The sequence below is a fragment of the Herpetosiphon sp. genome, assembly GCF_003512625.1.
Lineage (GTDB): Bacteria > Chloroflexota > Chloroflexia > Chloroflexales > Herpetosiphonaceae > Herpetosiphon > Herpetosiphon aurantiacus.
Genome location: NZ_DOPT01000033.1, coordinates 1 through 57,671, shown reverse-complemented (window position 1 = coordinate 57,671; position 57,671 = coordinate 1). Strand labels below are relative to the sequence as shown.

Sequence of the window (57,671 nt, the reverse complement as noted above, 5' to 3'; positions counted from 1 at the left end):
CGGAAGGGTGGTGATGATGATGCTTATTAAAACCTACCCTTGAAAGGGCTGAAGGTCATTGCCAACCGCATAAACCATTCGGCTACTTGCCTGGAAATCGTGCTAGGCTTAATGCAATCGCTTGAAAAGGAAATTTTGATGAAAATAATAATTTTTGGTGCTACAGGTATGATTGGGCAAGGCATATTACGTGAGTGTTTGTTGAATCCAGCGATTGAGCAAGTGTTGTGTGTTGGGCGCACGCCCACCGGCCAACGCCACCCAAAACTCGCTGAAATTGTGCATAGTAATTTATATCAACTCGGCTCAATCGAGCATGAATTGGTGGGCTATGATGCCTGTTTTTTTTGCTTGGGCGTTTCGGCGGCAGGCATGACCGAAGCTGCTTATCGCTCGATTACCTATGATTTAACGCTGCATGTGGCCCAAACCTTGGCACGATTAAACCCACAATCAAGCTTTAGTTATATTTCAGGTTCGGGCACTGATGCTGATTCGCGGTCGATGTGGGCACGGGTCAAAGGCCAAACTGAACAAGCCTTATTGGCCTTGCCATTTCGCGCGGCCTATATGTTTCGCCCAGGCTTTATCCAACCTCAACATGGCGTAGTTTCCAAAACCCGCTGGTATCGGCTAATGTATAGGCTTACTAGCCCGCTGTATCCCCTGTTTAAACGCTTAATTCCCCACTATGTCACCACAACTGAGCAACTAGCCCAAGCCATGCTGCGGGTAGCCCAAAACGGCGCACCCCAGCCAATTATCGAAAATAGCATGATCAACCAGCTTTAAGTTCCTTCACCCCCTAGCCCCCTCCTTTCAAGGGTAGGTTTTTAACAATGATTGGGTGAACTTTGGAGTCGATTGCCATGCCCTCACCCCCTAGCCCCCGCTCCCGCAGAGCGAGCGAGGGGGAACCATCCGAGCATGACCATTGGTATGCTCCTCGCCCGCCGCAGTGGGAGAGGGGTCGGGGGTGAGGGATCTTAAAACCTACCCTTGGAAGCTCGCCCCCGCTCCCGCAGAGCGAGCGAGGGGGAACCGCCAAACGAAAAGCCCCTCGCCGCCGCAGTGGGAGCGCTACCGCTATCACCTTCAAGACCCGTCCCGGTATCCTGAAAAGCCCCTCGCCCACCGCAGTGGGCGAGGGGTTGGGGTGAGGGCATGCTTTTTTGCTTGCCCCAAAATCAATATTTGACGTTATAATGGGCTAGAATAGCGATGCTGCTCTTTTTAACCCATTTGTCAAATCAACCAGCCTTGAAGCGGAGAAGTTGCCTATGAAACGTGCGCGTTTATTAATGTTCGTGGTGCTAGCTGGCTTGTTAACGCCGCTGGGTGTATGGGCGCGGCCTGTAACGCCACCCCAAGCCCAGCCGCAAGCCCCGAATACAGTCAATTTTTTCGTAGATCCTAATTCCTTTGCAGATACCATGGTTCCTGGGCAATCGCGCCAATTTGCATTTCAAATTCAGAGCCTAAGTAGCTCTAATGAAAGTGCAAATTTTACATTTGCTCCAGAGGGATTACCACCCCAAATTACAGTTAATGCAATTGCTCCTGTGACAGGGGTAAATCCAAGTGATCAGGTTACAGTTTTGGCTACAATTAATATTGCAGCTACTGCTCCCTTGCAAACGTATACATTTAGGATTCGTGTTACTGCTACTGGCAATACTACAGGTGTTGCCAGTTCAAGAATTGTTGATTTTCTTATTAATGTCGTAGCGCCAACAGCAACTCCAACTCGTACTAATACACCTACCGCCACTGCTCCAACGGCTACCAATACTGGCACGCCTGGGCGGATTTGCGATGGTAATGGTGGCACGGTTAACGATAAATTTGAGCCAAATAATACCCGCAGCCAGGCTCGCCGAATTGAAGTTGATGTGCCGCAAGTGCACGCGATTTGTCCAGTTGGCGACGAAGATTGGCTCTTATTTGGCGGTTTAGAGGGCAAAGTCTATACGATCGATGTTTCGCAAATGGTCGATGGGCTGGATCTTTCGTTGACGCTTTACGATAGCAACGGCAATCAATTGGCCTTTAACGATGACTTTCCGCGCAACAATGATCCCAGCGATATCAAGCCACGAATTCAATCGTGGCGTGCGCCCGCCAACGGCCAATACTACATTAAGGTGCGCGATTCCGCCGGACGCGGCTTTATTGATGCGCTCTACACAGTGGTGTTGAATAGTGAAAGTTATGGCCCCACGCCAACGCTCATCCCTGAAATTTGTAAAGATCTCTACGAGCCGGATGGCTTGCCTGAAATTGCACCGTTGATTGTGGTTGGCGAAGTTCATCCCGACCATCGGTTGTGCCCACGCGGTGATGCCGATTGGGTCAAATTCTTTGGCAAAGCTGGCAAAGTCTATTCGATCTTTACCTCGGAACTCAGTGTTGGTGCTGATACAGTGATGGTCTTGGCTGATCGCGATGGCACAACGATTATCGATTTCAACGATGATTATGAATCAGGCTTGGATTCGCGAATCGATTTCGCGCCGTTCGTCGATGGCTTCTATTTTGTGCAGGTCAAGAATGTTGGCGATGTTGGCAATCAGTTTATCGATTACACCTTGACCTTCCAGATCAAAACTAATGCCAACCAAGGCGAACCAACCATGCAGCCAACCGCAACCTTCGAAGATGATATTACGCCAACTTTCGAGGATGATGTTACGCCAACTAGCGATCCTAATCGCACGGCAACCGCGACTGGCACGGCGACCCGCACGCCAACTTCGGCCTATCCAACCCCAACCACTTCATCGAGCAACAAATTGCCCAACTTCGATACGCGCAGCAATGGCAAATTTGCCGACCCAGCCTTTAACAAGGTTTGGGCTTATGCCGATGCTCCAGTGGCGAGTGGCCAAGCAGTGCGCTCTTGGTTGTGGGGGCCGAGCAGCGGCCAAGCCCGCGCCGAGGTTTACGATCAAGCGCCTGGTGGTTTGCGTCAAGTGCAATATTTCGATAAATCGCGCATGGAAATTAGCGATTTCGAGGCCGACCGCCAAAGCCAATGGTTTGTGACCAACGGCTTGCTGGCGAAGGAATTGATTCAGGGCCAGATTCAAATTGGCGATAGCAATTATGTGCAGCGTAGTCCGGCCCAAATTAATATTGCTGGCGATTTAGGCGCTGCTTCGGCTCCAACCTACGCCAGTTTTAGCAATTTGCTTGGCGCAACCAGCGATCGTACTGGTCAATTCGCCGATCAGCAATTAGCGCGTAGTGGCAAAGTGAGCGCTTATGCTGGCGCTGCAACTGATGCAGCTAAGTTGGTGCATTATGTGCCACAAACTGGCCACAACATCCCTAGCGCCTTCTGGGATTTTGTCAATCGTCAAGGCTTGGTTAGCCAAAATGGCCGTACCCAAAACGGCCAAGTGATGGATTGGGTTTTTGCTTTGGGCTACCCAATTAGCGAAGCCTACTGGGCCAAGGTCTATGTTGGTGGTGTTGAGCAAACTGTGTTGGTGCAAGCCTTCGAGCGCCGCGTGCTGACCTACACTCCCAGCAATCCCGCCGATTGGCAAGTCGAAATGGGTAATGTCGGCCAACACTACGAACAATGGCGCTACCGCTAGATTAAATTCTTCGCTTCAAGGCTAAAATAAAACGCCCCGTGTTCTGAACAAAACACGGGGCGTTTTTTATCATGAAATAACTACACTGAATAATATCCAAACTAATGTATGAGTTAAGTTACTACTATGGTTTGATAGGATCGTATCGTTATACAAGTATAATCTCGATTGTATGGATACATTATTTATACCTTGTTAATAATTTGCTGCTATTTGATGGTTACCAATTTTCTTCAATTAAAAGGAGTACATCATGGAACAGCACAAGAATTTGGAATTACTGAGAGAGGATCAACGACGGATTGCTACTCAAATAGCTATTCGGTCAAATGTTCTAGGGGAGTGTGAGTTTTGTGAGGAGATTATAGAGGGAAATGAAGATATAGAGAATGCATATAAGTTGGGAAATTTTATGATTTCGAAAAATGATCCATCAGTTTCAATTTTTGAAGGGAATAGAAGTATTCTGACCGATACGATAAAAGAAGTAGTTGAAGAAGCTGCTTATGACTGTGGTTGTGTTGATAGAATGATGGAAGATTAATATTAAAAAATCATAAAAGGAGGTTTTCAAACCTCCTTTTATGATTTTTAAGTGCTACAAGCCTAAAATCGCATCCAAGCGCGGCCAATCGCAGCGCTCGGCCATAAGTTTGGTGAAGCGTTCGAGTTTGGTACGTTCGTGCAAGCGAATATGCCCAAACATATTTTCAATCCGCTCAACCGCAGTCAAGGTATCATCAGCAATTGTGATAATCGGCACGTTGCGTTGCTCAGCACGATCGATCACCGATTGTTGCGGGCGGAAGTTGCCTGTCAATACCAAGGCATTGGTTGAGGTTTCCAAGGCAGCCAATTGCAAATCGGTGCGGTCGCCGCCAGTGATCACGGCTTTGTTGGCGCGACGGCGGAAGTGCGATAAGCCCGCTTCGGCTCCCATCGCCCCAATCATCAGCGATTCGATGATTTTGCCCTTGCCAAAATCGGCTCCAATCACATTGCCACCAAGCTCAGCCACCAAATCTTCAACGGGAATACCTGAGAGCGCACTATCTTGCGGCAACAAGCCCAAAACCGCGATGCCATGCTGCTCAAGGAAGGGCACAACATGCGATTGAACAAAATCGAGGCGGGTTTCTTCGATTTGGTTGAGAATCACGCCCTTGAGCCGTTTGCCGACGAAGCGTTGCACCGACAAAATTGCATCAACAGTGAGCGTGGTGCGATAGCGCGAAACCAAGACCATCGGTGCATCGATCAAATCGGCCACCCGATCGGCGCTCAGATCGACCAGTGAACCTTCGGCCCAACTATTCGTGCCTTCAACGATGGTCACTTGATGTTGGCTGCTGATTGCTTGGAACGCTTGTTGCACCGCCCCAGCCCAATCGTGCTGCTCGCCGCGCAAAATGCTTTCGATCGTGGTGCGGCGCAAAAGCACTGGCGCGATCTGCTCCAATGGCTCGCTTAGGCCAAAGCTCTCGCGAATAAAGGCAGCATCTTCATCGAACGCCCCTTCAGGCGTGTGGGTTACCGAAACACTGACTGGCTTCATATAGCCAGCGTCGATCTGGCGATTCTTGAGTTGGCGCAACAAGGCAGCACAAACTGCACTCTTGCCAACATATGATTCTGTTGATGCAACATACAGCGTTGCCATAGCGAAACTCCTTGTATCAAGGCAAAGGGCAAAAATCAAAAGTCAGAAGGCAAAAGTCAAAATAGATTTTGAGATACTTCTAAATTCCAATGGCACAATTAGAATCGTATTGTCCAGAATGTGATTAATTCTCAATTTCGATTTTGCTTCTGACTTAATTTAATAGAATTGATCTTTAATTCTGATTTCTGCCCTTTGCCTTTTGACTTTCAAATCTATCCTTGCAGAATAATGCGGGCATCGAGCACGATTACGCCTTCGCCACGGTTGTAGACGACCAGCGGATTAATATCCATTTCGACGATTTCGGGGAAGTCGCTGACCAATTGGCTGACCCGCAGCACAATATCTTCAACGGCTTCTAAATCGGCGGTCTGCTCGCCACGCACGCCCTGCAACAATGGAAACGAACGAATTGCCCGCAGTTGTTCGCGCACTTCTTCGCGGCTCAAGGGCGCAAGTCGAAATACAACATCTTTGAGCACTTCGACATAAATACCGCCCATGCCCACGCCGATTAGCGCCCCAAATTGCGGATCACGGCTGACCCCAACCAAGACTTCGCGGCCTTTACGCGCCATTTCCTGCACCAAAACCCCCCAAATCCGAGCATTTGGGCTGAATTTGCGGGCACGATAGGCGATTAGTTCGTAGCTATCGCTGGCAGCTTGCGGGTCGGCAATCCCCACACGTACCCCGCCAATATCGCTTTTGTGCAGAATATCGGGCGAGCTAATTTTCATCACCACCGGAAAACCAATTTCCTTGGCAATTTCGGCGGCTTCTTCGGGCGAACGCGAAAGCCGACTGTCGGGCAAACGCATGCCATAGGCTGCCATCACTTCACGGGCCTCGATTTCGCCAAGCTCAACCCGCCCTGCCTCGCGTACTTGAGCAAATAACTCGCGGACATGCGCTTTATCAACATCGAAGCGAGCGTAAGTCATGGCTGGTTGTTCACGCCAGCGGCGATGTTGCCACATAGCTTCCAAGGCTGATACCGCTCGTTCAGGGAATTCGTAGTTGGGGATTTTATACTGATTGAGCAGTTTGAGCGCAGGCTTAATGCTATATGCGCCCATAAAACTGGCAACAATTGGTTTGCTTTGGTTGGCTGAAAGTTCGGCCATGGCTTCAACCGTGGCTTCGGCTTCGCTGCCAGCTTGCGGGGTAAACAGCACTAACACCGCATCAACATTCGGGTCGGTCAAGGCCGCCTCAATCCCAATTCGATAGCGATCAGCTTTGGCATCGCCGATGACATCGATTGGATTATAGACATTGGCGGTGGCTGGCAACGTAGCTTGAAGTTGGCTGATGGTTGCGGGCGTAAATTCGGCCATTTGCAAGCCAGCCCGCTCAATCGCATCGGTGGCGATAATTCCAGGTCCGCCAGCATTGGTGACAATCGCAATTCGCGAGCCAGTCAGCAAGGGTTGGTAGGCAAACACCAAGGCAAAATCAAACAATTGCTCCATTGTGCGAGCACGAATGATCCCGCTTTGGCCAAATGCCGATTCGTAAGCGCTCTCGCTGCCAGCCAACGAGCCGGTGTGCGAGGAAATTGCTCTCGTGCCTGCTGCCGTCGTACCGCTTTTGATCGCGATAACGGGTGTACGTTTGGTCACTTCGCGGGCGGCCTGAATAAAGCCGGGGCCATCGGAAATGCCTTCCAAATAGGCCAAAATAACTTTATTCTGGGGATCGTTGCCCCAAGCCTGCAACAATGCTACTTCATCAACATCGGATTTATTGCCAAGGCTGACGAAGCGCGAAAAGCCAATATTGGCCTCTTTGCTCCAATCGAGGATGGCGGTACAGACCGCGCCCGATTGCGACATAAAGGCAATTTCACCATCAGCGGGCATTAATGCTGCAAACGAAGCATTCAAATCGCTGACTGTATCAATCACACCAAGACAATTGGGTCCGACCATGCGCATGCCGTAACGTTGCACAATCTCTACCAATTGGTGTTCAAGCTTAACCCCTTCACCGCCAACTTCCTTGAATCCTGCGGTGATCACAACTAAACCGCGCACGCCTTTTTGGCCGCATTCTTCGACCACATTTAAGACATGCTGCGGTGGAATAACCAAAACTGCCAATTCAACATCAGCGGGAACAGCAGCGACCGACGGGTAGGCCGTTTGGCCTAAAACTGCACTGGCAGTAGGATGAATCGGGTAGATTCGCCCTTTATAGCCATTGTCGATTACATTTTTGAGGACACGGTGACCAAGACGTGATGGATCGGGAGATGCTCCCACCACGGCCACCGATTGCGGAGCGAAAATCTCCTCCAGCATAGCGATTGCCTCCGGGTTACTTCGATCACCCCTAGAGCATATCACATCTGGCGGCGCTTGAATGGGCTAAATGTCACGGAAGTAGGCAAATCGAATGGCCTGCCACAAAATCAATAAGGCGATGCCGCTCCACACCAATGCCCATAAAATTGCTGGAACTCCAGTTGCTTGTTGCATAATGAGGGCATCGCTGGTTACGTGACGACGGTAGGATGAAAGTCGCAGCAAATCCCATAAACTATCGAGCGCATTTAAGATGGTTTGCACGCCCAACACCAACAGCAGCCATTCGTTCCAGTGCAGCGCCAATTTATAACTGGCGGCAATGAATGCACCCGCCAGCAAAATACCAACAATAATTCCAAAAATATTGCGAACAAACAAGCCACACAGCACAAACAATGCAATTCCAATAATTAATGTGACGCGATCGGCGCTAATGCCCCGTGCTGAAAGAATTAATAATGCGCCGCCAACCAAGGCGCTACTCAAATAGCCAGCACTGGCCACAATCCAGCGAATGCCGCCAGCAGTCCAGGCCACGCCCTCGCCATTTGAATACACTTCAAGCCGATCAAGTTTGCCGCCAGTCAGCAATGAAGCGAAGCCATGGCCAAGCTCATGCACAAAGGTATTGAACAGCTCAAACGGATAAACCAGCCAATGCAGTACTGGCAACCGCGCGATGATCGTTGAGGTTACCGCGATGGCAATCGCGATCCATAGTTCGTTGTTGCGTAGCATGGTGTTCTCCACGGGCCTAGTATAGCGGTAGATCCACGAAGGACACTTCGTGAATATCCAATTGCAGTCAATGCCACCCAATCGGCATGAGCCACGCTATGTTTTTTGGTCGTGGCCCGATCCGTCCAGCGGCATGAAGAATCCGCCAGATGGTGGCTTTATTGGCGGTCGGAAACTGTGGGTGGAGTTCATGGGCAATGTGCTGGGTTCCGTGATGCGGGTTCGCATCGCGATAGGCCAGTACTGCGGCCCAATAGACCTTGGTGATAACAATTCGGCCATGGCGTTTGGGAGCCGTGGAGTGGTCATCGGGTTGGTCACGCTGAATCCACCGGAACACCGTACTGCGATTTACTCGAAAATGCGTGGCTAAGCGGGCAATTGTCCAGCCGTCCTCACGGCGGCATTGCGTAATCCCATGGTGTCCTCCAAGGGTAGAGCTGCGATCCACGCAGGTGGTCGTTAAGCTATTGTACCATTACCTCTATGCTCTATGTGTCATGGTTTATTGCATTAACAATGGTCACCAATCCCTCTGCCCTAGCCCCTCGCCCAGCGCCATCTATGCCCTGTGCCTCTGCGTTAATCGTAGTTCCACCCAATCTCCATCAGCCAAAAGCCTATAGCCTATAGCCTTTACAACACTTGATACGTTCTATGGTAGTATTTAACCACTTTTTAATTAACGCAAAGGAGCAACATGATGCTTCGTTCGCGCATGCTTGGTTTGTTGTTGGCCATCACGACCGCACTTTTTCTGTTGGTAGTCGGAGTTCTGTTTTTTGGAGGTTCGGTACGCCCCGCCGCTGCCCAAAGCAATGGCTTGCGGGTTGAAAAAACCTTGCTCAAATCGAGCAATGTGGTGATGGTTGGTGAAACCCTGACCTTTGCCATCACCATCACCAACAATTGGCATACCACCGTGATCACCTTGCCAGTTGTCGATACCTATGATCGTTCGGTTTTGGGCTATATCAATGCTACTCCAGCCGAAGATAGCCACAACGCCAGCACTGGTGTAATCAATTGGGATAACATTCTGGAAACGACTGGGCCATTGGCTCCTGGTGAACAAGTGGTGATTTTGGTGCGCTTCACCGCTGAACATCCCTCGCCACGGGTCGTCAACCACGCCGCAACCCATGATGCCTACGATTCATTGGGTAATTTGGTGGGCGATGGCGAGGCTGAGCACGATAATGAAGCAGTTGGCGGCCAAACACCGCTCGAAAAAACACTCGATGCAGGCATTTTGCCCCAAGCTGGACAACGCATCACCTTCACAATTCGGGTGCAAAATGCTGGTTTAGTTGATGTGGTGCGTTTGCCGTTGGAAGATACCTTTGATCCAACCGCGCTGCAATTTATTTCATCTGAACCAATGCCCGATACAATTGAACCAGGTCGCCTGACGTGGGCGAATGTGCTGACCCCGCCGCGCCCAATGCGCCTGCCACCCAACGAATTTATCTCGATCACGACAGTCTTTACGGCGCTCAAGGGGATTGAAGAAACCACCAATAGCGCTCGGGTGGTTGGTGCTGGCGATAGCTTTGGGAACGATCTCGCACCGGCTGCCGATGATGTGCCAATTCGGATTATTGGTGCACCTGGCACACCAACCCCAACTCGCACGCCACGGCCAACGCCTAACGCCACGGCGATTAATCAAGTGACCGCGACGATTGCCGTCAGCGCCACCGAAGTGGTGATTACTACGCCAACCGTTGCGATCAGCAGCACCGCCACGATTGAAGCAATTGCCACGCTCACGCCGGAACAAGGCACTGGCAGTACCACCACGCCTACAGTTATTCCCGCAGTCTTGCCCGATACCAGTGCGGCCCCAGCACCACAAAGCAATTGGTTGGTTGGTGCGGCAATTCTTGCTATACTATTGCTTGGCATTGGCCTCACTCAACGCAGTCGTGGATAAACTATGTTGCACATGCAAGGCATTCGTAAGCAGTTTGAACAAACAATCGTCTTACGCGAGATTGAACTAACGATCAATCGTGGTGAAATTTTGGCCTTGCTTGGCCCCAGTGGTTGTGGTAAATCGACCCTCTTACGCATTATTGCTGGCCTTGAATCTGCTGATCAAGGCCAGTTGTTGTTGCATGGCCAACCGCTCAATCCGATTCCAATTCATCGGCGCAATTTTGGCCTGATGTTCCAAGATTGGGCGCTGTTTCCGCATCGTAATGTTGGCGAAAACATTGAATTTGGCCTGCGCATGGAAGGCATGGCCAAACTTCAACGCCAACAGCGGGTCGCTGAAATGCTCGAATTGGTTGGCTTAGTTGGCTATCAACAACGCTCGGTGCTCGAATTATCGGGTGGCGAGCGCCAGCGCGTGGCTTTGGCGCGTTCATTAGCGCCGCGCCCACAATTATTGATGCTCGATGAACCATTGGGATCGTTGGATCGGACGTTACGCGAACGCTTAACTGAGGAATTGCGCCGGATTATCAAAGCAGCTGAAGTGACAGCGATCTATGTTACCCATGATCAAAATGAAGCGTTTGTGGTTGCTGATCGCTTGGCTGTGATGAATGCAGGCCAAATTGTGCAACTGGACACGCCCCAAGCGATCTATCAACAGCCCAAAACTGCCTTTGTAGCACGATTTTTGAGCCTGACCAATTTATTACCAATTGTGAAGCAAACCAGCCTTAGCCCTGAGTTACAGCTGGTCGAAACCAATTTAGGCCAATTTGAAATTCAAAGCTCGCAAACCCAAGCAGCCTATTTGCTGATTCGGCCTGAGGCCGCCCAGCTAGCGCCAAGCGCAACAGCCAGCTATCGCGGCCAAGTGGTTGGCCAAAGTTTTCGTGGTAGCCATCAACGAATTGAATGGCGCTATGCGCATGGTGGATTGCAACTCGATCTACCGAGCAACTATCAGCTTGATCAAGGCCAAAACCTCGACCTAACATTTGATGCCCAGCAACTTAGTCTCGTGCAGAGCGACCACTGATGACGGTTGTTTTGGTTTGTTGCTGCGACGAAAGCGTGCCAACCGACGGAATCGGCGTGTCCTTATCGACCAATTGGCTTAACGTTGAACCACAAGCAACACACGTCCACAACAACATCTTCCGGCCACGATTATACTTTTCAGCGCCCCGTTGCTCGCCAATGTAGCGACAGGGTGCATTACAATGAGGACAGTGCACCCTGTGACCTCCTTTTAACGTTGTTTGTAATGTGTCAATTTTTATTGCGATATTCTGATTAGCTATAAAGCACAGACTATGCCATTACCACGCCGCATGATATAGTTCCAGAGTCCCACCAAAATCGCCAGTATGGGGATATTAACATAGTTTGCTCACGATTTGGGGGGATGACCGTTGGTCTGTCAGCATTGTACGCCAAAATTAGGCCAATGTTGCCGATCACTTCAAGAACCGCTAGAATACAGGCATGAAGCTAGTTTGGAGGCCTTATGGCATTGCAGCCAGATTCATCTGAGCAACCGACCCCAGCCGAAATCGCCCAACGTTTGGCCGATGTTCCCTTATTTGAACAAATGCGACCCGACGATTTAGCATTCTTGGCTGATCACGCCACGATTCAGCAACTCGAGCCAGCGGTAGTGCTTTCAGCCCAACAATCCAGCGAAAACGATCTGTATGTGGTGGTGCGCGGTCATTTGGAAGTGTGGCTCGACCCAAGCAGCCTCGGAGCCGAAGGCCCAGAGCGTAAACTTGCCACCTTGTTTGCCGACGAAATTGCTGGTGAATTGGCGTTGGTCGATGGCGGTGTGCGTTCGGCGCGACTCCAAGCAGGCGATGCAGGCGTGCGGGTGATTTGCATTTCGCAGGCTGCAATTCTCAATCGTTGTGAGCAAGATCCAATTTTTGGTTATCGTTTGATGCGCAATTTAGCAGCAATGTTGGCCTTACGCGCCCGCCTGACTGCCTTGAGCGCTCAAACCAATATTGCCTAGTGAGGGGGATTGACGTATGCACCGTTGGCGGCTCGCCTTTGGGCTAGGGTTGATACTTATCTGTGTGAGTTGGGCGAGTTGGCGCTGGCAACCGGTTGCCGCCCAAAACCCCGAAGATGATGATCAGCCGCCTGCCGTTGAACAACCATTGTGTTTTTCGAGCACTGGGTTGTGTATCAACGGGGCATTTCGGCGCTATTGGGAGACCAACGGCGGTCTAAGTCAATTCGGCTATCCAATTACTGCTGAAATTCGTGAAACAACCAGTAACGGCATTTTTACCGTGCAATATTTCGAGCGAGCACGCTTTGAATATCATCCTGAGCACTCGCGCCAGTTCGAGGTGCAGCTTGGGCGTTTGGGGGCAGAACTCTATCGCATCGCCCATGAACGCGAAACTGCCCGCGCTGGTTGCCGCTATTTCGAGCGCACTGGCTTTAATGTTTGTGAGCCGTTTCGTACCAAATGGGAAACTGTGGGCACAACGCCAGGTGCAACCAGCCTCGAAATTTATGGCTTGCCAATCAGTCCGTTGCTGGTTGGCCGTGATCCTGCTGGCAACCCAATTTCGTTTCAATGGTTCGAGCGGGGCCGCATGGAATTGCACCAAAGCAATTTGGTCGTGCTAGGGTTGGTTGGGGTTGAATATCGCCAACGCGAGCAAGAGCCACGCCCAACCCCAACCCCGACGATCCCAGTTGTGCCAACTCCAGCGCCAATCGAGCCAACCGCCATTCCAACTGCGGTTCTGCCGATTCCAATCAATGTGCCATTCCCCGATCGGCCTTGTCATATCAATGTGCCAGCGCCAATCGAGGGCCTTCAAGCATGGGCCACCTTGCCCGTGGTCAGCCCGCCCGAGGATGAAGTGATTTGTGTGCGCTTGATCGTCAATGGCGAGGCGGCGCATCCAGCATTTGTCAATATCTACCGCTATATTGGCAGCGAACGGATTCCAGGCACCGGCCATACAACTGGGCTTGATGGCACTGCCAGTTTTGTGTTCCATGTGCGCGATCTGCCGATTGGCACGATTCCGGTTGAAGTGGTTGCGACCTTTGAAGGCCGCGAATATCGCACTTGGACGAGTTTTATTCATCGCTAGCGTTATCACGATTGATCGATGGAACGACGCTGGGGTGAGCTTACCTCAGCGTCGTTGCGATCTTTAGAAGATAGTAATTATGGAAGCGAAAACCTTACCACCCATCCAACTCGAAGCCCGCTACGATAGCCGTGTTTGGGGCGGCAATCGCCTTGCTCAATGGCTGAACTTGCCAAATGCCCCTAGTCCGTTGGGCGAGATTTGGCTGGTCTATGCCGAAAATATCATCGCCGCTGGCCCATTGCAAGGCCAAACCTTAGCCGCCGCCGCCGAACGCTATGGGGCATTATTGCTTGGCAGCGTGCCATTTGAGCGCTCAGGCAGCCAATTTCCCTTGCTGGCTAAATTTATTGATGCCGCCGATCATTTGTCGGTGCAGGTGCACCCCAACGATGTGTATGCCCACACGGTCGAGGCCACTACTGGTTTCAATGGCAAAACCGAAGCATGGTATTTGCTGCAAACTGAAGCCAATGCCCAATTGATTCATGGCTTTAATCACCAAACCAGCCGCGAACAATGCAGCGAATTAATCGCCAATGATCGCTTGCCCGAACTGCTGCGTTATGTGCCCGCCCACGCTGGAACCACGATTTTCGTGCCTGCTGGTACGATCCACGCGATCAATGCTGGCGTGATGCTGTTTGAAATTCAGCAAACCTCCGATCTGACCTATCGAATTTATGATTATGGTCGGCCTCGTGAGATGCACATCGAACGAGCCTTGGATGTGCTGGATTATGCGGCCTCGGCTCCCGCTGAAACTCCACCAACCCGACTTGATTCACGTCGAACGTTGCTGGTTAAATGTCGCTATTTTGCCATGGAGCGTTGGCAATTGCATGGCCGTGTCGATTCGGCAACCTTGCCCACCAGCTTTGAAATTATCACGGTGATCGATGGCTCGGCCACCTTGCGCTCATTTCATGGGGTTTGGGAATTAACGCTAGGCACAACCTTGGTTTTGCCAGCAAGTTTGGGCGCATACACCTACGAAGTTGCCAACTCGGTGACCCTGCTACGCTGCTATGTACCTACTGAGGAACTCTAATGCGTGTTTTGATTACTGGCATTACTGGGCCAGTTGGTAGTTTTCTCGCCGATTATCTGTTAACCTTGCCTGATCTCGAAATTCATGCGCTCAAGCGTTGGCGCTCCGATCCACGGCCAATTGAGCATTTGCAAGGCAAAGTAACCTTCCACGAAGGCGATATTGAAGATGCCTTTGCGATGGCTACCTTGCTGCGGCGCGTGCAGCCAGAGCGCATTTTTCACCTTGCGGCCCAAAGCTACCCTAGCGCCTCATGGGATGCTCCAGTTACCACCTTACGTGCCAACACCGAAGGAACCTTAAATATTTTAGAGGCGGTACGGGTTACCGTACCCCAAGCCCGTTTGCATATTGCTTGCACCAGCGCCCAGTATGGCATCGTTAATCCGGCTGATGTGCCGATTAAGGAGAGCCACCCCTTGCGCCCAGGCAGCCCATATGGCGTGAGCAAGGCCGCCGCCGAAATGTTGGGTTTGCAATATCATCAATCATATGGCTTGCATGTGGTGGTTACACGCTCGTTTAATCATGTTGGGCCACGCCAAGGCGATCGCTGCTCGATTCAAACATTTTGCCAGCAGATGGCGGCAATTGAAGCAGGCCAGAGCGAGCCAGTGATCCATGTTGGCAATTTGGAGCCACAGCGCGATTTCAGCCATTTCAGCGATGTGGCCCGGGCTTTGTGGCTGCTGCTCGAAAAAGCGCCTCCTGGCGAGGTTTACAATCTGTGTTCAGGCGTGGCTACCCGCATTGGCGATATTGTGGAGTTGGTGCGACGATTCGGGCGTGTGCCTATCGAAGTTAGGCTCGACCCAAGCCGTTTACGCCCAGTCGATGAGCCAATTTTGCAAGGCGATAACAGCAAATTGCGCCAAGCCACTGGCTGGGAGCCACAAATTGGTATGGAGCAAATTGTGCAAGAAGTGCTGGATTTTTGGCGCGAACGCTACGGTATTTTGTAGCGTTCGTGCTGGTGCTCAGCCTGCCACACATTGATGCTATGTAGGTTGTTGATTGAGCACCATCTTGGCGTAAACTCCATTAGTGCCCACTAACTCGCTATGCGTGCCTTGTTCAGCAATTTGCCCACGATCCAGCACGATAATCAAATCGGCATTTTTGACCGTGCTCAGGCGATGGGCAATCACAATCCGCGTACAATTGAGTTGATTCAGTTGTTGCTCAACAATCTGTTCGGTCAGGGTATCAAGTTGGCTGGTAGCTTCATCCAAAATTAAAATTGCAGGTTGGCGCAATAAGGCGCGGGCCAGTGCGATCCGTTGGCGTTGGCCGCCCGAAATTCCGCCTGCCGCCTCGCCAACTCGTGTTTCATAGCCCATTGGCATGCTCACAATGTCGCTGTGTAAGCCAGCTCGTTGGCTGGCCGCAATCAGTTGGGCGGCTGGCAAACTGGCCCGTTGCAAATTGATATTTTGGCGAATCGAGCCGCTAAATAAAAAGGCATCTTGGAGCACGACCCCAAATTGCTGACGCAAGGCTTGACGATCATAGTCCTCGATCGGGCGTTCGTCGATCAAAATCTGGCCGCTGCTGGGCTGATACAAACCCAACAATAATTTGGCAAGCGTGCTTTTGCCCGAGCCAGTTCGCCCAACCAAGGCAACTTTTTGGCCTGGCGCAATCTGCAACGAAATATCACGCAGAATCGGCGCAGTATGTGGGTTGTAGCCAAAACTTACGTTTTCCAGCCGAATTGCGCCTTGCAAGTTTGCTTCAGGCGCGAAGCTGCCATCTGGCTCAGGCTGGGCCATCAACACATCATTTAATCGTTCGAGATAGCTGGTTAATAATTGCAAGCGCTGGCCTTGGCTAATTAATGTGACCAACGGCGCGAGGGCCAAGGTGCCAATCGCATTTAATGCCAGCATCGTACTTAAATCCATCTGGCCTTGATGCACTTCGCGTAAGCCAACCCACAGCAAAATTAATGGCGTGGCGGTTTGCAGCGTGCCCAACATACTATCGACAATCGCACTCAGACGCTGGCGGCGCAGGCTGGTGTTACGCTGGCGACGAGCCAAATTTTGCCAATAGCCAAACGCATAATGCTCCACGCCCATGGCTTTGATTGTGGTGATGCCGCTGAGTAATTCGACTAAGTAGCTTTGGGCTTCGCTTTGCTCCAACAAATCGGTCTCGACCAGCGGGCGTAAACGGCCTTGAGTCAGCCAAATAATTGCCACTTGGAGCAAGGCAATGATCGCGACAGTCAAGCCAAAACTGCCACTTTGCCAAAACAACAAGCCACCATACACCAACATTAACCCGCCATCGAGCACGACTGACAGCACTTGGTTGGTAATCAATTCGCGAATTGTGCTGTTGCTAGTTAGGCGTAGCAATAAATCGCCGCTACTGCGTTGTTCAAAAAAAGCCAAGGGCAAGCGCAATAAATGGCTTAAAAAATGCTCGCTTAAATCGGTATCAAAACGCAGTTGTAGCTGAATTAACAACAGGCTGCGCATATATTGAATCAAAAAGCGAATGCTGATGATTAAGCCCAAGCCAATTAATACTCGCCCAAGCAAGACCTCGAAACTTGGCAAGGTTACTTGCTGCACCAAACTTTTGGTCAGCAATGGCAGGGCCAGCCCGACCAATTGCAACAAGCCTGAGGCCACGATAATTTGCCCCAATAAACTAGGTTTGGCTAAAAGGGTTGAGCGAATCAAGCGCCATTGGTTGGTGTTGGAGCGCTGGCGTTGCTCAAAATTGGGGCCAGGCTGGCAACTGAGCACAATCCCAGTGAAGCGTTGGTCAAGCTCGCTTAACTCAACAAAACGCCGACCCAAGGCAGGATCAACGATGGTTGCGCCGCGTGGTGACCATTGTTCAAGCACCACAAAATGATTAAAATTCCAATGCAAAATTGCTGGGAGTTGGAGTGAGCCAAAATCGAGGTTTTGTAGGGCAAAGGCTCGCACAATCAGGCCATAATGTCGGCCAGCAGCCGCAATTGTTTGGGCACTCAAGCCATCACGCGATGGCCGACAGACCTCGCGAGCTTCGGCAACTGAGGTTGCTCGCCCCCAATAGGAAAGCACCATGGCCAAACATGCAGCACCACATTCAATTGCACTTAATTGGAGTAAAACTGGAACCCGTCGCCGTTTGAAGCTTGCCAACCAACGTTTCAACATTGCCAAACCTTGCTTGTAGCGCAAGGTTGTCCGGGGCTAGAGGTTTACGATCGGTGCACCAACCACAACTAAGCTGACAGAAAGCACCGCGACCAGCAACCACAAACTACGCAGCAACAGCGGCGAAATCCGCTCTTGGACAACCTGCTCTTGATGATGAGCAACATATGAGGTTAGCGCAGCTGAGCGAAACAGGCTGGTGTTTGGAATCAGAGTGGTTTGGCTGTGGTCATTCATTGGGGTGTCCTCCTGCGAAACTGGCCCCATTTAACCATAGTTGGGCTTTGCCAACTAGTCCAAAACCGATATAAAAACCGATATAGCGCTATCGCTCAAACTACGCTTGCCAATAACCATATTTTAACCGTATACTAGGGCATCTAACAACCTCCCGATTAAACCCACCCTAAAAATCAAAGGAGACCCAGCATGTCGCATGAAGAAACGATCAACGCGTGGAATAATGCTGATCAAAATCCTGAGGCTGAACCCACTAAACCCCAGCCAATGCCTGCGAATCCTGCCGGAATGACTGAGTTGAGCGATGAAGAATTGCGCCAAATTCAAGGTGGTACCTTAGTCGAATGCAGCATCATTCCAACCATGACTTCGGTTACTAGTGCGGTTCCCTGCGCCGTTAACACCGACGAACAGTAAGCTGGCAATTACCAAATGTCCTTACTTTCCTGACTTCCACAGCACACTGGACAGCGTATATGACTAAGCTTGATGCCTCTTTTGGAATGTGGCTTAAACAACGCCGAAAGACCCTCGATCTGACCCAAGACGAGTTGGCTCATTTGGTTGGCTGTGCCACGGTCACGATTCGTAAAATTGAAGCTAATACGCTTAAGCCTTCAACCCAGATTGCTCAGCGCTTAGCCCAATGTTGTAATGTTCCTGAAGCTGAACATACAGCATTTGTTCATTTTGCGCGTTCGGAAACAACCACTGGGCCAGTATGGTCTGACCAAACGCCAGGTGCTGCACGGGTCAATTTTGTGGTCGATCAACCACCCCACAATTTGGTTGATTTACCCAATCCATTGATTGGTCGTGATGCTGATGTTGCGACCATCAATGAGCGTTTGGCCAACGAGCATGTGCGTTTATTAACTTTGGTTGGCCCGCCCGGGGTTGGCAAAACTCGTTTAGCGTTGCAAGTAGCCCAACAACAACTTGAGCGCTTCCGCCATGGGGTGTTTGTCGTAGCCCTCGCTCCCGTAACCAATCCTCAAGATGTGTTGAGCGTGATCGCGCAAACCCTAGGAATCAAAGAAACTGGCATTCGTCGCAGCTTCGAAGATCTCAAAAATTTTTTGTACGACCGTGAATTATTATTGGTGCTGGATAATTTCGAGCAGGTGTTGCCCGCCGCTAGCTCAATCGATCAGCTGATTCAGGCTTGTTATGGGCTGAAGGTGTTGGTCACTAGCCGCGAGGCTTTGCGCTTACGCCGTGAACGCCGTTTTGCGGTTGCGCCGTTGGCTATCGCAACTCCCGTCAGCGATGAGCCAAGCGCCACGTTCTCGCCAGCTGTAGCACTGTTTATTGAGCGAGCACAGGCCGTCAATCCCGATTTTGAGATTAACGAAACCAGTCTGCACGATATTAGTGCCGTTTGTCGCCAGCTTGATGGCCTGCCGTTGAGTATTGAGTTGATTGCTGCCCGCAGTATGTTGCTGGCACCCAAAGCGATGTTGCGCCATCTTGAGCATCAATTAACCGTCTTAACTAGCCGATCGTCTGATCATCCGCCGCGCCAACGCACCCTGCGTGATGCAATTCGTTGGAGTGTCGATCTGCTTGAGCCAAGCGATCAGCAGATGTTTATGCATGTCGGGGTTTTTCCACAAAGCTGTACGCTTGAGTCACTTGCCGCCGTCGGGGCTGAGCAAGCTTGGGCACTCGATTTGCTCGATGGCTTAAATACCCTCGCCGATAAAAGTTTGCTCTACGCCAAGGCTGATCAACAGGGCGAAACGCGCTTTGAGATGTTGAATGTGTTGCGCGAATATGCCCGCGAGATGTTGCAACACGCTGGTTTGTTGATCCAAGCTGCCCAACGCCATGCCCAATATTATTTGCAGTTGGCGCAAATCCTCCAAGCCGATCTCAGTCAGCATAACCAACATGTGACCGCTGGCGATCGTTTTGAGCGCGATTTATTCAATTTTCGGGCGGCCTTAGAATTTTTCTTTACCCAACGCCAAATCGAACAAAATGTTCAGCTTGCTACCAGTTTGGCCGATTTGTGGTATTTGCGCGGCTATGCTGGTGAGGGTCGGCGTTGGCTGGCTCAAGCAATTGAGCAAGCCCAAACCACCCAAACTACGCTTGAGCCAACCCTCTGGATCGAGGCACTCAATGCTGCGGGCTACTTGGCCTATCATCAAGGCGATTATGGCGATGCCGCCCAAACCTTCTCGCAAAGCCGCCAGCTGATCGAAACTGCCAATGATCAGGTTGGCATGGCGCGGGTCTACAATAATTTGGGCTTAATTGCTCATTGGCAAGGCCAATATGCCCAATCTGAGGCTTTGCTCAACGATAGTTTGCAAATTTGGCGCAAACTTGATCTATCGATGGCGATTAGTAGTTTGGTCTGTAATCTTGGGGCGCTTCAGCTTGATCGTGGTGAATTGAGCCAAGCTGCCGAGTTGCTTGAACAAAGCAAAGTGCTCTGTCAGCAACAGCATTATGAAAATCGCATCTCAATGGTTCTGCAACATCAAGGTAAATTGGCGCTCTACCGTGGCGATTATGCCACCGCCCAGCGTTGTTTCAGCGAAAGTCAGGCCATCGCCGAGCAGATGAGCAATAAAACCGTGATTGGTTTTGCCCTGATGTACCAAGGCTATGCCACGCTGGCCGCAGGCGAATTGGAGCAAGCCGCCTGTTATTTGAGCAAAGCTGCCCAGATGAGCCAAGATCTTGGTAGCAAGCATATGGTGTGTATGGTGTTGGCGGTGCAGGCACAGTTGGCTGTCGAACAAGCCCAATACGTGGTAGCCCGCCAGTTATTTACCCAAGCCTTGGAGTTAGGCCGCAGCATGCAATTTGGCACAGGTATTGCCAATGCCTTGCGTGGTTTGGCGCTGGTCGATGCGATTCAAGGCCACTATAGCCCAGCGTTAGAGCAAATTAACCAAGCAATTCAAGGCTATCGTACCATCGGCAACCCCGAAGGCTTAATTCAATCGCTTGAAACCTTGGCATTTTGTTTGACAACCATGGGCTATGGCAAGACAATCGCGCCTGTTGTCGCTGCGCTCGAACAGTTGCGCCACGAATATGGCTTGCGGCGCTGGAACAATCAACAAGCTCGTTGGCAACAGATTCAACAGGCTCTAGCACAGCCTGATCAATCAAACTTGCCAGCCGAGCCAATTGTTGCCCAATTACTCGACCAGATGCCTAGCCTGAAACTGCGTGAGCTGCGCACATGAATTGGTTGGCAAGCCTGAATCTACGCGAGCGCCGATCGCTTGGTTTGAGCGAGCTTGGCGCTCGAACCAGCTCGCGTTACCAACGTTGGCGCAAGCAAGCCCCATTCGAGCAAACGCTCTGGTGGCAGGCACGGCTGGCGCTGGATGGATTGGATGATCTGCAATTCCAAGCTTTGCTTGATCCCGCCGTTGTGGTTGCTGCTCCGCCATGGGCCGAAACCCTCACAGCATGGCGCGAATGGCAAGCTCGTCCGCATCCACGCTGGCTCAACCAACCAAACTTGGGCTATCCACTCTGGCCAATCGTCGATTATTGCCTAGCGCACATTGAACAAGCCTTGCAACAAGCACAGGTTAAACATGCTTGGCCGAGCTTGCAGGCGGCGATTGGCAAGGCGCTCGTGCAACGTTTAGCCCAATTAACTGCCCAAACCATGGTGCTTGAGCTGAATGTAGCCCGTTTGCGCGGCCAACTCCACGGGGCGACCAGCCAAGATCGCTTTGAATATTTTATCAAACGTTATAGCCAGATCGGCGATTTGCTCGATCTATTGGCTGATTATCCAGTGTTGCTGCGGAGTTTGGTGCACGAATGCCAAACGACGATTAATTTTATCAGCCAAATTGCCCAACATCTCGCCCACGATTGGCAGCAACTTCAACAGCATTTTGGGCTTGAACTTGCCGAATGGACAGGCTTGGAAAGCTTGGGCGATCGCCATGCGGGCAAGAGTGTTTGCCGCTTGGATTTTGCCAGTGGCCAACATTTGGCCTACAAACCGCGTTCGCTGAGCACCGAAGTTGCCTTTAATCAGGTTTTAGCGTGGCACAACCAACAACCGCAAACCATCCAATTACGTGGTTTGAAGGTGCTCGATTGTGGCAATTATGGCTGGACAGAATGGTTGCAAGCCTTGCCATGTGCCGATGCGGCGGCGGTACGGCGTTTTTTTCAACGCCATGGAGCATTATTGGCCTTGCTTTTGGTGTTACAAGCTTGCGATGTGCATTATGAAAATGTGATTGCCGTCGGCGAATATCCGGTCTTGATTGACCTCGAAGGCTTGTGCCATCCCCTATTATTGAGCAACACCAACGAATTGATCGAGGCTGAACAAGTTGGCTTGTTACCACGCTTGCACTTTGCCACCGAGCAACATCCTGGGGTCGATATGAGTGGCATCGCGGGCAATGCCGAGCAAACCCTGCCCTTGCCTCAGCCAGTGTGGGATGAGACCAATACTGATCAAATGGCTTTGCGCTATGCCCCGACCGCTGTGCCAGCTGCCCACAATCTACCAACCTGTAGCAAGCTCCTGATTGATCCGCTAGACTATGCCGCTGAGGTTGAGCAAGGCTTCCGCACCACCTATTTATGCTTGTTGAGTGCCAAAGCCGAGTTGTTGAGCAAGATTCTCGCCGTTTGTGCCGATACCACGATTCGGGTGATTGCCCGTCCATCAAATAGTTATGCGATTTTACTGCGCCATGCCAGCCATCCCAATCGGCTGCGCGATGCAGTTGATCGCGATTGCTTGTTTGACCATTTGTGGCTAAGCATCCCTGAGCGACCGCATTTGAAGCCGTTTCTGCAAACAGAGCAAACTGCACTGTGGCAAGGCGATATTCCATGGTTTGGCACGACCCCACGTTCGCAAACCATTTGGGATGCCAACGGCCAAACATTGCCATTTGAACTCGCCCAAAGCAGTTGGCAACGGGTCGAACTAGCGGTCGAGCGCCTGAGCCTTGACGATTGCGCAAGCCAAATCGCCCAAATTCGCCATGCTTTTGGGACTAATGCTTCACCCAAATCGCCCCAGCAGCCATGATATACTGAGCCTAGTAGCCCTGCTACCAACTCCCTGAAACTTCAAACAACCCACCTTGGCTGGCATGTGCCAGTCATCGTTTTGGTGCACATACAAAGGATTAATCACGATGCTGCTGAATATTGCAACCTTGGTGCTGCTATCACTTTGGCTGGGGGCGATGATTGGCGGATTATTGCTTATGCGCCAAGCAGGCCGTTGGCGCTGGATTGGCCTCGCAATTGCCGTGCAAGGCTTGATCTTGCTGGTATTTCAAGGCTTGCTCAGCACTTATCCAATTGGGATTGGCGATCCATTAATTCGGGTGAAATTTTGGGATTTGCTGAGCCAAGCGGCGGCCGTGCTTGGTGCATTAGTGCTTGTCGCATTTGTGTTATGGTGGCTAGCCAAACAAGTGCGCTACAGCATCGATCAGCAATTGCACCGACGAGGCTTAGCCTTATTGTTGCTCTTTGGCATGCCATTAATCGCCACGCCCGCCTTTTACGCCATGTGGCAAACCAGCATTCCCGAGCGCGAGCGTGAACGCAACCCTGATTTGCGGGTGATCAACGTGCCCGAAGGCTTTGAATGGAGCGTCTACGCCCGTGGCACGATGGATAATCCTACGGCGATTGCCTTTGGAGCAGAAAACGAACTATACATCGCCGATATTGCTGGCGATTTGTGGATTGGCCGCGACCAAAATAATGATCAGCAGATTGATAGTTTGAGCAAATGGGCTGGCGATTTTGATTTGTTGGTCGGCTTGGTTTGGCGCGATGGCGAGTTGTATTGTGCTAGTTCAGGCAAAATCGAGGCCTTGCGCGATAGCGATGGCGATGGCGTAGCCGATAGTCGCCGCATCGTGGTTGATAATTTGCCCTCAATGATTTTGCAGCCACACTCCAACAACGGCTTGGCCTTTGGCCCCGATGGCCGCTTGTATTTTGGGGTTGGCAGCACCACCGACGGTAAATTTGAGGAAAATGAATTAGCCGCCAGCGTTTTATCGGTTAATCCCGATGGCACTGATTTGCGCCCCTATGCGCGGGGCTTGGGCAATGTGTTTGATGTCGCTTTCAATGCCGATGGGGCGCTGTTTGGGGGCGATAATGGCCCTAGCTCAGTTGAGGGCAATGATCCGCCAGATGAATTTAATTATTTGGTTGAAGGCGAACACTACGGCTACCCCTACTTTTTTGGCGACCCGCCCAGCGACGGTGGCACACGCGGCGCATTGATCAGCTTTCCCGCTCACTCGGTGCCAACGGGCGTTACGTTTTATAGTGGCAATCAATATCCGCAAATCTATAGCGATAGCGCCTTTTTGACGCTGTGGCAGACGGGCGAGGTCGTACACATTGAAGTTGGGCAAACCAGCAACGGCGATTATCTGGCCAAATCAACCACCTTTGCTGATGGTATGCTCTACCCGATTGATGTGATTACTGGCCCCGATGGCAACTTGTATATCGCCGATTTCGGTACGAGTGCAATCTACCGAATCACCTATAATGGAGTGCGTTAATGCGACGATTTGGCTATTTTGTGGTGGGCTTGCTGTTGCTGGGCTGTGGCGCGGCCAACGATAGTACCAGCGTGGGTAATGCTGAGCGCGGCAAACGCATTTTTCAGGGAGCCGAAGTATTGACGCTCGATCAACTTGAAGCATGTGTCGATTGTCATAGTGATGTTGCTGGCGAAGCCGGCCAAGGCATCGGCCAAAATCTCTCGAATATTGGTAATCGTGCTGCGCAACGCCCCGATGGCACGAGCGCGATCGATTATCTGCGGCTCTCGCTGACCGAGCCAGATAAAGAGTTGGTGGGCGGCTTTCAAGAGGGCATTATGCCGCGCGATTATGCCCAAAAATTATCAACCCAAGATATTAATGATTTGATTGGTTATATGCTAACGCTAAAAAGTGGCATTGATTAAGCGCGTTAGCCTTGAATACATGTAGGTGCTATGCAGCAATTGCGAATTGCGTTCTTGGATTCGTGGTTACAGGCGGTGGTTGATGGCAGCGGCACGGCGGCGGCAATCGGCGGTTTAGCGCGTACCTTGCAAGCCCGTGGCCATGTAGTTGATCGGATTGTGCCAACTGGCAATTGGCCGCGTAATTTAACCTTGCGCCGCCTTTATTACAATTGGCAATTGCCGCGTCGCCTTGCCAACCACCGCTATGATTTGGTGGTTGGTTTTGATATTGATGGATTCCGAGTTGCCCAGCGCTTAAATGTGCCCTATATCTGTAGCATCAAAGGCGTAATTGCCGAAGAACAGCGCCATGAACAAGGCTTTATTCGGGCGTTGCTCTGGTCGCTCTCGCGGATTGAATTGATCAATGCGCGGCGTGCCCCCAAGGTTATTTCAACCAGCGAATATTGCCGCCAGATGATTCATGCGCATTATGCTGTGACGATCAGCAAGATTGGGATTGTGCCCGAGGGCATCGATTTGAGTTTGTGGCAGGAGCAAGCCCACAGTAGCCAGCGCGATCCATGGACGGTGCTATGTGTGGCCCGCCAATATCCACGCAAACATGTGATTGACTTGATTCGGGCCTTTGCCAGCGTGATCGAACAAGTGCCCCAAGCCCAATTGGTGATCATCGGCGATGGCCCTGACCACGATATGTTGCGTGGCGTGGTACGAGCCTATAATCTCGAAAGCTCGGTGCGCATGCTCGGCGCGATTGCCGATGATGCTGAAGTGCGAGCGTGGTATGGGCGCAGCAGCATTTTCTGCTTGCCCAGCGTCCAAGAAGGCTTTGGGATCGTCTTTTTAGAGGCGATGGCTAGTGGCTTGCCAATTGTCAGCACCAATGCTGCGGCGATTCCCGAGGTTGTGCCGCATGGTCAGGCTGGCACGTTGGTGGAGCCAAGCGATGTAACGGCAATCGCCGAGGCGTTGATTGAGCTATTGCAAAACCCCGAGCTACAACAGCGCTACCGCGATTATGGTTTGCAGCATGTTCAACAATATGCTTGGGAGCATGTGACCGATCGCTTTTTAGCAGCAGTTTTGGCATAGTGTGTTAACATCCGTGCGGCGAGTGTTGAGCCATGGTTGAGAGTGCTATAATGACCATGAACAAAACAAGCCTCGCTGAAAGGAGCGAAGATGTTAACGTATGAAGCGGTGGTGACAGTATTAATTAGCGAGGCGGAGCGAGCAGGTTTGGCGATTCAATTTTCGCAGGAACAGCTAGATCCACATTCGTTATCGCGGACGTTGAGCATTAGTTGTCAGCCTGCCAAGCAGCGCGATCACCATATGGAACATGTGGTTGCGACGATTAGTTTTACCTGGGATGCTGCGCTTACGGCGATTTCGGTGATGGGCAGTGATGCCATTTGTGCGCTGTATCATGATAGTGACGAGCCATGTTTGCACGCAATTGAAGGCTGTGCCTACAACGTTGATCTCGATTTTGATCTGACCTATGCGATTCCATTAACTGAAGAACAACGCTTCAATGTCGTCAATATTCCCCAATTGACCGAAGCGATTCAGATTGCAACCAAAGACAAAACTTTTGATTTTCAGCCGCTCGATATTGATGTGCAATTGCATTTCACTGGCGAATATATGGCTTTTGTTGGCACGGTGACTGGCCGTCAATCGTGGCCGTTTGGCGAAGCGTTGCACGAAGAACACGAGCTACGCCAAGAAATTCGCGATTTGATGCAGAATGTCAGCAAAGTGCTCGATGCCCTGCAGCAATTTCAAGCACCCATGCCTGTTTTAGAGGATGATGCTGAAAACGAGGAGAGTGAGCTAGCCAGCTTACCCGATCGTACCTATCTGCGCCCGCCAACCGCCTAAGTCTGGCGTAGGTTGCACTCCTTTGGTCGTTGTACCAAGGGAGTTTTTTTATCCACCAGCAAATCATGCAACATTTTGGAGCAACGTCTTGTATGATCTGTGTAACGATAGCTTGAGTAGGAGAGAATATGCCTATCCTTACCAACCTCAAACCGCGTTGGCACACCGCGTTGAGCATCGGCATGTTGCTAGCCGTGCTTGCTAGCGCCGCTGGCTACTTCTATTGGGCAAGCCGACCATTTACGCTTGAGCAACTAGCGCCTGTGGATACACCAACCCTAGTGCATACAATCAAAGCTGACCCTAGAAAACCATTTGATCGGATTGTTCAATGGAACTCGCGTGGCGATCGATTAGCCGTATCAAGCGATAAAAATAATATTCTGATTTATTCAAGTGCTGGTGAACTCGTGGCTGATTTTAGATCCCACCTTTTTATGGGGCTTGGGATTAACGAGCTAGAATGGCATCCAACCAAGGATATTTTGGCTGTTGCCTACGACGAAAGATTGGTGTTATGGTCAGCCGATGGCACGATCATCAAACAAATTAATAGTGACATAACATTTGCGTTTTGGGATATAGATTGGAATCAACAAACCGAACAATTAGCAGTTAATCAATATTATGCATTTGATCGTAAATACTATCATCAAATTGCCCTATTTGATGATACAGGTGCATTGATTAAACAAATATCTCAATCAATTAATTTTACACGAGATATCAAATGGTTGGATGAAAATCAGATTGTAATCCATACTGCTAACGACGAAATTCTTGTATTAGATACCGAAAAAGAAATATTAAGTAGCTTAATTGCAGGTAAATATGCCGAAATGGATGTTGATCAACAGCATCATACTATTGCTGCCGTTCCAACATCGCTAAAAGCTATTACTCTATGGAAGAATAATCAACTAACTGAATTGCCAGTTGATCGGATAGCTGGTGATGTTCTTGCGATTAACCCTGCCAGTAACCATACGATTATCTATCAACCAACATCTGAATTGCGAATGTTGAATCATCAAAGCCATAACTTTGAATTATACCCTACGATTAAGTTTGATGAAACGATTTACTATGTTGCTTGGCATCCGTCTAAGCTAATTTTGGCAATTCTGCTCACTGATGAGATTCAGTTGTGGCAGTTTCCTGAGTAACCACGAGAGGAATTGATAATGCAAACCCGAATTCGTTGGCATACTGTGCTGAGCATTGGCATGTTGCTAGCCGTGCTTGCTAGTGCCGCTGGCTACTTCTATTGGGCGAGTCGTCCATTTACGCTTGAGCAACTAGCACCTGTGGATAAACCAACCTTGGTGCATACGATTAAACTACCAGAAGCTGGCAGCGAGTTTGCTTGGAATTCGCGTGGCGATCGATTGGCCGTTGCTCATCTTGACTTAAACAAAGAAGATCAATCGGTTGTTTCGATCTATACCGTGGATGGTAAGCGCCTACGGCAACTAGCGGTTAACATTGATGCATTTAATACAATTGATGATCTCGAATGGCATCCAACCAAGGATATTTTGGCGGTGTCGTATCGTCAAGCGCTGGTTTTGTGGTCTGCTGATGGCACGATCATCAAACGAATCAATAATGGTATTGAGTCTGCATTTCAGCAACTTAGTTGGAATCAACAGACTAATGAATTAGCCGTTATTGATTATTATGCCTATAATGGCGAATATTACAATCAAATTGTATTATTTGATGAATATGGCACAAAAATTAGGCGATTTCCAACAAAATTTGGCTATACTACACAAATGAAATGGATTAATCAAGTTAATATTATTGTTAACGTAACCAATAGAATTTACACATTTAATACAATAACTGAAGAATGGATACGATTATTTGAAGATGAACAATATGCGGTTGATATAGACTCAAACCATAATCGTATTGTTGGAGCTGGTGAAAATAATGATAAAGAACTTGAAATTTGGCAGAATGGCATTATAAAAACAATTGAATTGGCTGAATTCAGTGGAAGAATTCCTAAGAGTAGCCCTCGAGGCGATTATACGGTTTTATATACGATTGGGAGATTGAATTTTTTTAACCATCATACTCAAGAATTTGAGATTCATCCGTTAACTAATAAGGATTTGATCTATGTCACGGTTGAGTGGCATCCCTCAAAGCCTATTTTGGCAACTTTGCTCTTCTATGAGATTCAGGTGTGGCAGTTTCCAGAGTAAATTTAGTTTTGAGGAGGGGCGATGCAGCCAAATTATACGATTCGACGGCCAACTCAGGCCGAATTAAGCATGTTGCCAGCGATTGAAGTTGCCGCCGCCCAGCTTTTTTTGCCAACCCAGTATGCCTTTATCGCCGCATGGCCGCCAGCCACATTGGAAGATTTAGCGGCGTATTTCAGTTGGGATGGGGTTTGGGTTGCTGTCGATATACACACTACACCTGTTGGCTTTGCACTCGCCAAAATCGTCGATGGTGAGGTATATCTGAGTGAACTGGATGTCCACCCCGAGCATGGGCAGCGCGGCTTGGGGCGAGGGTTGATTAAGGCTGTGGCAGCGTGGGGCAAGCAGCAGGGTTATCGCCACATGAGCTTGCTGACTTTCAACGATATTGCCTGGAATGCTTTGTTTTACGCACGTTTGGGCTTTCGAGCATTAACGGCGGCTGAATGCGGACCTGAATTAACTGCGATTGCCCAAGGCCATATTGCCGCTGGTTTACCTGCAACCGCACGGGTGGCAATGCTGGCCGAGCTAGATCAACTGCTACTAGATTGACATTCCCTCACCCCCAACCCCTCGCCCACGGCGGCGGGCGAGGGGCTTTTGGTTTGGTGATTCCCCTCGCTCAGCGGGGTTAGGGCATGCTTACTGCGCCAAGCTGGGAATAATCATTTGAATAATTCGTTTCCAACTAGCAGCCAGTTCGTCCACCACCAACAGTTGGCGACCAAAGGCTTGATCGCGCTCGTGATGCAGATGTTGATTGACTTTATGCACCGTAATCGTGGGATGTGGACGCTCGATCAACTCCAATCCATCGCCAACTTGAACCTCGCCTGCTTGTAAAACCCGCAGATAAAAACCACTGCGCAAGGTAGCAATTGTGCGTTGTTGCAAACCATCGAGGCCAAGCTTGCGATCTTGTTTGGTGCAGGGGTAGCGTGGCGCACAAATTTGCACAATCGCGCTACCAACCTTGAACTGATCGCCAATACACACATCTTGCTCGGTTACGTTGCTGAGCGTCCAATTTTCGCCGATACCGCTGGCTTGCAACATCGGGTGATCATTGGCTAAGCCATATTCTGCTTGCCACAGTGGGTAATGGCTAGCGGGCTGGCAACACACTGCTTTATCGGGGCCACCATGGTTTTTGGTGTCGGCCACCGCATCACCAACATGGCCCAATTGCTCCAAGCGCACAGGTGTCGTGATCGCTTGGCGGCCAATCGCCGATGACCAAGCGCCTTTGGCATCGTGGTAGGTTTGGGGCTGGCCGATCGCTAAAGTTTCAATCGTAATCACAAAATCCTCTAACGTTTGTACAATTGCTCAAAACTCTTGGCGAAGCGTTCGTAGATTTGGCGGCGACGAATTTTGAGCGTTGGCGTGAGCAAATCGTTTTCAATGGTAAAATCTTCGGGCAAAATTTCATAGGCCTTAATTTGCTCGAATGAAGGCAAGGTTGGGTTGATTGTTTGCACTTCGTGTTCAATCGCAGCAACTAATTTAGGATGCTTATGCAGATTAGCATCAACTGGCACATGCTCACGATTAGCCCAAGCGGTGACGGCTTCCATATCGAGCGTGAACAATGCCACCAAATAGGGTCGGCGATCACCAAAGACGGCACACTGCGAGATGTACGGGCTATTTTTGAAGGCAGCTTCGACGGCTTGCGGCGCAATATTTTTGCCCGACGCGGTAATTAGCAAATCTTTTTTGCGATCAACAATGCTCAAGAAGCCATCAGCATCAATTTTGCCGATGTCGCCGGTGTGAAACCAGCCATCGATCAAGGCTTCGTTGGTTTTTTGCGGATTATTATAGTAGCCACTTAGAATTAGATTACCGCGCACCAGCACTTCGCCATCGTCAGCGATTTTGATTTCGTTGCCAGGAAACACCTTGCCAACCGTGCCTAGCCGATAATCATCAGGGCGATTGGCGGTTACCGCAGCAGATGTTTCGGTCAAGCCCCAACCTTCGAGTAACAGCACACCCGCACCATTGAAAAATTCCAAAATTTCGATATCGAGCGGAGCGCCGCCAGTAATTGCATAGCGAATATTGCCGCCAAGTAAGGCACGAACCTTCTTAAACACTAAGCGATCAGCCAAGGCATATTTCAGCTTGAATGCTGCCGGAACCGCTGCTTTTTGGCCTTTGTAGCGGCTCATTTGACGGGCGATCGCCAGCGCCCAGGCAAAAATCCGTTTGCGAATTGGGCTGGCTTCGGCGCGAGCCTGGGCTGTGCTGAAAATCTTTTCGTACATGCGCGGGACGCTGAAGAAAAAGGTTGGTTTGATTGCTTGCACATCTTCAAGCACTTGTTTGATCGATTCGATGATTGCGGTGTTAAGGCCATTATCGACCCCACACATATGTTGCAAGCGGCCAAAAATATGCGCGGCTGGCAAAAATAACACATCATCATCACCAGCTTGCATGGCCATAGTCGTGCGAATCGCGGTTAGTTCGCCAAGCAAGGCGCGATGCGCCAACATTGCGCCTTTGGGATTGCCAGTTGTGCCCGAGGTATAGACAATTGTCGCCAAATCTTCTGGCTCGATCTGTTGGGCGCAGTTGGTGGCAAAAACCTCTTGGGCGGTTGCATCGCTGGTGGCCATGCGCCGCAAACTGGTTAGCGATAAAATCCATGGGTCATCACTGGGCAAATCCCGGCCATCAAAAATAATTACCCGTTCGATATGCTCAAGCTGCGAGCGGACCTTTTGCAATTTATCGTATTGCTCGCGATTTTCGATCAACAAAAATTTGAGGTCGGCATCTTGGGCAATAAAGGCCACCGTATCGGCCATCAACGAGGGATAAATTGAAACTGGCACAGCGCCTGAACAGACCAAAGCCCAATCCGATTCGACCCAATCAACGCTGGTATTGGACATAATGCCCACGCGATCGCCTTTTTGCAACCCCAACTGTTGAAAACCTGCCATCAACTGATAGACATGGCGTTGATGTTCGGCGTTGGTGCAGGTAATCCATTCGCCATTGCGGCGAGTTCGCCAGCGATTGAGATGGGCAAAGGCTTGTGACCGCTCGCGAAACAACTCACCCAGATTACGAAATGACATTGGCTACCTCCAAGACCTTTGCAACAATTCAACGGCGAACGACAACGGCTGTGGTTAGCAAGCAAGCTAGTTGGAGAGTGAAGTGCGGGTATTGGACGTTCCCTCACCCCAACCCCTCTCCCACTGCGGTGGGAGAGGGGGTTTTAGCCTGGCAGTTCCCCCTCGCCTCGCTCTGCGGGAGAGGGGGTGAGGGAACGCTCATTGACTGCGAATCCCACCCAACCATTTTAAAAACCTACCCTTGTAAGGAGAAAGGCTGGGGTGAGGGAATTGATCAATTATTCGTTTTCTGGTGCTTGATCCAGATCATGGGCTAATTCAGCTAGTAATTCTTTGGCGGTGCGTTCATTGACTTTGGTTCGCCCAACCTCGGCCTCAGGCGTAATGCCTTCCATCTCCAAAAAATCAACGATATGGCGTTGATGTTGTTGAAGCAAGGCTGGTGTTAATAACTCATCGAGGTGGACAAAAACCTGCATGAAGGCTCCCGTTTATGCACTGTGGTGGAATCTACGGGTATGATACAGTTTTTTGGGTTGCGCGGCAAGTAGTTTAGGCTTATTAATCAAGGATTTATAGGCTCAATTTTTTAATATCTACTTAAGATTCTCCTCCCTTCCGTCCCTCCACTGGAGGGAAACGCAGGGGGTTTTCATCCCCCTGCACCCCCTAAAATTCATTCTGTGGATGAGTAATACATTTGTAGATATAGAGCAGTTATCTGGCATGTGACTATTACCAATCGATCGTTAGCCAATCCGCTGCCAAATGGCGAGTCTTTGCTATACTTAGCACTGCATGTCGATTGCCAATTAAGGGGATATTTGATCATGGCACATTCAGATGTTTACGATCCGATTCATAACGAATTATGGGCTTTATCAGTCATGGCCAGCACACTCGATAATGTGCGAGTCCGAGTTTCGGGCTTGCAACCTGATGTTCAACAAGAGCGACCGCAAGGTTTTGAGCGTTCGTTGGCCCATGTGATTGCCAGCCTCCGCCGTGGCGAAGCTGAATTAATCGAAGTTTTCGAAAAAGCCTTGAAAGCTGAAAATCCCAGCCTCAACACGATTTTCAATCGCTACCCTAAGGCGTTTGTGCTCAATCCAGCCGAGGAGCTTGGTAGCTTTATGGATAGCCGCGAAACCAGCTTGGGCTTGTTGCGCAGCCTAACCAGTGAGCAGTGGGAGCGCAAAGTCAACGATCCTGAGCGCGGTTTGGTCAGTTTAAGCCAATTGGCGGTCGAACGCGCCAACCTCGACCTTGAAGAAATGGATTATATGGCCCAATTGCGCCAAGCGATCTTGCGGCTTGAGCCAATTCAAGGCAACGACGCTCGATGAGGGTGCTTTGGTTAATTGGTGTTTTATCTAGCACTGGGCTGGCGCTGTTGAGCCTGCCACAGCTACTCCGAGATGCTCAGCAACGACGCTGGGCAGCTTGGTTTTTAGCCTTATTTGCGATAGGCAATGGGCTTTGGCTGAGTCAACCATGGCAAATTTGGGGCCGGATTTTCGCCACCTGGATTCCATCTTACCTCGCATTTAAAGGGTGGCGTTTGCTCTATAGCCCGCATGCCCAGATCAAACAACTTGGTTTTTGGCGGAGTTTGGGGTTTATTTTGTGGCTGGGGATGGAGCTTGAGCCATGGGAATTGCCGCGCCAGCCTGATCTTGCTTGGCGCAAAAACCTGCTGATTGGCGCATTATGGCTAGGTTTAGGGCTAGCGATTGGCTTGCTGGCTTGGTGGTTGCCTGCCCCAAATACCGATCTATGGCTGCTTTGGCGCTGCTGGCTAGCCTTGGTCGGCTTGGTAATTGGCCTCTTTTTTGGGGTTACGCGGCTGTATTTGGCGCTCTGGCAGGCTTTTGGCTGGCAAGTTCAACCCTTATTTTTGCAACCAATTTATGCGCGTTCGGTTAGCGAATGGTGGGGCAAGCGCTGGAATTTAGCGGTGCATACGGTGTTGAGTTTGGTGTTTTGGCAACCACTCAAGCCAATCATTGGTTGGCGCTGGGCGGCGGCAGTGGTCTTTATCGCATCAGGCTTGTTGCATGAATTGCTGTTGAGCTATCCGGCGGCAGGTGGTTGGGGCTGGCCACTCGGCTATTTTGTGGTGCAAATTGGGGCGACTAGTCTGGAGCGGCTACGCAGCGTGCGGGCTTGGTTACGCCAGTCAGATCGCCGCCAAGCAAGTTGGACATTGAGTTGGATCATCATTCCTGCACCGTTATTATTTCGACCTGAGCTGATTTTGGGCTTGTTTGCCGAACATCTAACGTAATGCTACTAACGCCCCGAAACGCCCAGCAACTCCGGCGTAATGGCCAAAAAAGGCGGTATCAGGGCAAGCAGTGCAAAGGTCGATTGAGTGAATATTGCTGGTTTGTACGCCAGTTTGTTCGAGTATATGACCAATCATGCGAGGTAAATCGAAGAAATATTGTTCATCGCGGATGATAATGCCTGGGGCGTTGGGGCCGTGGCGTTGAAAGAAGGCCGGAGAAACAACCTGTGCCCATGTCAGCGATTGGGCGAGGGCATAGCAACATGGGCCAACGGTTGGGCCGATGCCGACCACCAAATCGCTAGGTTGGCAGGCAACCAAATGGCACAATGCCTCAATCGTATTCTCTAAAACATTGTTGACCGTGCCAACCAAGCCAACGTTGACTAAGGCCACCGCCTTGCCTTGGCGCGTGGTAATAATCACCGGAGCAGCATCACCGACCACCATAAACAGCGCCAAATTGCGGGTCGTGGTGATCAGGCTATCGACCCCTTGTTGATTGGGAATGCCTTGAGCATTGATAAAACTCAGATCGCGCGGTGAGGCATCGGCCAACAAACCGCGCACCGAAATCCGATGCGGTGTGCTATCGATTGGCATACTATCGGGATCGCTGACCAAGCCCACGCGGGAACTATGGGTCAGAGCAAAATGGGCCACGCGCCCTGCATCAATTCCGGCGACCCGCGCAAAAGTACGCCGCGCTGCCCCAACTTCGGCAGGCGGGCCATAACGGGTTGCGAGATTCCCACAGGTTCGGGTCGAAAAGCCATGCTGTAAAAACGGCAGCCCGACTAAGCCGGAAACACGAACAATCGGTGAGGCAACCTCTGGATCAAGTGATGATGATGCAACAGATGGCACATTCAGCATGGAATAGTCCCTGCGCAGGTATACGATTCTGATTAGTATACCGTATTGCTAAAATCAATGTAAAGAGATCAGTAAAGCCTCGGAATGGGTCAAAATTAGCTCTCGACTTTGCTGATTGTTAAGCATACAATAGCCATCTAGCTAGCTGCGACATTTCAACCTTTAGCACGTACACCACGGTACTGGTCTTCTTAGTACTTTTTCGCTATGGAGGTGGTTATGCAGAACCTAGTTAATGACACCATGAACTCGATCATGATTTGGACGATTGGCGGTTTGGTTTTCAGTTTTGTGCTGATTGTTGTCCTCCGACGTGCTTTTGGCCCGAATAAGAAGTTGTTGCAACAAGGTTTACCAGGCCAAGCCACGATTATCAATGTTTATCAAACTGGCATGATGGTCAATAATAATCCGCAAATTGGCTTAGTTTTGCAAATTGATGGCCCATTAGGCCAGTATCAGACCGAAACCAAGGCGGTTATTCCCATGATATCGATTCCACAATTTCAGCCCGGCGCAGTCTTGCCAGTCAAAATTGATCCGAGCAATCGTAATAATATTGCGCTTGATATCTACGGCCCGCAATAGGCCAATAGCCATTTAATCCCCCACCCATGTTTCCTGTTTCACCCCTGCGGTGGAACAGGTTTTTTATTGGGCCAGAGTTCGCTGGTTAGCTGGCGAATCTGTTGACGGGCGGTAGTTGGGTCGGGTACTGCCGCTGCCATGATTACCAAACTATCCCACATGCCAGCGCTGTAGATTAATGCTGCGTCGTGTTCAACGTCGGCTAGCTCCCCCGATTTGTGGGCGCATACTACCGCTGGTGGTAAGCTTGCAGCTATTTTATCGTCACTCGCTGAGTTAACGAGACTCTTTACGAGGGTACTAGCCATTGATCCCCCCTTGGCTATGGCATCGGTCATGGTGTGTAACAGCCTAGTTAGCTCCTCGGCGCTAGTATAGTTTTCCAAGCCCTGCTGACGGGCCTGAAAATCGAGCATGACCCGCCCCCAGCGCGTTGCCTGATAGCCCGCTTGCTGCAACCAACTGTTTGCCGCCTGAATTCCGCCCAATTGGGCTAACAACACATTGGTGGCGTTGTTTTCCGATTGATTGAGCATGAGATAAATCATGTGATCGCTGCTAAACTTGCTACCAATCGCCTGCGCCAACGAGCCATCAAGATCAACAATCAGCTGTTCACTAATCAATACGTCGAATCCAGGCTGATTGGTTGTATACCATTGCCAAGCCAAGAACAATTTGATCAAACTGGCCGACGGTAATTGCAAGCTTGGTTGATATTGATAATAAATTGCTCCAGTGCAACTGCGAAAATCAACCGACCATTGCCCAGCAAAGCTCATCATTAAGCGATCGATCGATTGCATGGCGGATTCCTTGCCTAAAAAGGTGAATTTGACTTTTTATTAATCAGGTTTGGGTTTAAAATAGCTCTATTGTTTGCATTTTAGCGTTTGGGTGACCGTGTATGTATGTTTCTCGCCTGCAACTCCAAGACTTTCGAATTTATCGCAGCCTCAATTTAGCCTTGCCTCCAGGCGTGTGTTTGTTCTATGGGGCCAATGCAGCGGGCAAAACAACGATTCTGGAAGCATTATACTATTTGGCTACAACTCGCTCTTTACGGGCCTCGGTTGAACGTGAATTAATTGCCCTTGAAGCAGCAGGCGATCTTGGCTTACCGCCATTTGCTCGCTTGGCCGCCAGCTTGCAACCGCAACCAGAGGCCGAAATGCAAACGATTGAAATTGTGCTGCAACGCAAATTTGGCGCTGATGGCGATTTAGCCCCTACCACCAGCAAAACCATTCGGATCAATAAAATAGCTCGGCGAGCGCTCGATCTGATTGGTCAGTTACGGGTGGTGATGTTCGCGCCGCAAGATTTAGAGTTAGTCACGGGTGCGCCTGCTGAGCGGCGACGCTATCTCGATGTCACGCTTTCGCAGATCGATGGCCGTTATGTTCGCGCCCTTTCGCGCTACAACCAAGTGCTAACCCAACGCAACGGTCTATTGCGAACCAGTCGTGAGCGTGGTCGCGCTGCCAGCGAACAAGATCTAGCATTTTGGGATGAGGAGCTAGCCAAAGCTGGGGTGTATGTGCTGCGCGAACGTCGCCGCGCCGTCACCACGCTTGACCAGCTTGCGCAACGCTTGTATGCCGAGATTAGCGGCAGCGATTTAGATTTACGTTTGAACTACTTAGATACAACGCCTGCTCACGATGTGCCAAGTTTTCAAGCAGCCTTGAAGCAGCTACGTCGTGAAGAGCGCGAACGTGGCGTGACGTTAATCGGCCCACATCGCGATGATCTTTCGATTCAATTGGCGGAGCGTGAAGTCGGCAGCTTTGGCTCGCGTGGCCAGCAACGAGCCTCGACCTTGGCTTTACGGTTGGCCGAAGCCGAATTGATGCATAGTCGCACGGGCGATCGGCCTGTTCTGCTGCTCGATGATTTGCTTTCAGAGCTTGATCAAAAACGCCGCGAACATCTATTGACCACAATTGTGCGTCCCCAGCAACAAACCCTGATCACTGCTACTGATCTTGATGATTTTTCGCCTAATTTTCTGAGCCAAATCACCCGAATGCATGTTGATCATGGCCTGATCTTCCCGGCGTGATTGGGTTTTTAACCACGAAGAACATGAATGCTTTAATTTGTTAGCCACAGATTCACACAGATTTGAATGATTTGGATGTTCTATGCTCTGTGTTCCTTGTGCTACAACTCTCTGATGTCGGAATCCTGATCTCTATGCTTTTGCCTTTTGATTTCTGCCTTTTGCCCTGCTTTGTGACACTGGTTGACACAAACCTACGCTATGCTCTAGTTCGTCACGCAAATTGTGTTGAAGGATGTGTTATGAGTATGAACTGTGTCGCAGTGACCACCCACCTACTAGGCCTTGGCAATGAACTTCGCACCGCACCAAGCCTGATTCCCCTGCCAACAGGCCAAATTTCAGCGCGGCAATTGCTGCAAGAGCATGTACACCACGAACTAAGCCAAAGCCAGCAAGCCAATATTCCGAGTATTGCACTTAATTATTTGATTGCCAAACCCACGCCAAACACCATGATTGCTGCTGAACATGTGCGCAGCCAAGCTGAGGCCGCATTTCGGGCTGGCGATTGTTGGCTCATGCTCGATGGGGTGGCTGTGCATAATTTAGACACACCCTTGCAACTGCAACCACAAAGTCGAGTTGGGTTTATGCGGCTCTATCAACGCTAAAGGATAATTACGATGCAGCAAAGCAAACAACAGCGCTTGTGGGATTGAAGGATTGAGTGAGGGTTGCGCCGTCCTCGATTAGGAGGAAGAAATTGAGGACGGCACGTTTAGCTTAAAAGATCAAAAATCCAATAACTGCAATCAACACTAAAACCCCAATCACGCTATATAACACAATGCGTTCGCGATCAAACAAGGTAAAGTTGCCACGAATAATCGTTGGCTCAAAGCCAATCATATATAAGGTATGGGCTTGATTGCGCTCGGTATAATCGACTTCGGTTACGGGCGTGCCATGAATGGTTAATTCGGCATGCAACAAGCGGGTTTGCTGATCAGCATCGACATTTTCGGCAGCTTGCAATAATTCATGCAATGGCGCAATCGCATGCCATTTGGTATCGCGCACATCAATTTGGGCAGTATAGACTTGCTGCGATTTTTCGCGAATATCGGCTAGCGGCAAGCCTGCTTCGTCATCGGTGTTTTCCCAAAGTTTGCCCCAACGCGACCAATAAAAGACATCTTCGGTCAAAACTTGGCCCGAACCTTGGCAACGCCCACAATCGGCTTGGCCCTCACCTTCGCATTCAGGGCAATCGAGCGTGACCGTGCGGCGCTCTTTGGTTCCATCGGGATTGGTTTGCACCCGTTTGGTTTCGAGCAAGCCACGGCCATGACATTTGGTACAGTGTAAATCGCCCTTGCCACCACAATAAATACACATCTCAACCCGCTCGGAGTTGGGAATAATCATCTCAGTTGGGCGAATTTCGTCAAATGGCTGAGGATCAGGCAAAATCACTTGCCAAACTCCAGGTGGATTTTGGCTAGTGCTGATGCGACTGCCTTGATAGGGCTTTTCGCGTGGCTCTGGCGTGGTGCGGGTTTCATAATAGGCCCGTAGTTCGTAGGTATAAAAGTTATAGCTGACCACCCGTTCGGGCACAAGCGCGTTGCCCAAATCGCGCCGCCGCAGCATATTTTGGCCGCTCCAGCGATTGAGTACACTGCGCAAATTAGTTGGCTCATGCAATTGGCGACCCCACTCGCGGCCACGCTGCACAAAATCGCCATCGAGAATCCCTACCAACACTGTTTCAACTGGATTTTCAAGCCATTCGCTTTCCACGCTGCTGGCGGCGATTGGCGCAAGGGTCGTGCTGGTTTCAGCGGGTAAGGCTTCGCGCAAGGCTTGACGTAAGGCTGCCGCAGCCTGATTAGCCGAACTATAACGCACTGAGGCTTGAGGTGAGAGCAAACGCCGTAACACTCGATCAGCTGGAGCTAAGGCTACATTGAAATCGCCTAACGATTTGGGGGTTTGGCCGGGGGCTGGTGGCACTTCACCCGTTAACATATGGTAAAGCACTGCCCCCAAGGCATAAATATCAAGGCTTGGTTCGGTGGCATTTTGCTTAAAATCTTGCTCTGGTGGAGCGTAAGCCGTCAAATAATCAGCCTCTTCAAGTTGCGAAAGATCTGGCCCATCGCTGCTCCAAGCCAAGCTAAAGTTGGTCAAAAAGCCATGGCGAGTAACTGCTTGATCATGGATCGCCTCGGTAACGACAATTGTACCTGGCTGAATATCGCGATGCACGATTTTTTCGGCGTGAATTGTGTCGAGGGCTTTGGCAATATCGCTGAAAATACGCACAGCATCGCCAATTGAGAGCGCCCCATCTTCAAGCACCTCTTGCAACAAGCGCCCACCGAGCGGCGGCGTAACCAAATAGTAACCAAACCGATCATCGTGGCCAGCATCAATCACTGGCACAATTGTTGGATGTTTGAGCCGAGCAGCCAAACGGGCGGCCTGCCCAAATCGGCTGACCGAAACCCAATCTGAACGGCGTAACACATGCACCTCAACCGGGCGATCAAGGGTTAGGTGGCGAGCGCGATAGATGGTCGTTAACTCTTCCTGGCCTATCCGCTCTTCCAAGCGATAATTGCGCAGTTCATGATCATCGTCGCGGCGCGGTGTCGCAGTTGTTTTAGCCCGAGATGCAGGGGCACTCATTGCGGTCGCTCCTCTAGTTGCACATTTCATCGGCAGTATAGCACATTGACCTTGCCATGATTGCGCGAATTAATCTATTTTAGTACATTTGTTTTGAAATTGTAATGATTGAAGATCGTGAGCAAGAGTTTTAACGCAAAGGCGCAGAGAACCAAAGGATGAATTATGAGGGACGAGCGATGAAATGTCATGAGGATGCGAACTTCTAGTGCCTAGCCATAGAGGAATAATCTGCTTAATCTGTGTTCATCTGTGGCTAAAAACCGTTTTTGTGCCCTTCATGTTGCTTCGTGGATCAATAATGCAGTTTGATGCTACACTGAATACTGGCACACATTTTGGTGCTCAATCGCTATCACCATGATTGAGCCTAGGTAGATTGTTAATTGAAGGGGTTGCTGCTATGCCCGATGGAAATGCCTATGATCAGGCCTACTATGCGATGTCGCGGCCTGAGGCTGGACGCAAAAGCTTGGTTGATACCTTACGTGATCGGTATATTCGTCGCCATGTATTGCGTTTTCGCCAAACTGGGCGACTGTTGGATATTGGCTGCGGCTTAGGCTTATTTTTGCAGTCGATGACCCCGCCGTTTGAGCCATTTGGCACTGATATTTCAGCTTATGCTGTGGCGCAAGCGCAACAACGCATGCCCCAAGCCAAATTATTCGTTGGCAGCATTTTAGATGGACTGCCATTTAGCGTTAATTTCGATGTGATTACCGCGATCAACGTGGTTGAACATTTGGAGCAGCCAGCCTTAGCGGTTGCCGCAATTCGCGAACGCTTGCAAGTAGGTGGTTTGTTTGTAGCGCACTTGCCGACAATTGGCAATCGGTTGCAAGCCCGCATTTATCGCGGCTCGTATGATGCCGACCCAACCCATATTTATCGGCCAAGTGGGGCTGAATTTCGCGGCGTTGCTGAAGCTGCTGGGTTCAAAACTGTCTTTGAAACCTATTCACCCTTTGCTCCTGCGGTTCTATGGCGCAATTTGCCTTGGCATCCCGCCTATTTGGCACTATTTCAAGCTCGCTAGCACTTCCAATGGCTTATTGGATGACCAGGGGCTTTGATCCCTCGCATCCCCTCGAGCGCAATCAGGGGCAGTTCGTTATCCATCGATGAACCACGGAATCCGTAGTTCGAAACAGACCACGATTAAAACCTACCCTTGAAAAGGGAACAAGAGGGATGGATTATTAAGTTCATAAGCCCTTACATTGATGCGCTAGGTTCTAAACTTCCTCCTTGCTTTGTGCTACCATGAGGCCAAGCCTTGCGCTTGCGACATTGAATTTTTGCGATTAGGATAGAAAGCATGACAGATCAATCAACTCAGGAGCACCCAATGACAGAGACGGCAACAATGGCGATGCCGCAAATTCACGACACCATTTTGGACGCGATCGGCAACACGCCCTTGGTTCGCTTGAATCGGGTTAATCGGGGGGTTCGCGCTCAAGTGCTGGCCAAAGTCGAATACATGAATCCAGGTGGTTCGGTCAAAGACCGCATCGGGATTGCCATGATCGAGGATGCCGAGCGCTCAGGCCGACTCAAACCAGGTGGCACGATTGTCGAACCAACCAGCGGGAATACTGGCGCGGGCTTAGCAATTGCCGCAGCAATCCGTGGTTACAAAACGATTTTTGTGATGCCCGACAAAATGAGTGACGAAAAAATTCGTTATTTGCGTGCTTTAGGAGCCAAAGTCGTAATTACCCCAACTGCTGTCGAGCCAGACGATCCACGCTCGTATTATTCGGTTTCCAAGCGCTTGGCCGAAGAAACTCCTAATGCAATTTTAGCTGGTCAATATTGGAACCAAGCCAATCCTGAGGCCCACTACCGTACCACTGGCCCTGAAATCTGGCGACAAACTGCTGGCAAAATCGATGCCTTTATCGCAGGCATGGGCACTGGCGGTACAATCAGCGGTACGGCTAAATTCTTGAAAGAGCAAAATCCCAATATTCAAGTCGTCGGGATTGACCCAGTTGGTTCGTTGTATACCGAATATTTCCGCACTGGCCAGCTTGGCCCAGCCTTTGGCTATAAAGTTGAAGGGGTTGGCGAAGATTTCTTGCCCACCACGATGCACTTCCAATATGTTGATGATGTGGTGCAGGTTGGTGATAAAGAATCGTTCGTGATGACTCGCCGCATGGTGCGCGAAGAAGGCTTGTTTGTCGGCGGTTCGTGTGGCATGGCCGTGGCAGGTGCGATGCGCTGGTTGCGTGCTCAAAATTGGGACGAAAGCAAAACTGCTGTGATCCTGCTGCCCGATTCGGGCGTGCGCTACATCAGCAAAATCTTCTCAGACGATTGGATGCGCGAAAATGGTTTCTTGGAAAGCGAACCAATTAGCCAATTGCTTGATATTCGGCCACGCTCGGTCATTTCAGCCAAAGCAACCCACACCGTGGCCCAAGTTATCCAAGATATGAAAGCCAACGATATTTCGCAAATGCCAGTCGTGCGCGATGATGGCACCTTGGTTGGCTTGATTACTGAAGTTGATTTGTTGGATTATCTGCTTTCGGGCGCTGGTCAGATGGATCACCAAATTAGCGATATTGTCAGTAGCGCCGTGGCAACCGTCGGCCCCGACACGAGTATCGACGCGTTGACCGAAGTATTTAGCCGTGGTCAAGTCGGGGTGGTGGTCGATGAATCCGACGTTGTACGCGGGATCATCACCAAAATTGACATGATTGATTATTTAGCCAATAAGGCATAAGATCTAGCCAATCGCTTCGTGCGTTGGCTTGCAAGATCGGCTGTGGCTCATTCGACAAGCAGCATCCAATCCCGCTATTGGGTGCTGTTTGGTCTATACCCTCTGCTGTATTCCACTGAACTTGGCAGTGCTCCTTCGCTCGCTAACGTACCCATTTGATAGATTTTGGAGCATTTGGCTATGACCGAGGTTAAAGCTGCATTTTTTGTTCGTTCTCCAGGTCGGGTAAATTTAATTGGCGAGCATACCGATTACAACGCTGGGTTTGTTATGCCACTGGCGCTTGAACGTGGTACGACGTTTCAGGTTCAACCCCGTGATGATCAGCAGTTGATTGTGCATGCCCTACGTTTCAACGCACATGATCAAGCCGATTTGGCTAATTTGGCGGCTGGCACGCACGGCGATTGGCGTGATTATGTGCGCGGAACAGCCCAATCCTTGCTTGATGCTGGCTACGCGTTGCAAGGCGCTGAGATTAATATTGATGGTGATTTGCCGCTGAGTGGCGGATTAAGCTCGTCAGCATCATTAGAAGTTGGCTTGGCTTTTAGCTTACTCTACGCCCAAGGCATCACGATTGCTCCCGCTGAATTAGCTAAAATTGCCCAACGCGCCGAAATTGAATATGCCCATGTTAATTGTGGAATTATGGATCAGCTTGCGATTGCCGCAGGCGTTGCCGGCCATGCCACATTAATCGATTGCCGCTCGTTGGAAATTGAGGCCGTGCCGATTCCGGCTGAAGTGGCAGTTTTGGTGATTGATAGTGGCGTGCCACGCACCTTGGCTGGCTCGGCTTATAATCAACGCCGCGCCGAATGTGAACAAGCTGTAGCAATCTTGCGTCAACTCGACCCAAACATCAACGATTTGCGCGATGTTAACAGCGATTTGCTGGCCCAAGCCGTTGAACAAGATCGCTTTGAAGAAGTGATTTATCGACGTGCCCGCCATGTTGTCAGCGAAAATGAGCGGGTGCATAAAGCCGCCGCCGCGTTTCGGGCAGGCGATTTTGGCTACGTTGGCGAGTTGATGAACGAATCGCATTGGAGCCTGCGCGATGATTATGAAGTTAGCGGCCCTGAGCTTGATCAACTAACTGAGTTGTTGCGCGATATGCCTGGGGTTTGGGGTGCTCGCCTAACTGGCGCTGGCTTTGGTGGCTGCTGCGTGGCCTTGGTCGAAGCCAGCCACGTTGATGCGGTGATTGTGGCCTTAAGTCCAGCCTATCATGCCGCAACTGGCCGCACCTGCGAAGCCTTTAGCACCAAAGCCTCAGCATTAACCATTGAAGAACCTAGAGCATAGATGTAATCGTTCATTGTATTAACAACCGCCAGCGTTCCCTCACCCCCAACCCCTCTCCCACGGCGGCGGGCGAGGGGAGAACTCCCAGAGCGGTTCCCCTCGCCTCGCGTGCGGGAGAGGGGGTCAGGGGGTGAGGGAATGAACCATGGTTGCCAACCGAATGAACCATTACACATAGAGCATAGGAACAGGGTTTGAGCATTAAATTTTAACGCAGAGCAGGAGAGGGACTAGGATTCAGGGATCAGGGGCCAGTGGTGGGATAGTTCAAAACTTTTATCTCGCATTCTGACTTCTGATTCCCTCGTTCTTTGTGTGCTTCGTGCTCTTCGCGGTTAATTCGCCCAATCTCCAGCCCCCAATCCCCAGCCCCCAATAACACGAAATGTTCCCAAGCCATTTTTGATTTTTGCCTTCTGACTTTATTCTTCAAGGTATACAATATCCCAAGGCACTTGCAAGCATCGAGGATACTATGACAATTGTTGAGGGATTAATCAATCTTGGGGTGTTTTTGATCGGGCTGGTGATTGTGGCATTCACGCTATTTAGTGCGATTCGCATGGTCGTGTTGCCACGCGGCGATAATGTTTGGCTGACGCGCACCACCTTTCGGCTGGTCTACGGCTGCTTTTTGGTGCGTTTGCGCCGAATCAACAACTACGAACAAGCCGATCGGGTGCTGGCATTTTATGCGCCAGTGGCCTTGCTGATTATTCCAGTGGTTTGGATGGTGTTGGCAATTGCCGGCTTTACCTGTATGTTTTGGGCGGTTGGCGAGCATCCTTGGAGTAAAGCATTTTTGCTGAGTGGCTCGTCGATGTTGACGCTGGGGTTTGCCGCAGTTGATTCAACGGTTGAAACAATTTTGGCCTTTTTGGCGGCAACGGTTGGCTTAGGCATTGTGGCTTTGTTAATTGCCTATCTGCCAACGATGTACGGGGCTTTTTCCAAGCGCGAAGAAGCCGTGACCTTGCTGGAAGTGCGGGCAGGCACGCCGCCATCGGCAATTACCATGATTCAGCGCTATCAGCGGATTCATAATTTGGAGCGTATGCCTGAGCAATGGGCAATTTGGGAGCAATGGTTTGCCGAATTAGAGGAGAGCCATACCACCTTTGCGGCCTTGGCGTTTTTTCGTTCGCCCCAGCCGTATCGCTCGTGGATCACCGCTTCAGCGGCGGTGTTGGATTCCGCAGCGTTGGCAGTTTCGACCCTTGATATCCCGCGCCAGCCAGATGCCGATTTGTGCATTCGGGCGGGCTATTTGGCGCTGCGCCGCATCGCCGATTTGTATATGATTCCCTACAATGCCACGCCGCATGCCGATGATCCAATTAGCATCACGCGGGCTGATTTTGATCAGGCTTGTGCTGAATTGATCGCTAGTGGCGTGCCACTCAAAGCTGATCGCGACCAAGCATGGCGTGATTTTGCTGGTTGGCGGGTCAATTACGATCAAGTGTTGATCGAATTAGCCAAATTGGTAACCGCCCCGCCAGCCCCTTGGACAGGCGAACGTCCGCTGCCATTATGTTTCAACATGCCACGTTTTGGCCATAAACGCCGCCAACTAGCCAAAGAGCCAACTGGCTCAATGTAACCCATATTCCCCTCATCCCCTAGCCCCTCTCCCGCAAGCGAGGCGAGGGAGAAGCGCTACGCATTATGGTAGAACCACGCATTTAAAGCCCCTCGCCCGCCGCAGTGGGCGAGGGGTTGTTAAAACTGATCCTTGCAATCTAGCCTCCTCGCCCACTCTGGTGAGTAAAGGGTTGGGGTGAGGGCAATCTTGATTAGCGCGTATATTTACCATTGCGATAATTATTTTGTCGCGCCGTCGGCCATGGCATACGATCCAAGCGATAGCGGGCTGGCGTATCCCAAACATATAAAACGCCGCCCTTGCTATGAGCCAAAATCTCAGTATCGCCATCGCGATCAAGGTCGGCTAGAGTTGGGCCAGCCGAAATACCTTTAAAATTAGTGCTATTCGGTTCATAGGTAAATTTCAGTGGATACGGCGCTTGGTTTGCACCGCTGGTGTTGAGCGCATACAAGCGCACATAGGTATTGGCGGTTGTATCAAAACTATAGGTTCCAAACACAATATCAACTTTGCCATCGCCAGTTACATCGCCAATTGCCACCTCGCTGGCATACAATTTTTTGCCGCTGGTGTAGTTATACGACCATAACTGTGTGCCATCGTGTTTGTAGGCGCGAATTGTGCCATCGTCGTAGGTCACAACAATTTCCAATTTGCCATCGTTTTCAAAATCGGCCAAGGCCACAGGATTGTTGGGCGTGAAATAATTGGCTTTGAGGGGTCTGCCAACCGTTTTGCCAACCGACCAGCCAGCTTTGCGCTTACCGTCGGCCCCAACGACCAACAAGGCACTGGTGGTTTGTTCGTGATTACTGAGCGGATCGCGCACTTTGCCCGCAAACACAATTTCTTGCTTGCCATCATTATCCAAATCGCCGATCGCTGGTGCAACCCGCGTGTATTCAATATATTTATCTTTGCCCCAGGTGCGTTTGCTTTCATCGAGATAGGTTTGCAATGGCCAGCCACTCAGCAATTGGCCTTTGCCATTGTAGGCATAAAAATACAGCTCATCACGGCCCATCAGAATTTCGGCATAACCATCGTTATCAATATCGGCAGCGCTGACTTGACCAAATGCCCCAGAGCCTTTGTGCGATGAAGTTGGAAAACCTGAGACAGTTGCACCATTATGCGACCATGCATACACATTCGGCGCATAGTTGGTATCACTGCCTGCCTCGTTGGTGGTAATGCCAATCACTTCCATGCGTGAATCGCCAACGATATTGGCAATTGTTACACTCATAAATTCTGGCTCGTTGCCGTTGGTGATATTGGCCCAAGCCATTTCACGCGGCCAACCGCTACGTACTCGACCCTGATTATCGAACACAAAGACTTTGCCACGTTTCCCAGAAGTTGCGGCACTGCCACGAGTTCCGGCGACAACTTCGAGTTTGCCATCATTATCAATATCGCCAATCGCTAATGAGCTATTGATCCGTGGATCATCATCGCAGACGGTGCCTGTTTTCCAAGGGAAACCTGCCAATTCCTTGCCATCTTGATCCCAGCCCCAAATACAGCCAGTGCTATCGGCGGTTAATACTTCTAATTTGCCATCATTATTAAGATCAACCACGCTGGGCGAGGCAAAAAAACTGCCATATGGCTCAGAATCGGGGAAACCTGCTTGGTAGGGCACTGTGGATTGGGCCTGCACAGGCTGAATCAATACACCAATTAACAACACACAAAACAACATCCCTAATCGTCGATACAACAACACTCCTTACCTCCTAATGCTGAGATGATGCAGGAACAATGGGAAACAACACTGTCTCTTCTAAATTGAGTTGCTGGATGTACTATGGAGTGTAGCATAAAACAGGCGCAAACTTGTGAATTTTGATTAACATAAGATTGGAATTTTTAATAATTAATCGCCAAAATCGCGGCATTGCTTCTGCTATAACCACGATTGAGCACAACCAAGGAGGCTTTATGCACTGCCCAAAATGTACCAACGATATGACGACCTCGGCCTTAGTTACGCCTGATGGAGTGGAAATTATGGTGATGGGAACCTTGGCGACCGGCCATCGACCACTTTCCGCCCAAGTTTGTAGCGCTTGTGGCTTTACCGAGCTGTACGCCGCCCAGTGGACGGAAGAAATTCAACAAGCGCGTGAAACCGCAGTCTTGGAAGCTGAGCCAATTGCGATTGCCAGTGCCGAACCAGCGCTTTAATAATGATCTCAATAATTATTGAAATTGGGCTTATTCGTACACAAGATTCATAATGGATAATGGGTAAATGATGAACTATATCGTTCTACAACGTACTTTTTAGGGGGTGCAGGGGGATTAAAGCCCCTTGCGTTTCCCTCCAGCGGAGGGACGGAAGGGTGGAGAACTATGAATAGTATAAAATCGATCGATAAAAAATCGGCTCAACAAATGATTAATTGAGATTTGACATTCGCTGCTAACCTACGTATAATTGCAGTCGCGTAAAAACCATTAAATTTCGTTGATCGTAGCCTTACGTCTCTGTGAGTCGTGGTTGTGCTGATAGCCAGCGAAGGAGAACACAGCGTTTCGTGTTTCCCCAAAATCACCGTCAAACAAAGATGCATTTCGCGCAAAGCACGATCACGTGATGCGCTTTTTTAACGCCATTTTTTTAGCTGAACAGTCAGCGGGCGACCTCGCTGTTTGGCGTTGACTATAGATGCAACTTTGGAGCGGTAGCACGTAAATCCCCATTTCTACGCAGCGCCTCCCGAATGAAGCTCTCCGAATATTTAATTTGGTCGCATTGGCCTAACCCTGCGGGCTTGCTCGCAGACCCATCAACACTATTGGAGACCCGATGACAGTGGACACCGAAAGCATGGATGCCGTTCAAGATTGGACGACACTGCTTGCTGAGTACGATTATCAACGCCCAGAACGCGGTCAATTGCGTGAAGGTATCGTCATGCGCGTCGAAGACAGCCAAATCTTGGTTGACATTGGCGCAAAACACGAGGGCGTTATCCCTAACCAAGATCTGCGCCGTTTGCCGCCAGAATTGGTCAGTGGGATCAAAAACGGTGACACACTGCAAGTGTACGTGATGGAGCCAGAATCAAAAGAAGGCGAACTGGTTCTTTCATTGAACATGGTGCAGGTCGAGCGCGATTGGCAAGAAGCCCAAACGATGCTCGAAAATGGTCAAATCATCGAAGCTGGCGTGGTCGGCTACAACAAGGGCGGTTTGTTGGTTCAAGTTGGGCGTGTGCGCGGTTTCGTACCAGCCTCACAAGTGGTCAACTTGCACAGCCGCACTGGCACTGAAGGCCAACAAAGCGCCATGACCAAGATGGTCGGCCAAAATATTCCTTTGAAAGTTATCGAAGTTGATCGCGATCGCAATCGTTTGGTGCTTTCAGAGCGTGCCGCTATGCAACGCTGGCGACAATCGCAAAAGGAACGCTTGCTCGAAACCCTCGAACCAGGCGCAGTCGTCACTGGTCGGGTCAACCAACTCACTCCATTCGGTGCTTTCATCGATTTGGGCGGTGCTGATGGTTTGGCTCACATCTCAGAGCTTTCATGGCAGCGCGTCAACCACCCACGCGAAGTCTTGCAACCAGGCCAAGAAGTCCAAGTATACGTCTTGGAAGTCGATCGCGATCGCGAACGGATTGGCTTGAGCTTGCGCCGTTTGCAGCCAGATCCATGGGCAACCATCGATCAACGCTACGACCTCGGCCAATTGATCGTTGGTGAAGTAACCAACATCGCTCCTTTCGGCGTGTTTGTACGCGTTGAAGAAGGCGTTGAAGGTTTGATCCACGCTTCAGAATTGACCGAAAACGGCCAATCGCCCGACTCGTTGCAACAAGGCCAACAAGTGCAAGTGAAGGTGATCAGTCTTGATCGCCAACGCCAACGCCTTGGCTTGAGCTTGCGCCGCGTCGATGGCGAAGGTGAAGCCGCCGAAGCACCAGCAGCTCCTGTAGCTGAAGTGGTCGCCGAAGCCGCTACCGAAGCTACCACCGAAGAAGAAGTCGGCGCATAAGATCGTTTGACGATTTTGGGCAACGGGCTGTGTCGTTTTGGCACGGCTCGTTGTTTTTTTAGTGGGGATCGGGGGTTGGGGATCGGGGAACAGGCCTTTAACCACGAAGAACACGAAGCGCACGAAGATAACCAGCATGCCCTCACCCCCTAGCCCCCTCTCCCGCAGGCGAGGCGAGGGGGAACCAATAAACCAAACGCCCCTCACCCGCCGCAGTGGGAGAGGGGTTGGGGGTGAGGGCACAGATCAATCCTTATCTCTTTTGGTATTCTTCGTGGTTTCAACCTAGCCCCTAACCCCCGACCCCCAACAAGAAACCTATGCTAAAAACACTCTACATTACCTATGATGGCTTACTCGATCCACTTGGTCAAACTCAAATCTTGCCCTATTTAGAGGGCTTGGCTGCTCAGCATGGCCATCAATTTGTGATTCTTTCGTTTGAAAAGGCGGCGCGTTGGGCCGATCTGGCGCGGCGGCAAGCTTTGATTGAGCGTTTGCAAAGCCACGGCTTGGTTTGGCTGCCATTGCGCTATCATCAACGCCCAATTCTCCCAGCAACCTTGTATGATCTGGCATTGGGCTTGTGGACGGCTAGCGTGGCAGTGTGGCGCTATCGAATTCAAGCTTTGCACATTCGCTCGACCGTGCCAATGACGATTGCCCTCTTGCTCAAACGCTGGTTCAAACTACCCTTGCTGTTCGATCTGCGCGGTTTTTGGGCCGATGAACGCGCCGATTTGGGCATGCCGCGCATAGGCTTGGTCTATCGTTTGCTCAAAAAACTTGAGCGTGCCAGCCTGCAACAAGCTGAGCAGATTGTGACCCTAACCCAGCAAAGTTTGCCCTATTTGGCCGAACATAGCCAAACACCGCACATCGCCAATAAAACCACAATTATTCCATGCTCGGCCAATCTGCAAGTTTGGCAGCGCGATTTGGCCGCTCGAACCCAAATTCGCCAAGCCCTTGGTTGGCAAACCAACCCAATTTTGGTCTATAGTGGCTCGCTTGGTGGCGGGTATCGTAGCCGCGATATGGCCGAATGTTTTGCCTCGTGGCTGCACGCTGAGCCAGATTTGCGCTGGTTGGTACTCTCCAACCAAGATCCCCAGCCGTTGATCACAGCCTTGCAGGATTTGAATGTCCCCGCAGAATCTTATACAATCCGTGGTGTGGCCAGCAATGAGGTGGCTCAATGGCTCAGCGTGGCCGATGCAGCACTTTCCTTAATCACGCCCAGCTATGCCAAAATTGCCTCGTCGCCAACCAAATTTGGCGAATATTTGGCCTGTGGGCTGCCAATTTTTAGTAATGCAGGCATCGGCGATAGCGATCAATTATTCGCTCAAGGCGTGGCAATCAAGCTTGATGATTTTAACGTAGCGGCCTATCAAGCAGCGTGGCAAACCTATCAAGCCTTGCGCGAACAGCCCGATTTGGCTCAACGCTGTCGGGCCTTGGCCGAACGTGAGTTTGATTTGCAGCTGGCGGTTGAACGCTACGCCGCCTGTTATCGAGAGTTAGAAGCATGAACCAACCGCACACTGTACTCTGTTTGACAGCCTATCAACCAATGCTAACAGCCAGTGTGCGCTATCGAATTATGCCCTATGCTCCGGCTTTGGCAGCAGCAGGAATTCAACTGCGTTATCTGCCCTTTGCCACGCCGCAACTTCAGCGCTTGCTCTACCAACCCAAACACTACCCGCAAAAAATCGTGGCGATGCTGAGCGCTTTGACCCAATGGTTGGTTAAATTGCCGCGCCAGCCAGCCGCCGTAATTGTGCAACGCGAGGCCGCCTTGATCGGCGCACCAATGATTGAGCGTTGGTTTAGTCGGCGCGTACCAGTGATTTTTGATTTTGATGATGCGATTTTTCTGCCAACCGATCCTAAGCGCAGTATCAATGGCTGGCTGAGCCGTTTGGCCCGACCAGCCAATAAAACCGATCAACTATTGAGCTTGAGCAGCATGGTTTGGGCGGGCAATGCCTATTTGGCCGATTATGCGCGGCGCTTCAATGCCAATGTGCAGATTATTCCGACTGTGGTTGATTGTGAACAGTGCCAGCCGCGATCTGTGCCAAGCCCGCATATTTGCACGCTTGGCTGGATTGGCAGCCATTCGACCGCCCGCTATTTAGAGCAAATTGTGCCTGTGTTGCGCCAATTGGCGCAGCGCTATCGCTTTCGCTTGTTGGTGGTTGGTGCAGCCAAGCCGATTGAAATTGAAGGCATTGAATGTATCAATCACGATTGGCAGCAAGCCCGCGAATGGCATGATTTTCAGCAGATCGACATTGGTTTATACCCAATTGAAGCTGATTTATGGGCCGAGGGCAAATGTGGCCTCAAGGCAATTCAATATGGCGCGGCGGCAATTCCTAGCGTCTGTAGCGCTGTCGGAGTCAATCAACATATTGTCGAGCATGGCCAAACTGGATTTTTGGCGCATAATTCGGCGGAATGGCTTGATTATTTGGCACGTTTGCTCGAAGATGAGCAGTTGCGTCAAACGCTCGGCCAAGCCGCCCGTCAAAAAATCGAGGCCGAATACAGCGTGCAGCGCTATCAACCCACGATTGTGGCAGCACTCAAGGATTATCTATGTGTGGAATCTGCGGAATCGTCAGTACAAGCTTAATCGAGCCAAACACTGTTCAGGCCATGAACCAACAATTGATGCATCGTGGGCCAGATGGTGCGGGCACTTGGCAAACTGCCCATGCTCAATTGGGTCATCGGCGGTTGGCCATTATCGATTTAGTCACTGGCGATCAGCCATTCAGCAGCCCCGATGGTGCGTGGCAATTAGTCTTTAATGGCGAGATCTACAATTTTCAGGCCTTGCGCCAACAATTGCATGGGCTTGGGCATCAATTTCGCACCAACAGCGATACCGAGGTACTGCTGGCCGCCTTGATTGAATGGGGCGAGCAGGCTTTTTCGCGTTTGGAAGGCATGTTTGCCTTTGCAGCCTGGCATCAACCAAGCCAAAGTTTATGGCTGGTGCGTGATAGTTTGGGCAAAAAGCCGCTTTACTATAGCCAAACCAAGCATGGATTAATCTTTGGCTCGGAGATCAAAGCGCTGCTGCAATACCCTGAGCTTGATCACAGCCTCAATCCACAAGCGCTGATCGCCTATTTGACCTATGGCTATGTGCCAAATCCGGCCACTTGGTATGCCAACATTCAGCAACTTGCCCCAGGCCATGCCTTGGTTTGGCAAGCGGGCAGCATTCGCGAATGGCAATGGTGGCAAGCACGCCAGATCGCCCAACGACCACGGCTTAACATCTCAGACAAAGCCGCAATTGAACAAACGCGCCAGTTGGTGCGAGCCGCAGTTGAGCGACGCTTGATCTGCGATGTGCCATTGGGTGCGTTTTTGAGCGGCGGCTTAGATTCAAGCATTGTGGTGGCCGAGGCTCAAGCTTTGTTAGGTCAGCAACTGCACACATTTAGTATTGGCTTTGCTGGTGGTGGCTGGTACGATGAAAGTTCCTACGCCGAATTGGTTGCCAAACAGCTTGGCACTAAACATCAGTGTTTTATGGTTGAGCCTGATGCCATCGCCAAATTACCCCAGTTGCTAGCCCACTACGATGAGCCATTTCTCGATTCGTCGGCCTTGCCCATGGCCTTGCTCAGCCAAATGACCCGTGAACATTGCACGGTGGCCTTATCGGGCGATGGCGGCGACGAGGTGTTTGCTGGCTACGAACGCTTTGGCGCAGGCTTATGGACGCAGCGCTATCAGCAATTGCCGCGACCGCTACGCCAAATGCTTGAGCAAACCATTGCCTTGTTGCCACAAACCAAAGCGAGCAGTCGCTTGGCCCGGCTTAAACGGGTGCTGGCAAAAATTCAATTGCCGCTTGCCCAGGGCTTTCCGCGCTGGCTGATGGCTTTTACACCCGAAGAATTAGCCGCTTGGGGCTTGCCGGCACTGCAACCTAGCGCCGCCGAACGCTTTAGCCAAGCAACCCAAGGCGTTACTGATCCGCTGGCTCAATTAATCTGTTATAACCTTGGGAGTTATTTGCCCGATGATCTGTTGGTCAAGGCCGATCGTATGAGCATGGCCTATGGTTTAGAAGTTCGCTCGCCATTTTTGGATCAGCAATTGGTTGAGTGGGCTTTGCAATTGCCAGCCAATTTGCATTGGCGCGGTGGGCGTGGCAAGTGGCTTTTACGCCAAGCCTATGCCGAACGCCTGCCAAAAATCATCATCGAACGACCTAAACATGGCTTTGGTGTGCCGCTTGATCAATGGTTTCGCCAACAACTCAAGCCAATGCTGCACGATTACTTGCTCTCAACGACCAGCCATGTTCAGCAATGGCTGCCCAAACCAAAACTTGAGCAACTTTGCCACGCGCATTGGGCTGGTACAATGAACGCTGGACATCAACTTTGGACATTGCTCACCTTAGAATTATGGCTACAAACTCATCACCAAATGAGGCCATATGCGCACAATTATGTGGATTAAGAATCATCGTTGGCTGAGTTCGTTATTGGTAGCCGTGGTTTGCCTTGGTTTAGGCGGGCTGGCAGGTTTGATGCCGTTGCGCTATTTGGCAGGCGTAGCCTTTTGCCTTGGCCTAACCGCAATTGGTTATGCTTGGGTTTGGCTAATTAGCAAGCCCGACGAGTTGCGGGGTATGCTGCTGCTCTGTTTTGCAGCGATGGGCCTGCGTTGGGGAGCCAGCTTTGCGCTCGAATTTCTCTGGCCCAGTTTTGAATCGCTGAGTGATGGCGCAGCGTATGGCCCGCATGCCATGACGATTGCCCAAGCTTGGAACGCTAATTATTTCGCTAGTTACGAGGCGGTGGTTTCAACCCCGGTTGGTGCGCCGGGCTATGTTTATTTTTCGGCAGTAATTTTTTGGTTATTTGGGCCAAATACCTTGCTGGTAAAATTGGCTAATGGCTTGTTTGCTGGCATGGCGGCGGTGTACACGGCCAAATTAGGCAACCATTTTTTCGATCAACGGGTTGGGCGGTTTGCCGCGTTGTGGATGTTAATTATGCCATCGCTGATTTTGTGGACTTCGCAAAATCTCAAAGATAGCGCGGTGGTGCTGCTCTCAGTCTGGATTTTGTATGTAGCCAGTCAAGGTTTGCGCTCGTCGTTATGGCAAATTCCATTGTTGGTGCTGCTGATTGGGGCGTTGATGAGCGTGCGGCGCGAAACCTCAATTGGCATTGCTTTGATGATTGCCTTGACAATTGGCTTTCAGCAAACCCGTCATTGGCTAACCCGCCTGAGCTTGAGCGCGATCACGATTGTGGCCTTGGGCTTGGTGCTTTCGAGCAGCGGCTATGGCTTTTTGGGCAGCGATTATCTGCAAGAGCGGCTTTCGCTCAGCGCAATTAGCGAAAAACGCGAGGCCAACTCAACCGGCACAGGCACAATTGAAAATACGATTGATACGACCACGCCGCTGGGTTTTGCCCGCTACTTGCCAATTGCCTTGATTAATTTCTGGTTGCGACCGTGGCCGTGGGAAGCTACCAAGAGCACCGCCCAATTGCTGACCATTCCCGAAGCGGCGCTGTTGTGGTATCCGTTGTGGGTTTTGGCGATGATTGGCATGATCTTGGCGTGGCGTAGCCGTTGGCGCGAAACAATGTTGCTCTGGCTCTATCTGCTGGCTGGCAGTGCGGCGGCGGCTCCGCAGTATGGCAATTTTGGCACGGCCTATCGCCATCGGGTGCAGCTGTGGCCAATTTTCTTTTTGTTTGCAGGCTATTGTTGGTATCGTTGGCGCGATGCTAGAGTTGAGCAACGTCAGGCGTTGTTGACCCGCTATGTGCAGAGTATCAAGCAAATTTAGGCTGTAGGCTGATGGCTATCGGCTATCGGAACGATGATGATCATTCCAATGATCGGCAATTCAAAAGCCAATAGCCCATAGCCGATAGCCTATAACGCTTACGCTCGACCTGAACCCTGAAAACAGAACCCTGACCCCTAAAGTGCCCTTGGCGTTTGACACTGCCAATTGGCTATGCTATATCTTTGAGAGAACATAATCAAACAATGGTATCATAGCGATCAGCCGTTCAACGTGAACGGCCTGTTTGTTAGTGCGTACAAAGGAACCGAGGCCTATGCCGGCTCTTGCCACCCCTGAACAACAAAATGAGGTTAGCGCAGCCATCAGCGAACGCTTGCCTGCCAAACCTCGCGATTCGTTCCGCCCAACGGCGGCGTTGACGGCGGTTTTTAGTGCTTTAACAACCATCAATAGCCTGTGGTGGGTTTTGAGTCCACAGCATACGCTGGCTCCGGTCTTGTTTGCCTGGTTGTTGCTAACAGCCTTGCTGGGCTTGGTCTCGTTGGTTGGCTCATCACGCGCTGCTCATCGGCCCATTCAATGGCTCACTTGGCTCGCCCAACCGCTGGGCATCGCCGTGATTGCCTTGGTCAATACCACCTACGCCGATTGGGTTGGTTGGGCCAATTTGGCCTGTTCGGTTGCTACGACCATTATCACTGGTTTAGTCGCCTATATGGCTTACCACAGCGACATCAGCACACCCAAAGCCCAAGCCAACAGCAAATTGGCTGATTTTCGGGTGTTGATGAAGTTTCGGATTATCTCGTTGCTGTTGTTGACCACCTTGATTCCCATGTATTTGGCTAATGGCGGCGAGTGGCCCAAATTCTATATCGTCGTTTTGACCTTACTTGGTGGTACGTTGGCAGCTGGTGGCGCTAACGCGATCAACATGTTCTACGATCGTGATATTGATGCAGTGATGAGCCGCACCAAAAAACGCCCATTGCCCAATAATCGTCTAACTCAATGGGAAGTTTTGGGCTTTGGCCTGACCCTCAGCGTGTTGTCATTTTTGGTGCTCTTGCCCGTTAATTTGTTAACGGCAATTTTGGCAGTTAGCGGTATTTTCTACTATGTGGTGATTTATACCATGTGGTTGAAGCGCACAACGGTGCAAAATATCGTGATCGGCGGCGCGGCGGGGGCGATTCCGCCAATGGTTGGTTGGGCGGCTGGCACTGATATTAATTTATTTGTGGATAGCCCAATTAAGTGGCTGCCCGCTGTGTTTCTGTTTGCGATTGTGTTCTATTGGACACCACCGCATTTTTGGGCTTTGGCAATTATTCGCCGCGAAGATTATGCCAAAGCTGGCGTGCCAATGTTGCCTGTGGTCAAGGGCGAAGCTGAAACCCGCCGCCAAATTGTGCTCTACACCTTTATTATGATTGCGCTTTCGTTTATGTTGGTGTCGTTGCAAGTGGTTGGTTTGCTCTACCTTGGCTTGGCGATGGTGCTTGGGGCAATCTTCTTGTATTACGCCGCCAATATGATGCGCGACCATTCGCATGCTGCGGCTTGGAAGCTCTATCGCTATTCATTGCTCTATCTGGCGCTGCTCTTTGTGGCCATGGGCATCGACCGCGCTTTGCTTGGCTAAAACTGCCTTAGAGGATGAGTTTTTAAGGGTAGATTCTTAACAATCATTGAAGATCACCACCCTTCCGTCCCGCCTCGAGGCGGGA

At 50.6% G+C, this 57,671-nt stretch carries 49 protein-coding genes; 35 read left to right on the top strand and 14 right to left on the bottom strand.

Translation table 11 applies throughout. From position 1 onward, the window contains the following. Positions 1-138: 138 nt before the first annotated feature. The 3 genes from DEF47_RS07995 to DEF47_RS07985 all read left to right on the top strand — a co-directional run bounded on the left by DEF47_RS07995 (position 139) and on the right by DEF47_RS07985 (position 4,146). Entirely contained in the window at positions 139-792 is a 654-nt protein-coding gene (locus DEF47_RS07995) for an NAD-dependent epimerase/dehydratase family protein (protein WP_012191283.1), read from the top strand. A gap of 488 nt (positions 793-1,280) precedes the next feature. Next, the gene (locus DEF47_RS07990; protein WP_012191282.1) at positions 1,281-3,602 is read left to right on the top strand and encodes a PPC domain-containing protein; all 2,322 of its coding nucleotides are present in this window, start codon (positions 1,281-1,283) and stop codon (positions 3,600-3,602) included. Positions 3,603-3,855: 253 nt separating this feature from the next. Then, on the top strand, positions 3,856-4,146 hold the full coding sequence (locus DEF47_RS07985; protein ID WP_041304713.1) for a hypothetical protein: 291 nt from the start codon (positions 3,856-3,858) through the stop codon (positions 4,144-4,146). 54 nt (positions 4,147-4,200) lie between these two features. Here DEF47_RS07985 and DEF47_RS07980 read toward each other — a convergent pair whose 3' ends face one another. The 4 genes from DEF47_RS07980 to DEF47_RS07965 all read right to left on the bottom strand — a co-directional run bounded on the left by DEF47_RS07980 (position 4,201) and on the right by DEF47_RS07965 (position 8,766). Further along, entirely contained in the window at positions 4,201-5,262 is a 1,062-nt protein-coding gene (locus tag DEF47_RS07980; protein ID WP_012191281.1) for a phosphotransacetylase family protein, read from the bottom strand. A 215-nt stretch (positions 5,263-5,477) separates the two neighbouring features. Beyond that, positions 5,478-7,571: an acetate--CoA ligase alpha subunit gene (acs, locus tag DEF47_RS07975; protein ID WP_012191280.1), complete on the bottom strand. Its 2,094-nt coding sequence runs from the start codon at positions 7,569-7,571 to the stop codon at positions 5,478-5,480. 66 nt (positions 7,572-7,637) lie between these two features. Further along, entirely contained in the window at positions 7,638-8,315 is a 678-nt protein-coding gene (locus DEF47_RS07970; RefSeq protein ID WP_012191279.1) for a M50 family metallopeptidase, read from the bottom strand. 67 nt (positions 8,316-8,382) lie between these two features. Further along, the gene (locus tag DEF47_RS07965; RefSeq protein WP_012191278.1) at positions 8,383-8,766 is read right to left on the bottom strand and encodes a helix-turn-helix domain-containing protein; all 384 of its coding nucleotides are present in this window, start codon (positions 8,764-8,766) and stop codon (positions 8,383-8,385) included. Positions 8,767-9,015: 249 nt separating this feature from the next. Between DEF47_RS07965 and DEF47_RS07960 the strand changes: the two genes are divergently transcribed. Beyond that, entirely contained in the window at positions 9,016-10,251 is a 1,236-nt protein-coding gene (locus tag DEF47_RS07960; protein WP_012191277.1) for a DUF11 domain-containing protein, read from the top strand. A 3-nt stretch (positions 10,252-10,254) separates the two neighbouring features. Continuing rightward, positions 10,255-11,295, top strand: a complete 1,041-nt coding sequence (locus DEF47_RS07955; RefSeq protein ID WP_012191276.1) for an ABC transporter ATP-binding protein — start codon at positions 10,255-10,257, stop codon at positions 11,293-11,295. On the opposite strand, the gene DEF47_RS07950 is transcribed toward DEF47_RS07955, so the two are convergent. After that, positions 11,270-11,494: a hypothetical protein gene (locus DEF47_RS07950; protein WP_287045059.1), complete on the bottom strand. Its 225-nt coding sequence runs from the start codon at positions 11,492-11,494 to the stop codon at positions 11,270-11,272. The genes DEF47_RS07955 and DEF47_RS07950 overlap by 26 nt on opposite strands. Positions 11,495-11,766: 272 nt before the next feature. Between DEF47_RS07950 and DEF47_RS07945 the strand changes: the two genes are divergently transcribed. From DEF47_RS07945 to DEF47_RS07930, 4 genes are all read left to right on the top strand, one after another. Beyond that, complete coding sequence (locus DEF47_RS07945) at positions 11,767-12,270, top strand: cyclic nucleotide-binding domain-containing protein (RefSeq protein ID WP_012191275.1); 504 nt, start codon at positions 11,767-11,769, stop codon at positions 12,268-12,270. A 16-nt stretch (positions 12,271-12,286) separates the two neighbouring features. Continuing rightward, positions 12,287-13,375, top strand: a complete 1,089-nt coding sequence (locus DEF47_RS07940) for a hypothetical protein (protein WP_012191274.1) — start codon at positions 12,287-12,289, stop codon at positions 13,373-13,375. A 79-nt stretch (positions 13,376-13,454) separates the two neighbouring features. Further along, entirely contained in the window at positions 13,455-14,426 is a 972-nt protein-coding gene (locus tag DEF47_RS07935) for a type I phosphomannose isomerase catalytic subunit (RefSeq protein WP_012191273.1), read from the top strand. Further along, entirely contained in the window at positions 14,426-15,388 is a 963-nt protein-coding gene (locus DEF47_RS07930; RefSeq protein WP_012191272.1) for a GDP-mannose 4,6-dehydratase, read from the top strand. The genes DEF47_RS07935 and DEF47_RS07930 overlap by 1 nt, the downstream gene beginning before the upstream one ends. A 36-nt stretch (positions 15,389-15,424) precedes the next feature. On the opposite strand, the gene DEF47_RS07925 is transcribed toward DEF47_RS07930, so the two are convergent. Then, positions 15,425-17,587 carry a peptidase domain-containing ABC transporter gene (locus DEF47_RS07925; RefSeq protein WP_012191271.1) on the bottom strand — a complete coding sequence of 721 codons (2,163 nt, stop codon included), beginning with the start codon at positions 17,585-17,587 and terminating at the stop codon, positions 15,425-15,427. Positions 17,588-17,623: 36 nt separating this feature from the next. Then, positions 17,624-17,824, bottom strand: coding sequence for a hypothetical protein (locus DEF47_RS07920; RefSeq protein WP_041304707.1), 201 nt, complete (start codon positions 17,822-17,824; stop codon positions 17,624-17,626). 192 nt (positions 17,825-18,016) lie between these two features. Between DEF47_RS07920 and DEF47_RS07915 the strand changes: the two genes are divergently transcribed. The 10 genes from DEF47_RS07915 (at position 18,017) to DEF47_RS07870 (ending at position 29,455) form a co-directional block, all read left to right on the top strand. Further along, positions 18,017-18,244 carry a mersacidin/lichenicidin family type 2 lantibiotic gene (locus DEF47_RS07915; protein ID WP_012191270.1) on the top strand — a complete coding sequence of 76 codons (228 nt, stop codon included), beginning with the start codon at positions 18,017-18,019 and terminating at the stop codon, positions 18,242-18,244. Between the two features lie 59 nt (positions 18,245-18,303). Beyond that, positions 18,304-21,036: a tetratricopeptide repeat protein gene (locus DEF47_RS07910; protein ID WP_012191269.1), complete on the top strand. Its 2,733-nt coding sequence runs from the start codon at positions 18,304-18,306 to the stop codon at positions 21,034-21,036. Beyond that, positions 21,033-22,868 (top strand): type 2 lanthipeptide synthetase LanM, encoded by a 1,836-nt coding sequence (gene lanM / locus DEF47_RS07905; RefSeq protein ID WP_012191268.1) that lies wholly within the window; start codon positions 21,033-21,035, stop codon positions 22,866-22,868. Before DEF47_RS07910 ends, lanM begins: the two co-directional genes overlap by 4 nt. 109 nt (positions 22,869-22,977) lie before the next feature. Next, positions 22,978-24,378: a PQQ-dependent sugar dehydrogenase gene (locus DEF47_RS07900; RefSeq protein WP_012191267.1), complete on the top strand. Its 1,401-nt coding sequence runs from the start codon at positions 22,978-22,980 to the stop codon at positions 24,376-24,378. Next, positions 24,378-24,788 carry a c-type cytochrome gene (locus DEF47_RS07895; protein ID WP_012191266.1) on the top strand — a complete coding sequence of 137 codons (411 nt, stop codon included), beginning with the start codon at positions 24,378-24,380 and terminating at the stop codon, positions 24,786-24,788. Before DEF47_RS07900 ends, DEF47_RS07895 begins: the two co-directional genes overlap by 1 nt. A gap of 30 nt (positions 24,789-24,818) precedes the next feature. Continuing rightward, entirely contained in the window at positions 24,819-25,886 is a 1,068-nt protein-coding gene (locus DEF47_RS07890; RefSeq protein ID WP_012191265.1) for a glycosyltransferase family 4 protein, read from the top strand. A gap of 90 nt (positions 25,887-25,976) precedes the next feature. Then, positions 25,977-26,681, top strand: a complete 705-nt coding sequence (locus DEF47_RS07885; protein WP_012191264.1) for a hypothetical protein — start codon at positions 25,977-25,979, stop codon at positions 26,679-26,681. A 128-nt stretch (positions 26,682-26,809) separates the two neighbouring features. Then, the gene (locus DEF47_RS07880; RefSeq protein WP_012191263.1) at positions 26,810-27,847 is read left to right on the top strand and encodes a hypothetical protein; all 1,038 of its coding nucleotides are present in this window, start codon (positions 26,810-26,812) and stop codon (positions 27,845-27,847) included. Positions 27,848-27,865: 18 nt separating this feature from the next. After that, positions 27,866-28,897 carry a hypothetical protein gene (locus DEF47_RS07875; RefSeq protein ID WP_012191262.1) on the top strand — a complete coding sequence of 344 codons (1,032 nt, stop codon included), beginning with the start codon at positions 27,866-27,868 and terminating at the stop codon, positions 28,895-28,897. Between the two features lie 21 nt (positions 28,898-28,918). Then, the gene (locus DEF47_RS07870) at positions 28,919-29,455 is read left to right on the top strand and encodes a GNAT family N-acetyltransferase (protein ID WP_012191261.1); all 537 of its coding nucleotides are present in this window, start codon (positions 28,919-28,921) and stop codon (positions 29,453-29,455) included. A 90-nt stretch (positions 29,456-29,545) separates the two neighbouring features. On the opposite strand, the gene DEF47_RS07865 is transcribed toward DEF47_RS07870, so the two are convergent. From DEF47_RS07865 to DEF47_RS07855, 3 genes are all read right to left on the bottom strand, one after another. Continuing rightward, positions 29,546-30,205: an MOSC domain-containing protein gene (locus DEF47_RS07865; protein WP_012191260.1), complete on the bottom strand. Its 660-nt coding sequence runs from the start codon at positions 30,203-30,205 to the stop codon at positions 29,546-29,548. A gap of 8 nt (positions 30,206-30,213) precedes the next feature. Then, positions 30,214-31,998: an AMP-dependent synthetase/ligase gene (locus DEF47_RS07860; protein WP_012191259.1), complete on the bottom strand. Its 1,785-nt coding sequence runs from the start codon at positions 31,996-31,998 to the stop codon at positions 30,214-30,216. Between the two features lie 278 nt (positions 31,999-32,276). After that, the gene (locus DEF47_RS07855; protein WP_012191258.1) at positions 32,277-32,477 is read right to left on the bottom strand and encodes a hypothetical protein; all 201 of its coding nucleotides are present in this window, start codon (positions 32,475-32,477) and stop codon (positions 32,277-32,279) included. Between the two features lie 351 nt (positions 32,478-32,828). Between DEF47_RS07855 and DEF47_RS07850 the strand changes: the two genes are divergently transcribed. Then, positions 32,829-33,344, top strand: coding sequence for a DinB family protein (locus DEF47_RS07850; protein ID WP_012191257.1), 516 nt, complete (start codon positions 32,829-32,831; stop codon positions 33,342-33,344). Further along, complete coding sequence (locus DEF47_RS07845) at positions 33,341-34,285, top strand: wax synthase family protein (RefSeq protein WP_012191256.1); 945 nt, start codon at positions 33,341-33,343, stop codon at positions 34,283-34,285. Before DEF47_RS07850 ends, DEF47_RS07845 begins: the two co-directional genes overlap by 4 nt. On the opposite strand, the gene DEF47_RS07840 is transcribed toward DEF47_RS07845, so the two are convergent. Continuing rightward, positions 34,277-35,164, bottom strand: a complete 888-nt coding sequence (locus DEF47_RS07840) for a purine nucleoside phosphorylase YfiH/LACC1 family protein (protein WP_012191255.1) — start codon at positions 35,162-35,164, stop codon at positions 34,277-34,279. The genes DEF47_RS07845 and DEF47_RS07840 overlap by 9 nt on opposite strands. A 219-nt stretch (positions 35,165-35,383) precedes the next feature. Between DEF47_RS07840 and DEF47_RS07835 the strand changes: the two genes are divergently transcribed. After that, the gene (locus tag DEF47_RS07835; protein WP_041304704.1) at positions 35,384-35,752 is read left to right on the top strand and encodes a hypothetical protein; all 369 of its coding nucleotides are present in this window, start codon (positions 35,384-35,386) and stop codon (positions 35,750-35,752) included. 38 nt (positions 35,753-35,790) lie between these two features. Here the strand turns inward: DEF47_RS07835 and DEF47_RS07830 are convergent, their stop codons facing one another. Next, positions 35,791-36,558 carry a serine hydrolase gene (locus DEF47_RS07830; protein ID WP_012191253.1) on the bottom strand — a complete coding sequence of 256 codons (768 nt, stop codon included), beginning with the start codon at positions 36,556-36,558 and terminating at the stop codon, positions 35,791-35,793. A 101-nt stretch (positions 36,559-36,659) separates the two neighbouring features. On the opposite strand from DEF47_RS07830, the gene recF reads away from it, so the two are divergent. Together recF and DEF47_RS07820 are read left to right on the top strand one after the other, a co-directional pair. Then, positions 36,660-37,817, top strand: coding sequence for a DNA replication/repair protein RecF (recF, locus tag DEF47_RS07825; RefSeq protein WP_012191252.1), 1,158 nt, complete (start codon positions 36,660-36,662; stop codon positions 37,815-37,817). 242 nt (positions 37,818-38,059) lie between these two features. After that, positions 38,060-38,431, top strand: a complete 372-nt coding sequence (locus DEF47_RS07820; protein ID WP_012191251.1) for a hypothetical protein — start codon at positions 38,060-38,062, stop codon at positions 38,429-38,431. A gap of 112 nt (positions 38,432-38,543) precedes the next feature. Here the strand turns inward: DEF47_RS07820 and DEF47_RS07815 are convergent, their stop codons facing one another. Further along, positions 38,544-40,454: a serine/threonine-protein kinase gene (locus DEF47_RS07815; protein WP_012191250.1), complete on the bottom strand. Its 1,911-nt coding sequence runs from the start codon at positions 40,452-40,454 to the stop codon at positions 38,544-38,546. A 403-nt stretch (positions 40,455-40,857) separates the two neighbouring features. Between DEF47_RS07815 and DEF47_RS07810 the strand changes: the two genes are divergently transcribed. From DEF47_RS07810 to DEF47_RS07795, 4 genes are all read left to right on the top strand, one after another. Further along, complete coding sequence (locus DEF47_RS07810; RefSeq protein ID WP_012191249.1) at positions 40,858-41,493, top strand: class I SAM-dependent methyltransferase; 636 nt, start codon at positions 40,858-40,860, stop codon at positions 41,491-41,493. 312 nt (positions 41,494-41,805) lie between these two features. Next, complete coding sequence (locus tag DEF47_RS07805; protein WP_012191248.1) at positions 41,806-43,197, top strand: cystathionine beta-synthase; 1,392 nt, start codon at positions 41,806-41,808, stop codon at positions 43,195-43,197. A 180-nt stretch (positions 43,198-43,377) separates the two neighbouring features. After that, on the top strand, positions 43,378-44,508 hold the full coding sequence (galK, locus tag DEF47_RS07800) for a galactokinase (RefSeq protein WP_012191247.1): 1,131 nt from the start codon (positions 43,378-43,380) through the stop codon (positions 44,506-44,508). Positions 44,509-44,983: 475 nt separating this feature from the next. Further along, entirely contained in the window at positions 44,984-46,111 is a 1,128-nt protein-coding gene (locus tag DEF47_RS07795) for a hypothetical protein (protein WP_012191246.1), read from the top strand. Positions 46,112-46,304: 193 nt separating this feature from the next. Here DEF47_RS07795 and DEF47_RS07790 read toward each other — a convergent pair whose 3' ends face one another. Continuing rightward, on the bottom strand, positions 46,305-47,849 hold the full coding sequence (locus DEF47_RS07790; RefSeq protein WP_012191245.1) for an FG-GAP repeat domain-containing protein: 1,545 nt from the start codon (positions 47,847-47,849) through the stop codon (positions 46,305-46,307). A gap of 215 nt (positions 47,850-48,064) precedes the next feature. Between DEF47_RS07790 and DEF47_RS07785 the strand changes: the two genes are divergently transcribed. The 7 genes from DEF47_RS07785 to DEF47_RS07755 all read left to right on the top strand — a co-directional run bounded on the left by DEF47_RS07785 (position 48,065) and on the right by DEF47_RS07755 (position 57,586). After that, positions 48,065-48,310 (top strand): hypothetical protein, encoded by a 246-nt coding sequence (locus DEF47_RS07785; RefSeq protein ID WP_012191244.1) that lies wholly within the window; start codon positions 48,065-48,067, stop codon positions 48,308-48,310. 625 nt (positions 48,311-48,935) lie between these two features. After that, positions 48,936-50,129, top strand: a complete 1,194-nt coding sequence (locus DEF47_RS07780; protein WP_012191243.1) for a 30S ribosomal protein S1 — start codon at positions 48,936-48,938, stop codon at positions 50,127-50,129. 320 nt (positions 50,130-50,449) lie between these two features. Further along, a complete protein-coding gene (locus DEF47_RS07775) occupies positions 50,450-51,664 on the top strand; it encodes a glycosyltransferase (RefSeq protein WP_012191242.1) in 1,215 nt (404 codons plus the stop codon). After that, entirely contained in the window at positions 51,661-52,776 is a 1,116-nt protein-coding gene (locus tag DEF47_RS07770; RefSeq protein ID WP_012191241.1) for a glycosyltransferase family 4 protein, read from the top strand. The genes DEF47_RS07775 and DEF47_RS07770 overlap by 4 nt, the downstream gene beginning before the upstream one ends. Beyond that, on the top strand, positions 52,740-54,629 hold the full coding sequence (gene asnB / locus DEF47_RS07765) for an asparagine synthase (glutamine-hydrolyzing) (protein WP_012191240.1): 1,890 nt from the start codon (positions 52,740-52,742) through the stop codon (positions 54,627-54,629). Before DEF47_RS07770 ends, asnB begins: the two co-directional genes overlap by 37 nt. Continuing rightward, positions 54,607-55,977 (top strand): glycosyltransferase family 39 protein, encoded by a 1,371-nt coding sequence (locus tag DEF47_RS07760; protein ID WP_012191239.1) that lies wholly within the window; start codon positions 54,607-54,609, stop codon positions 55,975-55,977. Before asnB ends, DEF47_RS07760 begins: the two co-directional genes overlap by 23 nt. A gap of 277 nt (positions 55,978-56,254) precedes the next feature. Continuing rightward, a complete protein-coding gene (locus DEF47_RS07755) occupies positions 56,255-57,586 on the top strand; it encodes a heme o synthase (protein WP_012191238.1) in 1,332 nt (443 codons plus the stop codon). The last annotated feature ends 85 nt before the right edge of the window (positions 57,587-57,671 follow it).

What these genes read in the sequence shown, in the direction of transcription:
- DEF47_RS07995 (WP_012191283.1), top strand. Translation starts at nt 139, where the DNA reads ATGAAAATAATAATTTTTGGTGCTACAGGTATGATTGGGCAAGGCATA.
- DEF47_RS07990 (WP_012191282.1), top strand. Translation starts at nt 1,281, where the DNA reads ATGAAACGTGCGCGTTTATTAATGTTCGTGGTGCTAGCTGGCTTGTTA.
- DEF47_RS07985 (WP_041304713.1), top strand. Translation starts at nt 3,856, where the DNA reads ATGGAACAGCACAAGAATTTGGAATTACTGAGAGAGGATCAACGACGG.
- DEF47_RS07980 (WP_012191281.1), bottom strand. Translation starts at nt 5,262, where the DNA reads ATGGCAACGCTGTATGTTGCATCAACAGAATCATATGTTGGCAAGAGT.
- acs (WP_012191280.1), bottom strand. Translation starts at nt 7,571, where the DNA reads ATGCTGGAGGAGATTTTCGCTCCGCAATCGGTGGCCGTGGTGGGAGCA.
- DEF47_RS07970 (WP_012191279.1), bottom strand. Translation starts at nt 8,315, where the DNA reads ATGCTACGCAACAACGAACTATGGATCGCGATTGCCATCGCGGTAACC.
- DEF47_RS07960 (WP_012191277.1), top strand. Translation starts at nt 9,016, where the DNA reads ATGATGCTTCGTTCGCGCATGCTTGGTTTGTTGTTGGCCATCACGACC.
- DEF47_RS07955 (WP_012191276.1), top strand. Translation starts at nt 10,255, where the DNA reads ATGTTGCACATGCAAGGCATTCGTAAGCAGTTTGAACAAACAATCGTC.
- DEF47_RS07945 (WP_012191275.1), top strand. Translation starts at nt 11,767, where the DNA reads ATGGCATTGCAGCCAGATTCATCTGAGCAACCGACCCCAGCCGAAATC.
- DEF47_RS07940 (WP_012191274.1), top strand. Translation starts at nt 12,287, where the DNA reads ATGCACCGTTGGCGGCTCGCCTTTGGGCTAGGGTTGATACTTATCTGT.
- DEF47_RS07935 (WP_012191273.1), top strand. Translation starts at nt 13,455, where the DNA reads ATGGAAGCGAAAACCTTACCACCCATCCAACTCGAAGCCCGCTACGAT.
- DEF47_RS07930 (WP_012191272.1), top strand. Translation starts at nt 14,426, where the DNA reads ATGCGTGTTTTGATTACTGGCATTACTGGGCCAGTTGGTAGTTTTCTC.
- DEF47_RS07925 (WP_012191271.1), bottom strand. Translation starts at nt 17,587, where the DNA reads ATGTTGAAACGTTGGTTGGCAAGCTTCAAACGGCGACGGGTTCCAGTT.
- DEF47_RS07920 (WP_041304707.1), bottom strand. Translation starts at nt 17,824, where the DNA reads ATGAATGACCACAGCCAAACCACTCTGATTCCAAACACCAGCCTGTTT.
- DEF47_RS07915 (WP_012191270.1), top strand. Translation starts at nt 18,017, where the DNA reads ATGTCGCATGAAGAAACGATCAACGCGTGGAATAATGCTGATCAAAAT.
- DEF47_RS07910 (WP_012191269.1), top strand. Translation starts at nt 18,304, where the DNA reads ATGACTAAGCTTGATGCCTCTTTTGGAATGTGGCTTAAACAACGCCGA.
- lanM (WP_012191268.1), top strand. Translation starts at nt 21,033, where the DNA reads ATGAATTGGTTGGCAAGCCTGAATCTACGCGAGCGCCGATCGCTTGGT.
- DEF47_RS07900 (WP_012191267.1), top strand. Translation starts at nt 22,978, where the DNA reads ATGCTGCTGAATATTGCAACCTTGGTGCTGCTATCACTTTGGCTGGGG.
- DEF47_RS07895 (WP_012191266.1), top strand. Translation starts at nt 24,378, where the DNA reads ATGCGACGATTTGGCTATTTTGTGGTGGGCTTGCTGTTGCTGGGCTGT.
- DEF47_RS07890 (WP_012191265.1), top strand. Translation starts at nt 24,819, where the DNA reads ATGCAGCAATTGCGAATTGCGTTCTTGGATTCGTGGTTACAGGCGGTG.
- DEF47_RS07885 (WP_012191264.1), top strand. Translation starts at nt 25,977, where the DNA reads ATGTTAACGTATGAAGCGGTGGTGACAGTATTAATTAGCGAGGCGGAG.
- DEF47_RS07880 (WP_012191263.1), top strand. Translation starts at nt 26,810, where the DNA reads ATGCCTATCCTTACCAACCTCAAACCGCGTTGGCACACCGCGTTGAGC.
- DEF47_RS07875 (WP_012191262.1), top strand. Translation starts at nt 27,866, where the DNA reads ATGCAAACCCGAATTCGTTGGCATACTGTGCTGAGCATTGGCATGTTG.
- DEF47_RS07870 (WP_012191261.1), top strand. Translation starts at nt 28,919, where the DNA reads ATGCAGCCAAATTATACGATTCGACGGCCAACTCAGGCCGAATTAAGC.
- DEF47_RS07860 (WP_012191259.1), bottom strand. Translation starts at nt 31,998, where the DNA reads ATGTCATTTCGTAATCTGGGTGAGTTGTTTCGCGAGCGGTCACAAGCC.
- DEF47_RS07855 (WP_012191258.1), bottom strand. Translation starts at nt 32,477, where the DNA reads ATGCAGGTTTTTGTCCACCTCGATGAGTTATTAACACCAGCCTTGCTT.
- DEF47_RS07850 (WP_012191257.1), top strand. Translation starts at nt 32,829, where the DNA reads ATGGCACATTCAGATGTTTACGATCCGATTCATAACGAATTATGGGCT.
- DEF47_RS07845 (WP_012191256.1), top strand. Translation starts at nt 33,341, where the DNA reads ATGAGGGTGCTTTGGTTAATTGGTGTTTTATCTAGCACTGGGCTGGCG.
- DEF47_RS07840 (WP_012191255.1), bottom strand. Translation starts at nt 35,164, where the DNA reads ATGCTGAATGTGCCATCTGTTGCATCATCATCACTTGATCCAGAGGTT.
- DEF47_RS07835 (WP_041304704.1), top strand. Translation starts at nt 35,384, where the DNA reads ATGCAGAACCTAGTTAATGACACCATGAACTCGATCATGATTTGGACG.
- DEF47_RS07830 (WP_012191253.1), bottom strand. Translation starts at nt 36,558, where the DNA reads ATGCAATCGATCGATCGCTTAATGATGAGCTTTGCTGGGCAATGGTCG.
- recF (WP_012191252.1), top strand. Translation starts at nt 36,660, where the DNA reads ATGTATGTTTCTCGCCTGCAACTCCAAGACTTTCGAATTTATCGCAGC.
- DEF47_RS07820 (WP_012191251.1), top strand. Translation starts at nt 38,060, where the DNA reads ATGAGTATGAACTGTGTCGCAGTGACCACCCACCTACTAGGCCTTGGC.
- DEF47_RS07815 (WP_012191250.1), bottom strand. Translation starts at nt 40,454, where the DNA reads ATGAGTGCCCCTGCATCTCGGGCTAAAACAACTGCGACACCGCGCCGC.
- DEF47_RS07810 (WP_012191249.1), top strand. Translation starts at nt 40,858, where the DNA reads ATGCCCGATGGAAATGCCTATGATCAGGCCTACTATGCGATGTCGCGG.
- DEF47_RS07805 (WP_012191248.1), top strand. Translation starts at nt 41,806, where the DNA reads ATGACAGAGACGGCAACAATGGCGATGCCGCAAATTCACGACACCATT.
- galK (WP_012191247.1), top strand. Translation starts at nt 43,378, where the DNA reads ATGACCGAGGTTAAAGCTGCATTTTTTGTTCGTTCTCCAGGTCGGGTA.
- DEF47_RS07795 (WP_012191246.1), top strand. Translation starts at nt 44,984, where the DNA reads ATGACAATTGTTGAGGGATTAATCAATCTTGGGGTGTTTTTGATCGGG.
- DEF47_RS07785 (WP_012191244.1), top strand. Translation starts at nt 48,065, where the DNA reads ATGCACTGCCCAAAATGTACCAACGATATGACGACCTCGGCCTTAGTT.
- DEF47_RS07780 (WP_012191243.1), top strand. Translation starts at nt 48,936, where the DNA reads ATGACAGTGGACACCGAAAGCATGGATGCCGTTCAAGATTGGACGACA.
- DEF47_RS07775 (WP_012191242.1), top strand. Translation starts at nt 50,450, where the DNA reads ATGCTAAAAACACTCTACATTACCTATGATGGCTTACTCGATCCACTT.
- DEF47_RS07770 (WP_012191241.1), top strand. Translation starts at nt 51,661, where the DNA reads ATGAACCAACCGCACACTGTACTCTGTTTGACAGCCTATCAACCAATG.
- asnB (WP_012191240.1), top strand. Translation starts at nt 52,740, where the DNA reads ATGTGTGGAATCTGCGGAATCGTCAGTACAAGCTTAATCGAGCCAAAC.
- DEF47_RS07760 (WP_012191239.1), top strand. Translation starts at nt 54,607, where the DNA reads ATGCGCACAATTATGTGGATTAAGAATCATCGTTGGCTGAGTTCGTTA.
- DEF47_RS07755 (WP_012191238.1), top strand. Translation starts at nt 56,255, where the DNA reads ATGCCGGCTCTTGCCACCCCTGAACAACAAAATGAGGTTAGCGCAGCC.